Below are 43,064 nucleotides of genomic sequence, written 5' to 3'. Positions count from 1 at the left end.
GAGCTGGTGCAGGACGGCGATGGCGACGTGGCCGCCCCAGTAGATCCACACGAAGGTGGCGATGAACTCGTGCGCCTCCCGATCGGTGTGCAGGGCGGGCGGCAAGTTGCCGTTCTCCGGCAGCCACAGGAAGAGGATGAAGCCGGTCAGCGCCGAGCCGAGCACCGCCAGCAGGCCCAAGGCGTGGGTCAGGGCCGACAGGCCGCTGTGCTCCTCGCGCCAGGGCAGGCGCAGGCGCCGCAGCGACTGCAGATCGGCTTTCAGCGCGCGCCATTGCGCCGCCCGCAAGGGCAGCATGGTGCTCCAGCGTACCGGCGCCGGGCCGACCAGGCTCCAGACGAGATGCGCCAGGACCAGGACGAAGGCTGCCACGCCGACCCATTCGTGGCTTTCGAAGATCAGGGCGTCCATGCCGCGCAGCGGCTCGCCGGGCTCCGGGCCCTCCATGACCAGGCTGATGAAGAGCTGGTAGGTGACGGCCAGCGCCAGCCCCAGGTGCAGCCAGCGCGTGGTGGGGTCGTAGCCGGCGTGGGCAGCCGTGAATTGGACCATCTCTGTCCTCCTCATGTCAGATGTGCTCGAATATCAGCGCCGCCGGCCCAAACCGGCCGCGCGCCTGCCGAATTGCCTCAGTCTTTGGTGCTTGGCGCTTCCGGCCGGTTTTCCAGGACCTTGCCCGTCTTGGCATCCACCCCGACTTCGTGCAGGGCAGCGGCTTGGCGTATCACATAGGAATAGCGGAGTCCGCTGCCCCCCTGCTCCCGCTCCAATTCCGCCTTGACGACCGTACCCGGGAACGTCTTCAGGGCAATGCTGCGGGCTTGTGCCGATCCGATCTTCGCTTCCCTGGCCAGCGCGGCATCCGGATGCTCGGCGGCCTGGGCAGCGCCAAACAGGCCCGCCAGGGAGCCGGCCAGCGTGGCGGCATACAGGACGTGCTTTACGGTTTTCATCTGGCATCTCCTTGAACTCGGGTTCGCCGGCTGGCGAACTGTCGACCAAGGTAAGCTCCTTTCCTTAAGAGCCACTTAAAAACGCGGCGGATGACGCCGCCTTCCCCGGGAAGGAGCGGAAACGCCGGTGCGTGGTTCAGCGAGGTGGCCCGACGTGCTAGTTTGTATGGCATCGCCATTTTCAACCATCTGGCTGAAGGAGGAAGGATGCGCCTGCTGCTGGTCGAGGACGACCCTATGATTGGGGAAAGCATCCGGACAGGTCTGCGCAACGACGGATTCACCGTCGACTGGGCGAGGGAGGCCCGCCAAGCGGAGGCGGTGCTGGGAAGCGAACCTTATGCCCTGCTCCTGCTGGACCTTGGCCTGCCCGACAAATCCGGCCTGGATTTGTTGCGGGATCTGCGCCGCCGCGTCGACCCGCTGCCGGTGCTCATCATGACGGCGCGGGACGCCGTCAGCGATCGGGTCAATGGGCTGGACATGGGAGCGGACGATTATCTGGTGAAGCCCTTCGACTTGGATGAGCTGGCGGCGCGCATCCGCGCCTTGCTGCGGCGCCACGCCGGGCGAGCGGAACCGCTGCTCGTGCATGGCGCTCTGGTTGTCAACCCGGCGACGCGCGAGGTGTTGCACCAGGGCCGGTCCGTGTCCTTGTCCGCGCGCGAGTTCGCCGTCCTGCGCGTCTTGATGGAGCGTCCCGGCGCGATCCTGTCCCGCGCCCAGATCGAGGAGCAGATCTACGGCTGGCACGAGGAAGTGGACAGCAACGTGCTGGAGGTGCACATCCATCACCTGCGCAGGAAGCTGGGTGCGTCGGCCATCCTCAACGTGCGCGGCCTGGGCTATCTGATGGGCGAGCCGTGATCGGTTCCATCCGGCGGCATCTGCTGACTTGGCTGTTGTCGGCCCTGTTCTTGGTGACCGTGATCACGGGCGGGGCCACCTATTTCAAGGTGCGCGAAGAAGTGGACGAGCTGCTGGACTACCAGATGCGCCAGATCGCCCTGTCCCTCTCCCGCCAAGCGCGTCCAGCGCCGGTCTTGCCGATCCTGCCGCCGGCCGAACGCGAAGAGGAAAACGACTTCCGCGTCCAGCTCCGGACTCGCTCCGGCGTGCTGCTCTACTCCTCCCTGCCCGCCACCGTGGCCCCAGCGTCGGCACGGCCGGGCTTCGCCATTCTGCCAGGCCCGTCGGGGCCGTGGCGGGTTTTTACCCTGCGCGACCGGCAGATCATCCAGGTATACCAATCCCTGGCGGCGCGGCGTGAAATGACGGCCGACATCGCATTGCGCGCGCTGCTGCCGCAGCTGTGGCTGATGCCCCTGCTCGCCCTGCTCATGGGAATCGCCGTCGGCCGCAGCCTGCGGCCCCTGGCCAGCTTGGCCACTCACCTGCAGGCCCGGCGTCCGCTGGAGCTGGCCCCCCTCCCCGTTGCCGACATGCCTGCGGAGATCCGGCCGGTGATTCGGGCCATGAACCAGTTGCTGGCGCGCCTGGAAAACGCTTTTTCCCTGCAGCGGCGCTTCGTGGCCGATGCTGCCCACGAGCTCAGAACCCCGCTGACCGCCATTCGCCTTCAGGCGCAGGCAATCGAACGGGCTCCCGATCCCGCCGCGCGGGCGGCGGCGATCAGGCAACTCATGGGTGGGACGGATCGGGCCGCGCATCTGGTCACGCAACTCCTGCTCCTGGCGCGCCACGACCCGGATGTGGCCCGGCAGCCGCTGACGCCCGTGGCGCTGATTCCAGTGGTGCATGCCGTGCTGGCCCAGCACGCGCCCCTCGCCCAGGCACAGGGGATCGATCTCGGCGTGGCCGAGCTGGCGCCGGCGACCGTTGCGGGCGATCCGGAAGCCTTGCACGTCCTGCTGGGCAATCTGGTGGACAACGCCATCCGCTACACGCCGTCCGGCGGCGTCGTGGATGTGGGCTTGCGCAGCAGCGGCAATGCCGTGACGCTGTCGGTGACCGACACCGGGCCTGGCATCCCGCCGGCAGAGCGCGCCCGCGTCTTCGACCGCTTCCATCGGGGCCGACACCCCGCCGTCGCCGGCAACGGACTGGGATTGGCCATCGTTCGCGACATCGCCCAGCGCCATCGGGCCGAGATCCGGCTCGGCGACGGGCCGAAGCGGACGGGGCTGTCGGTCGAGGTGATTTTTCCGGCTGCAGCGTCTTAAGTCCAGATTAAGCGACGTCTGCTAAGGTGCAGACCGTACCCGCCGCAAGCGGGATTCGTACACTCATCCGTCGCTCAGGAGCTTTCTTGCACAGGCACAACCACGGGCTGCGGACGTTGTCGGTCGGCGCGAACTCCGCCGCGGCCGGCCGTCACTGGCTAGCGGGCTGGTGTTTACTCGCCCTGGCGGGCTGCGCCGCCTACCATCCCGCGCCCCTGGACGAAGCCCGGCTCAACCAGGCGCTCGCCACGCCCGCACCCGGCCGGCTCGCCCGCCAAGCGGCGCATCTGCAGCAGCTTCGCATTCCACCGATCACGCTGGACTTCTCCAGACCCTTCACCGGCGAAGAGCTGGCGGTGATCGCCGTGCTCGTCAATCCCGAGCTCCAGGCGTTGCGCACCCGCGAACGCGTGGCCCAGGCCCAGGTCTTTGCCGCCGGCCTGCTGCCCGATCCCCAACTGGCCGCCAGCCTGGACCGACCATCGAGCGGCCAGGCTCCTGACCTGATGAGCGCCTACAACTTGGGAGTGAGCTGGGACATTGCCGGCTTGCTCACCCGCAAGGCGAACCAGCGCATCGCCCGGGACAAGGCGTTGCAGGTGCATTACGACGTTGCCTGGGCCGAATGGCTGACGGCCAATCAGGCGCGTCTGCAAGCCGCCCGCCTGCATTATCTGGCTGCCCAGGAGGCCGTGGCCCGGGAGGCTGCCGCAACCGCCGACCGCCTGTATCAGATCACCCGCCAAAACGTGCAGCGAGGTGATGCCACCCTGGTGGATCTGGGTTTGCGGCAGGTGGCCCTGCTCGACGCCCAAGACCGCGCACTGACGCTGGCGCGCGCGCGGGAAAAAGCCCGTCAGGAGCTCAACCGCACTCTGGGGCTGCCGCCGGAGATGCCGCTTCCGCTCGCTGATCGCTTTCCCCTTCCACCGCAGCGCCCGCTTGACCCGGCTCGGCTCTTCACCCGGGCCGAAGGCGCGCGCCTCGATCTGTCCGCCCTGCGGGCCGGCTATGCCAGCCAGGAAGGCACGCTTTATCGGGCCATTCTTGGCCAGTACCCGCGCTTCAACCTGGGCCTCGGCCGGGCGCGCGACACGGGCGGGGTGCGGACGCTGGGCTTCGCCGTCACGCTCGACCTTCCCCTCTTCAACCGCAATCGCGGCGCCATTGCCGAGGCACGCGCCACGCGCGCGCAGCTCTATGCGGAATACGTGGCCCGCCTGCATCAGACCCGTTCGGACATCGCGGCTCTGGTGGCCGACCTGGCCGAAATCCAGCGGGAGCGCACGATCCTGGCCGAACAGTTGCCCAGCTTGGACCTGGCCGAGGAAACCCTGCGCAGGGCGGTGGCGGAAGGCAACGCAACCCTGCTCAGCTACGAAGCGGTACGGGCCAGCTACCTGGACAAGCGGCTCAAGCTGCTCAGCCTGGAGCAGGCCGCGGCGGAACAGGACGTGGCACTGCAATTGGCCATAGGCGAGGCCTGGCCATGAGGACGAGCAATGGCTAGACGGCTGCGCATTTCCAGACATCTGTGGTCGGCGCTCGCGGGCTGGGCAGTGCTCATGTCCGCCAGCGTGGGCTTCGGCGGCACCCCCGGCGGGCCCTCGGTACTGGCTCAGGCCAGTCCGGCGCGGCTCACGGCCATGCGCGAAACCATCACCGTCTATGGTACGGTGGAGTTTTCGCCGCAACATACCCAGGTTCTGGATCTGCAGGCCGAAGGACTGGTCGAGAGCGTGTACGTGGCTGCCGGCCAGCAGGTCCGCAAAGGTGCCATGCTGGCGATGATCCGCAATACCCCCAACGACCTGCTCGAACTCGACCGGGCCCGTATCGATGCCGCCTTCGCCCGCAGGGACGTGGATCGGCTGCGCGGCCTGCGTGTGCGCCAACTCGCGACCAACGCGGAGGTCCAGGTGGCGGAACAGAATCTGGCCAGGGCCGAGGCGCTGCTTACCAATGTCCGCAAGCGCCTGGGCAACGCGTCCACCCGGACTCTGCGCGCCCCCATGGACGGCGTGGTCGAAGCGGTCAACGTCCGCCAAGGCGACATCGTGCCGGCGGGCAATCCCGTGCTGCGCTTGGCCAAGGGCGACCGGCTGCGGGCACGCTTGGGCGTGGAGGCGGAGGATCTGCCGCGGGTGGCCGGCGGCCAGCGGGTCAGCATCACCCCCGTCTATGGGGAAGCAGCCCCGGTCACCGGCCAGGTACGCCAAATATACCGCCAGATAGACCCCAAGACCCATCTCGCCGAGGTGGTGGTGCCGCTGCCCACCATGCCCAGTCTGTTGCCGGGCAGCATGGTGCGCGGACTGCTGGTGCTGCGGGACCTTCCCGCGGTGCTCGCCGTGCCGCGCTCGGCGGTGCTCTACGCCGATGGGCGGCCCTACGTCTTTGTCGTCGACCGGGGAACGGCGCGCCGGCGCTGGGTTCGAGCCGGGCTGGATGACGGCCGGCAAGTGGAGATCCGCGGCGGGTTGCAGGCGGGCGAGCTGGTGGTCACGGTAGGCAACTACGAGCTGCGCGACGGCATGGCGCTGCGCCTGCAGTCGGGGGCCAGCCGATGATCGGACCCTGGATGCAGCGGCACCGCCGCTCCATTCTGGTGCTGCTGGCCCTTTTGGCTCTCGGCGGCGCCGCCATGGCCCTGCGCCTGCCGGTCGCCCTCTTTCCCGACATCAGCTTTCCCCGCATCGTGGTCAGCGTGGACGCCGGCGACCGGCCCATCGACCGGATGGTCACCGAAATCACCTTCCCGCTGGAACAGTCGCTGCGGGCAGTGCCGGACGTGCGCGGCATCCGCAGCACCACCAGCCGGGGGGCGGCGGAGCTGTCCGTGAATTTTGCCTGGGGCAGCGACATGGTCTCCGCCCTGCTGCAGGTGCAATCCGCCGTCAACCAGGTCCTCCCCCAACTGCCCCCAGGGGTGCGCTTCAGCGCCCGGCGCATGGACCCCACCGTGTTTCCCATGCTCGGCCTGGCGCTGACCTCTGACAGCCGCGATCTGGTCTCCCTGCGTGATTTCGCCTACTACCAGTTGCGCCCCCTGCTCTCCAGCGTGACCGGGGTGGCGCGCGTGGAAGTGCTCGGCGGGCGGCAAGCCGAATATCAGGTGGTCGTGGACCCGGCGCGGCTGCAGGCGCTGGGGCTGTCTTTCAGCGACGTGACCCAGGCTCTGTCCGCCAGCAACGTGGTAGGTGCCGTCGGGCGCCTGGAAGACCACTACAAACTTTACCTGCTCCTGTCCGACACCCGCCTGCACAGCTTGGCCGACCTCCGCCGCACCATCGTCAAGAGCGGCCCCGACGGCGTGGTGCAGCTCGATGACATCGCCGCCATCCGCTTGGCGGAGCGGCCCGAATGGACCCGAGTCACCGCCAATGGACACGATGCCGTGCTGGTCAACATCCTGCAGCAACGGGGGGCCAACACCGTGGCCATCGCCCATGCGATCCAGGCACGCCTGGCCGACTTCAAGGGACATACGCCGCCGGACATTCGGATCAAGCCCTACTATGACCAGTCGGAACTGGTGACCGCCGCGGCGGTCAGTGTGCGCGACGCCATCGCCATTGGCGCGCTCTTGGCAGCGATCATCCTGCTGGCCTTCCTGCGCAACCTGCGCATCACCCTGGTCATCGTTCTCGTCTTGCCCGGGGTGATCGCGGCCACCGTGCTGTTGCTCCAGGTGTTTCACCTGAGCTTCAACATCATGACGCTGGGTGGTTTGGCGGCAGCGGTGGGACTCATCGTGGATGACGCCGTGGTCATGCTGGAACACATCATGCGGCGCCTGAGCGAGCGCGCTGAGCCCCCGCCGCAGCACGGGCCGGTCTTGGCAGCCGCACTGGAAATGACGCGGCCGCTGGCCGGCTCCTCCCTGGCTACGGTGATCGTGTTTCTGCCCCTGGCCTTCCTCGGAGGCGTCACCGGCGGCTTTTTCAAATCGCTGGCCCTGACCATGGCGGCCAGTCTGGTGATCTCCTTCTTCGTCGCCCTGCTGGCCGTACCCCTGCTGGCCGATATCCTGATGCAAAAAAACGATATCCGCCGACTGGAGATGGCCGGACCTGTCATGCGTCGGCTCCAGCGTACCTACGGGCGCATCATGGGACGGCTGCTGCGCCGGCCAGCGCTGGCGCTGCTCATTCTGTTCGGCCTTGGGTTGCTGGGCTATCTGGCCTATACGCGCGTGGGCTCGGGTTTCATGCCGCGCATGGATGAAGGCGGCTTTGTGCTTGACTACAAAGCCCCGCCAGGCACTTCCCTGAGTGAAACCGATCGGCTGCTGCGCCAAGTGGAGGACATCATCCGCCGGCTCCCGGAGGTGGACAGCTACTCCCGCCGCACCGGGCTGCAGCTCGGCGGCGGGCTCACCGAGGCCAATCAGGGAGATTTCTTCATTCACCTGAAACCCACGCCCCGCCGTTCCATCGATGTCATCATGGCGGATCTGCGCCGGCGCGTGGAGCAGGAAGTACCCGGATTGCGGATCGAGACCGCCCAACTGATGGAGGATCTCATCGGCGACCTGACTGCGGTGCCGCAGCCGATCGAGATCAAGCTGTTCGGCGACGACGGCGCGCAACTGCGCGCTCTGGCGCCGCAGGTGGCGACTCGCATCGGGCGGGTGCCGGGTGTGGTGGAGGTGTTCAACGGCATCACCATTGCCGGGGATGCGGTGGACATCCGGGTGGATCGCGTCAAGGCGGCGCTCGAAGGGCTGGATCCGGATTTCGTCACGCGCCAATTGCAAGAGCAGCTCGCAGGCACGGTGGCGAGCCAGATCCAGATGGGAGAAAAACTGGTGGGCGTACGAGTCTGGGCGCCGGGCAACCTGCGCGATCAGGTGGACGCCCTGAGCCATCTGCGCATCCGTGCCGCCGATGGTCATTACGTGACCCTGCGTCGCCTCGTCCACATCCGGATCAGCGAAGGTCAAGCCCAAGTGGTACGCGAGAACCTCAAGCAGATGGTGGCGGTCACCGGCCGCATCGAGGGCCGGGATCTGGGTTCCACCATCCGCGACGTCCGGGCCGCCCTGCGGGATCTGCCGCTTCCGCCTGGCGTCTACCTCGAATACGGCGGCCTCTACCAGCAACAGCAGCAATCTTTTCATGATCTGCTGATGGTCTTCGTCAGCGCGGTGCTGCTGGCCGGCGTGCTGCTGCTTTTCCTGTACGAGCGCTTCGCCGTGGTGCTGGCAATCCTGCTGACCACGCTGACCTCCCTGGTCGGCGTCTTCCTTGGCCTCTGGATCACGGGCACGGAACTGAACATTTCCGCCATGATGGGACTGACCATGATCGTGGGCATCGTCACCGAAGTGGCAGTCTTCTACTTCGCGGAAACGGGCACCCGCTCTGATGCGCGCAGCCTGATCCGGGCCGGGCAGCTGCGCATGCGCCCGATCTTCATGACCACCATCATCGCCATGCTGGCCTTGCTGCCTCTGGCGCTGGGCCTCGGTGTCGGCGCGGCCATGCAAACCCCGCTGGCGATCAGCATCATTGCCGGTTTGGCACTGGCCGTGCCGTTGGTGCTCCTGCTGATGCCGCCGCTCTATCTGTTGCTGGACCGGAGCGCACGCAAGCCTTGAAAGCGCGGCGGGCTCACACCCAGCCGGTTCCGTCTCCGCCGTCCCCCGGATCGTCGTTGCCGTAATCCGTCATGTCCAGGTCCGAAGCATCCGCCGCGGTCAGCGAGTCATCCCCGTAGTAATAATTGTTGATGGTCTCCTCCACCGGTGCCGGCGCATTCTGCCCGAACAGGCCGCCGGCGCCGTGGTGCCCGAGCAGGCTTTCGATGCCCTCGAAGAGCAACGCGCCGCCAGCCACGCCCGCCGCCAAGGAAGCGGCCGTGCCCAGAAAGCTCGTCATGCCGCCGGACAGGGTTTGGGCCTGGGGCTGATACTGAGGCCTGAACGGCGCTTGAGCGGCGGGGGCTTGACCGGCAGCGGGCGCATCCCACGGGCTGCCGGCCAGGAAGGACTGCGCCTGGGCCGTTCGGCTCTGCATTTGCGCGAGCTGGGCCCGGGCCTGCTCAAGGGCCTGCTCCAGGAGCATGGCCTTGAGCACGACCAGATAGGGGGCATCCGGCTGCTGGGCGAAGGCATCGCGGATCATGGCGTCCGCTTCCGGGTCCTTGACCAGACCGTGGGCTTGGGTCAGTTGCTTGAGAAAGGCGGAAACACGTTCTTTTTCGCTCGGCGTCATGGAATCCTCCGCTTGAAGGGATGGGAGCTTGATGTGCATCGCATCCTTTATTGTGGATTGCGCATGTGCTTTCAAGGGGGCCTTCGGCAGGAAAGACATTCTTTAACAAGCCGCAACATGCGAAAGCCGGTCCGCTCCCGCTCCGGTTCCCGCCGCGAGCGCCGGCCGCTTGCAGCATGTCCGGGCGAAACAGGGACCGCCGGCTGATGATCCTGCCGGAGAGCATGAACATGCCATCGCCGGTGTAACGCAGCGTCTTCGGGTGCTGTGGTGACGCGGCGACATGCGCCTTGACCACTTCGAAAATGAAAAAGCTGTATTTGTCGACCAGGGCGTCGTCATGGAGCCGGCACTCGAGGCTGGCGTGGCAGTCCCGGATCAGGGATGCCTGGATCTGTTCGGGCGCGTTGGACCTGACTCACGGGGAAAGCGCTCTTCTCGGGATGGCTCGTCATGGCACATGCTCCTGCGCTGGGTTCCGGGCGCGGCTCGCCATCATGGCAGGCCGGCTTGCTCATCCACGCCTCCGCTTGCCCGCCGACAGGTGGCGCTGCCAGGCCGGCGGCAACCGGCAATTGGCGGGCGCGCCGGCGAAAAGAGGCGCCATTTCTTCATCGCGGTACCCTCCTCTGCCAGCAGCCAGGCGGGTGACGCGGAAGCGCATCTGCGGATAGGTGGTGGCAAAGCGCAGGAAGGCCTGCACGTAGCCGGCGATGGCCGGCAGCGGCAGCAATTTGCCGGTTTCATCGCGCACCGGGATGGCATAGCTCCTGCCCTGCAGGCCCACGGCGCGGCCATAGACCGTACCGTGGTCGCGCAAGGCCGTAAGGGCGTCGCCACTGCTGTGCCGCCCTCCCAGATCCGCGCCGAAGACGAAAATCTCCTTGCGCGAGTCGTCCGAAGGTGCCACGGGTTTTGCGCTCATCCTCTCGCTGCCTGCAGGACAAAACCGTGATCGCAACATGCCTGCCGGCGCACCGCCGCCGACAGGCAGATCTCTGTGCCGACCGCAGGGACTTTCCTCTGCTGGACGGGCACGTGCAAGCCGTCACTTGCTGTACCAGGCGGTCTGCCAGCGTTCCGCTTTTTTGATGTCTTCCTGGTTCATTTGCAGCATTTTGCCAGCCAGCTTGCGTAGTTCCGGATGGGCAGCTTTTTGCTGGGCATCCTTGGACAGCGCCACGGCCCCGTCATGGTGTTTCTTGATCATATCGAGAAACAGGCGGTCGAAGGCATCGCCTTTGGCATCCTGCAATGGGCCCATCTCCATCCCGAGGGTGCCGCGCATGCCGGGCAACGCTGCATTCACGGCATCGGGCTTGCCCCCGTACCAGCGCTCGCGGTAGCGCTGCATTTCCTCGATATCTTGTTGCTGGTCCTTTTGGGTCTTGCGCGCAAAGGTTTTGAGTTCGTCGTGCTGCGCCTTTTGTTCCGCCAGACGCGCCATTTCGATTGCACCGCGATGATGTTGGATCATGGTATCCAGAAACTGCAAATCGTAAGGCGCCGCAACGGGTTGCGGCGCAGCAGCGGCCGCCGGTGCTTCGCCGGCGCTGCTGCCCGGTGTGCGCGAGTCGGCGGCATGCGTCGTGCCGCTCGCAGTGAACAGCAGGAAAGCAAGTGCAGGACCCAGCATGACAGGATTTCTCATTTGTTTTCTCCTGTTTCCAAACGCCTGGTCTTCCCACGCCAGCCGCGGCTGGCGTGGGAAGACCAGGAGTGGTCCGACCGGGGTGTGCCGCGTGGCTCGCGCCACGCGGCTTGCCGGGTCAGTGGGTGGTCTGGCCGGGCGTGCGCGCAATGCCGGCTTGGCCCATGAGCGTGTTGGTCAGCCAAGTGCGGACCAGCTCCAGGTGCTCGTCCTCCTCGCGCTTGGCTTCCCGGAACTGGGCCGCCAGATCGTCCTGGCCCAGCTGCTCGGCCAGATCGGCCATCATTTGCCAGGCGTCGTTGTCCAGCAGCTCCACCATGTGGATGGCGTGCAACGCCTCGGTAAGCGTGCTGCGCGGATCGGTCAGCACCTGCAGCACGCCCATGGAGGCAACGCCGGTGACGTCTGCGCTTGGCGTCATGGCCGTCGGGTCGGCGCCCAATTGCTCCATGGCCTGCATGAGCATGCCGAAGTGCTTGAGCTCCTCGTCATGGATATGCTGGATCTGCTCGCGCGTGGGTCCGCCCTCATGCACGTGGGCGGCATCGAACTTGCTCAGCAAGGCCTCATAGAGGCGCACGCCGCTGCGCTCGAAGGCCAGGCGCTCGCCCAGCATGTCGATGAAGACGGTCGGCTTGTTGCCCTTGAGCGCCTGCATGGCGGTCTGCGCCATGCCCTTGACAGAAGGCGGCGGCGGCACGGTGCCCACCGGCTCGGCCTCCTTGGAATAGGCATCGCGAATGGCCACATAGCCGGACAGATCGTAGGAAGGATTGGAGACCGCCTCGCGCGCGCCCTCGATGGTCGCCTTGGAATCCATAGGCGACATGCCGATGCCGGTCCGGTTCATCCCCGTGTCGATTGGTTTCTTCATTGCGCCCTCCTGTATGCACCCATTTCCACCACGCGACCCGCCAGCTCCGTGCCGGGCTGCCACATGTAGCCGGCCGCCGCGATTTCAGACGGCGAGCCCTGGGAGTTGAGCTGTTCGCGGTAGCGGATCGACTCCTGTCCTTCCTGGCTGGCGTCCACGAACTGGCTGCCCTTGGCCCGCAGGTTGACTTCGTTCTTCAGCACCTGACGCACGAAGTCGCGGTGGCTTTCGTACTTGATCGGATCCGGCAGCTCCGCCGGCAGCACCTCCGCCGGGTCGCGCTTTTCGATGCGCTTCATGAGGTCCATCACGTAGTGCAGCTGCCCCAGCTCATAGGACAGGAAGCGTTCCCAGATGGCCTTGATGCGCGGATTGGTCTCGTACTGCAGGCAGCTCCAGTAATTGTAGGCTTCGGTGGCCTCGTGCAGCAGCCATCGCTCCAGCCACGACTCGCCGGGATCGAGGAGCGATTCGTATTGAGTCACGTGCTGCTCCTCGATGGTGACGATCTCCGCGTAGAGCTGCCGCGCCACCGGATCGGAATAAGTCGGTCCGACGTTCATGTAGAAGGTGCGCGTCTGATACTCGCCGGTCATGATGGTGAGCGCATTCAGCTTGGAAATCGGATGGGCCGACTTGCGGTCGTAGTGATCGCGCAAATCGTCCATGGGATCGCGGTGCTCCACCGCCGTGGGCCGCCCCGGCATGATGTCGGTGTAGTTCTGCAGGATATTGTTGGGATCCTTGCCCTCCAGGCGGTCCAGCAAGGCGGAATAGCGGTAGAGGTGGTCGAAGTCTTCCAGCATCCCGAAGCGGTATACCTGCGCCAGATAGGGATCCGGCTCGTTCTGGGCCACGCTCGCGGTGACCTCGATGGCGACCTGCTCGTAGCCGATGGTGGTTTCCAGATTGGACTGATCCGCCGGATTCAGCCAGTTGACCATGACTTCCTGCATGTGGTCGATGCGCCGGACCCGGGCGAGATGGCCACGCAGCTCGCCGTTGTTCATTTGCGCGCAGGAATGGCTGAAGCGGATCGAACCGTTTTCGATGCCGTTCATCAGGATCACGCGGACGCGGGTGAAGGCATCGACGTCCAGCTTGCTGTACGGTTGGCCCGCCATCTCGCGCCAGGTGAAGACCTGGCGATCGAGGGGCGTGCCCTTTTCGTTAAGTATGTCCAAACTCATACCGTCCCTCCTAACAAGTGGGGTGGCAGGAAACCGATCCCGCGGGATCGGCAAGGCTTGCCAGTGCCTGTCCTCATGCGACCCCCTACCCTGCCGGGGAGTTCGCCCGCGCGGATAGGACGAAAGACGGTTTGTAGCTGGATGCGGGCGGCCGGGCTAGGCGGTTTCCACGAACACGGTGAACTGCCGAAAGCCGATGGCCTGCAGGGCCTTGGCCACGAAATCGAGGCTTTGGAAGCGGCGCGGCTCGCCCCGGGCAGTCTCCAGAAAGGGCGACACCCCCGTGCCGCTGGCCTGGAACTGCACCAGCCACCCGGTCCCCGAGCTGTCGCGCATCACCATCGCGCTCTCCAGCACACCGGTTTCGAACATGCGTTTGGCATCATCGATATTCATGCTTTCCTCCGCCACGATGTCTGTTGCGAACCATGCACGCAGTCGGCTTCACCCCGCAGCCCATGGTCCTATGCCGCCGCCGGCATCGGCCTGCTAAGCTTGGCGAGCTAAGGGCTTTAGACAACGCGATGCGCCATCCGGCACGCAGCCCCATCGCGGAGAACGGCCATGGACCTGGACAACACGCGCAGCACGGAATGGTTTGTGCCCCGCTTCGGCCCGGCCCGCTTCCGGGTTGCCGTCGGCCTGCTCTTTCTTCCCTATACCGGCATGGTGCTCGCCTTCACCGTCGTCGGCGCCATGCTGGCGGAAAACCTGCACTGGGATCGCGTGTTCGCGCTCCTGCTCATTTATTTTCTGGCCCTCGGCGTGGGGGCGCATGCCCTCGATGCGCTGGGCAGCAAGGGAGCCAAGCCGTGGGGCGCGGTGTTCTCGATCCGGCAGCTTTGGACCCTGGCCAGCATATCCGTGCTGCTCGCCTATGCCATCGGGCTCTACTACATGATCCTGTATACCCCGCTTTTATGGCTGATCGCCATCCCGGAAGGCTTTTTCCTGCTGGCCTACAACCTGGAATGGTTCGGCGGCCGCTTTCACAGCGACGGCTGGTTCGCCTTTTCCTGGGGCGTGCTGCCCACACTGGCGGGCTACGTGCTGCAAAGCAACCGACTCACCCCGGCCGCCCTGCTGGTGGCCGCCGCCATGGGGCTGCTTAGCCTGGTGGAGATCAAGACGTCGCGCCCCTACAAGGTCCTGATGCGACAGCGCGGCGCTCTCGACGAGGCGGCACGGGCGCAGGCCCGGCAACTGGAAGACATTCTGAAAAGCGTCAGCGCCGGCACCATCCTGCTGGGAGTGGGCCTTCTGACCTGGCGATGGCTGGGATAGCGCACCGCGCGGGGATACGTCCACATGGACTTCATCGGCTATTGGCAGTCCGTCCAGGCTGAACTCGACCGCGGCTTTGCCCAGTGGATGCCGGAGCTGGCGCGCGACCTCTCCGCCGCCCACCAGGCTTCCATCCAACAGGCCGTCACCGGCGGCAAGCGCCTGCGCGGCTGCCTGGTCTGCCTGACCGCCGAAGCATTGGGCGGTCGGCGGGCGGCGGCCATTCCGCGGGCCGTCGCCATCGAGTGCATCCAGGCCGCCTCGCTGATCCATGACGACTACGTGGACGGCGACACCCTGCGCCGGCAGCGCCCGGCCATCTGGACGGTGGAGGGTGCCCGCCGGGCGGTGCTGCTCGGCGACCTGATCTTCGCCACCGCCATCTGGCAGATGGCCGAACTGGGACGCGAGGACGGCGCCACGCTGGCGCGGGCCATCGCCACCGTCGCCCGCGGCGCCTACCGCGAAGCGCTCGGTCCGGCGGAGCTGGCGGCAGCCGTGGCCGGGCGGGACTTCCCGCCGGATCTGTACAAGCGCATTATCCATCTCAAGACCGGCGCCCTCTTCGCCGCCGCCGCCAAGCTCGGCGCCCTGGCGGCGGCGGCGCCGCCGGCGCTGGCCGACCAGGCCTTCGAATTCGGCGCCCGCCTGGGCGAGGCCTACCAGCTGGCCGACGACCTGCTGGATCTCTTCGATGCCGGCTCGCTGCCGGAAGATCCCCGCGACCGCCTCGCCCTGTGGGCGCCCGCCCTCCTCTGCTTCCTGCCGGAAAAACGCGCCACCCTGCTACGGCTGCTGCAGAGCAGCGGCAACGGTGCCCAGGCGTGGCTCGATGGGCGGCTGCCCGTGCTGCGGGCCAGGATGATGCGCGAAGTGGAAAGACAGGTGCAGTTGGCGGCGAGCGCACTGGCGGGCTTTCCCGACAACGGCTGGACGCGCCTGCTCCAGGCCGCGCCCGCGCAGGTCGTCGCCCTGCTGCCGCAGCCGGCGCCGGCGCGCCCGGCTATTTCCGAGCGCTGACGATGGCGGAGCCGTAGGCGGTCAGATATTCCAGGCGGATGTCTCGGAAACCGTTTTCCTGAAGGGCCAGGGTCAATTCCGGCACCCAGCGGGTTTCCTCGATGAGCTTCGGCAGGCCATGGTAGATCTCGCGCCAGGCTGGAAACACGCGGCTGCTCACCTGCTGCATGACGCCGAAGTACAGGCGCCAGAGGGCGACCAGGTGCGCCTTGGGGGGAAAGGTGAAGTCGTGCATGACGAGCACGCCGCCGTCCCGGAGCATGTCCCGGTTGGCGCGGATCAGGCGCGGCAGGTCGGCATACTTGGCCAGATAGGACGAAGTAATGCAGTCGAAGGGTGCGTCGGCCCGGTAATCCTCGGCGCGGCTCAGCACGAACTCCACGTTGCGCACGCCGAGGCGCTGCACCTTGCGCCGGGCGAGCTCCAGGTACTCGTCGCGCAGCTCCACGCCGACCACTTGGCAGCGCGGATGGCGGCGGGCGATCGCCAGGGTGGATATGCCGGTGCCGCAGGCCAGATCGAGCACCCGGGCGGGGTTGGGCGGGATCAGCTCGACCATGCGCCGCTTCCACAGCTGGTCGATGCCGAAGGTGGCGAAGTTGACCATGAAGTCGTAGCTGCTGCCCGTGCCGGCGAAGAAGCGCTGCACCAGTTCGATCCGTTGGTCGTTGCCGTTCATGCGCTGCCCTCCCGCGGTGGCGGAAACCGTGCTTCCGGAAGTCCAGCACCTTAGCAGAGCCCGGCGGCGGGCCGCATCCGACCAAGGATCAGGCCGCCCTGGCCTACTGCAGCTCGTCCACGCCAGGCCCCAGGGGCAGGATCTCGACGCCTTCCTCGTGCAGCTCCAGCGCTTCCTGCAGCGTCGCCTGCCCGTGGATGGGCTCCGCTTCGGCCTCGCCGTAGTGGATCCGGCGCGCCATCTCGGGAAAGTCGCGGCCCACGTCGCGGGCGTGGGCGCGCAGAGAGTCCATGAGTTCCCGCCGCGCCTGCGCCGCCTTGGCCTGCCCCGCATCGCCGCGCCCGTGGCGCATGAACCTGCCGCCGCTGGGTATTTTCGACAGGGCCCGGCTGCTACAATGGGGACAGGCCAGCAGCCCCTGCTGCAGCTGGGTTTCGTAATCCCCGGCATCGGCGAACCAAGCCTCGAAAGTGTGCCGGCTGTCACAGATCAGGTCGTAAATGATCATGCTTCACCTGTTTTCCGTGCCCGCTCGCAGGGGCAGTTGAAACTGTTACTGAGGCTGGAGATCTCCTCATGCAAGCCTTCGAAGAACTCGTCAAGATCATGGCGCGGCTGCGCGGCCCCGACGGCTGTCCGTGGGACAAGGCCCAGGATTTCAGCACCCTGCCGCCCTACACCATCGAGGAAACCTACGAACTGGTGGAGAGCATCGAGGCCGAGGACTGGCAGGAACTCAAGGGCGAGCTGGGCGACCTGCTCTTTCACATCGTTTTTTATGCCCGCATTGCGGCCGAAAAGGGGCTCTTCGGGATCGAGGACGTGGCCCAGGCCGCCGTGGACAAGATGCTGCGGCGCCATCCCCATGTGTTCGGGGGGGAAAGTATAGCAGACCCGGAGACCCTGCATAAACGCTGGCAGCACATGAAGGCCCAGGAGCGCCGGGAGACCGCGGCCCGGGAGCGCTCCCCGGCCTGGGATGCCGGCGTGCCCAGCGCCCTGCCCGCTTTGCTGTGGGCCTACAAGCTCCAGCAGCGTGCCGCCAACCTTGGCTTCGAGTGGAAAGACAGCGCGCCGGTGTGGGACAAGTTCCGTGAGGAATGCGGCGAACTGGAGCAGGCGGTGGCCGCCGGCGTGGCCGAGCAGGTGACCGATGAATTCGGCGACGTGCTGTTCTCGCTGGTCAACCTCTCCCGCTTCCTCGACGTGAACCCGGAAAACGCCCTGCGCCAGGCCTGCCTCAAATTCCGCAACCGCCTGCACCTGGTGTGGGATCACGCCACGACCCATGCCCTCGACCTGCAGGCCATGAGCGAAGCGGAGCTCGAGCAGCTCTGGGAAAGTGCCAAGGCCGAACTGGAACGGCGCCAGCAGGAGAAGCGCAGTCCTTCAGCCTAGCCCCGGCTCACAGCCACAGCATCAGCCCCGTTTCATGGGGGTGGGCCAGCAGCTCGTGGTAGGGATAGATCCGGATCTTGTAATCGATGCGCCCGCAGGTCTCCGGCTCCAGGTTGAGCACGAAGCGGTGCGCACCTCCCGCCTCTGCCTCACCCTCGCTGCGAAAGAGATAGGAGCGCGGCTGTTCCCGGTTGCGCAGGTCGCCGTGGTGCCGGAACAGGCATTCCACCCGCACATCCTCGGCCTGCAGGCCATTCAGCTGCACCGCTAGCTCGATGCGCAGCTGCTGGCCGAATTGCAGGCGGGCCGGTGCCTGGTCCAGGCGGGTGATGCCGACGCCGGGCCAGGCCACCTGCACCCGCTCCTTCCACTGGGCCAGGGCGTGGGCGCCCTGGAAGTCCTCCGCCGTCACCCGCACCCCCTGGCGGGCCGCGGGCCGGTAGAACTTGTTGACGTACTCGCCCACCATGCGTGCGGCGTTGAAGCGCGGCAGCAGGGTCTTCATGGAATGCTTGGATTTCTTGACCCACTCCGTGGAATAGCCGTACTTCCCTGCCTGGTAATACAGCGGAATCACCTGCTCTTCCAGCAGCTCGTAGAGGCTGTTGGCTTCCTCCTGGCGGGCGCGGAACGGGTCGACGGTCTTGAGCGGCTTGATCGCCCAGCCGTTGTGCCCGTCATAGCCCTCTCCCCACCAGCCGTCCAGCACGCTCAAATTGATGGTGCCGTTGATGCCCGCCTTCTCGCCCGAGGTGCCGCTGGCCTCCAGGGGATATTCGGGATTGTTCAGCCACACGTCCACGCCGTAGACCAGCGCCCGGGCCAAGCCCATGTCGTAGCCCTCCACCATGTGCACCTTGCCCTCGAACTCGGGCTGGTGGGCGATGGCGTGGATGTTGCGGATCAGGTCCTGGCCCGGGCGGTCGGCCGGATGGGCCTTGCCGGCGAAAATGAAGACGACGGGCCGCTCGGCATGGCTGATGATGCGGCGCAGCCGCTCCGGATCCTCGAAGAGCAGGGTCGCGCGCTTGTAGGTGGCGAAGCGGCGGGCGAAGCCGACCATTAGGATGCTGGGGTCCAGCGGATCCAGATAGCGGAGCAGGCGGTCCAGATGGGCCTCGCTGCCGCCGTTGCGCCGGTGCTGGTGGGCCAGGCGTTCGCGCACGTGGTTGATCATCTGCGACTTGAGCGCCTGGCGCACGCTCCAGTACAGGTGATCGGGAATCTGATCGATGCGGTGCCAGAAGGCGGCGTCGCTCAGCTTGTTGCGCCATTCGCCGCCCAGATAGGAGTCGAAGAGATCCATCCATTCCTGGGCCAGGAAGGTGGGAATGTGCACCCCGTTGGTCACGTAGGTCATGGGGTTTTCGTCCGGCGGCACCTGCGGCCAGAGATCCACCATCATGCGCGAGGAAACGCCGCCGTGGATGCGGCTGACGCCGTTCTGATAGCGGGAGCCGCGCACGGCCAGCGCGGTCTGATTGAAGCCGGATCCCTCCGCGGGCTTGTGCCCCAGGGCCAGGAAGGCCCCCGTGTCCAGCTTGAGCTGGGGGATGAAGTCCCGGAAATATTCCAGCATCAGCTCGTGGGGGAAGATGTCATGCCCGGCGGGCACCGGCGTGTGGGTGGTGAAGACCGTGGCGGCGGCGGTGGCCTCCAGCGCCGCGTGGAAGTCCAGGCCCTGGGCCACCAGCTCGCGCGCCCGCTCCAGAATCTGGAAGGCCGCATGCCCCTCGTTGATGTGCCAGACGGTGGGATGGAGGCCGGCGGCGCGCAGGGCGCGCACGCCGCCGATGCCGAGCACCATCTCCTGCTTGATCCGGGTGTTGATGTCGCCGCCGTAGAGCCGGTGGGTGATGCCGCGATCCTCCTCGCTGTTCTCGGGCAGGTCCGTGTCGAGGAGGTAGAGGCGGATATGGCCGACCCGCGCCACCCACAGCTTGGCCATCACCACGCGGCCGGGCAGCTCGATCTCCACCTTGACCTCGTTGCCGTCGTCCTGCAGCACCGGCAGCACCGGCAAATCGGCGAAATCCGAGTCGGTGTAGCTGGCGAGCTGATTGCCCTCGCCGTCGATGGTCTGGGAAAAATAGCCCTGCCGGTACAGCAGGCCCACGGCCACGAAGGGGATGCCGAGATCGCTGGCCGCCTTGCAGTGGTCGCCGGCCAGGATGCCCAGGCCGCCGGAATAGATGGGGAAGCTCTCGTGGAAACCGAACTCCGCGCAGAAGTAGGCCACCAGGTCGTCATGGCCGAGCGTCGGCTGGTCGTGCTGGCGCACCGGTTCCAGGAGGTAGGTGTCATAGGCGGACAGGATGCGGTAATAGCTCTCCAGGAAGACGCGGTCCTGGGAAGCCTCCACCAGCCGCGCCTCCTCCACCCGCCGCAGGAAGACCTTGGGATTATGGCCGACCGCGTCCCACAGGGCGGGATCGAGGCGAAAGAAGAGCTCGCGGGTGGGTCGGTCCCAGCTGTACCAGAGGTCGTTGGCGAGCTCGCTCAGGCGCGCCAGCTTGGCGGGGATCTTCGGATTGACTTCGAGAGAAAAGACGCTACCCGGCATGGGGGCTCCTGTGCAAATGGCGCGGCAAGAGACAAAAATCAGCCGACGACGGCCAGACTGTCTTCCTCGTCCGGCCCGAGACGGGGCGCGGCTCCGTTCATCAGGGCCTCGATCTCGTCGACCGCCTTGGGCACGTCGCGGGTCAGCACCTCGCAGCCCGTGTCCGTGACCAGCACGTCATCCTCGATGCGAATGCCGATGCCGCGCCAGCGCGCCTCCACGTCCAGGTTGTCGGGCGCCACATAAAGGCCCGGCTCCACGGTCAGCACCATGCCCGGCTCCAACAGCCGCCATTCTCCCTGGCGCTTGTAGACGCCGACATCGTGCACGTCCATGCCCAGCCAGTGGCCGGTGCGGTGCATGTAGAAGGGCTTGTAGCTTTCCTTCCCCAGGCACTGCTCCAGGCTGCCCTGCAGCAGACCCAGCCGGATCAGCCCCTCGGTCAGCACGCGCACGGCGGCATCGTGGTACAGATGGTAAGGGTTGCCCGGACGCACCGCCTCGATGGCGGCCTGCTGCGCCGCCAGCACCAGCTCATAGAGCGCGCGCTGCTCCGCGCTGAAGCGGCCGTTCACCGGAAAGGTGCGGGTCACGTCGGCGGCATAGCAGTCGTACTCGGCGCCGGCATCGATCAGCACCAGATCGCCGTCGCGCAGGGGCGCCCGGTTCTCGATGTAATGTAGGATGCAACCGTTCGCGCCGCCTCCGACGATGGATGGATAGGCGGAGGCACTGGCGCCCAGGCGCCGGAACACGTACTCGATCTCCGCTTCCAACTCGTACTCGTAGAGGCCCGGGCGGCAGTTGCGCATGGCCTGGCGGTGGGCGGCGCCGGTGATGCCGGCGGCGCGGCGCATCAGCTCGATCTCGGCGACATCCTTGCGCAAACGCATCTCGTGGATGAGCTCGTCCACATCCACGATCTCGCGCGGCGCGCTCACCCCGGCACGCACCTTGGCCCGCGCCATGTTGAGCCAGTGCATGACGCGGCCGTCGAAATCGGCGTTGCGGCCGACGCTGTAAAAGAGGATGTCCTGGTTCTCCAGGAAGCCGGGCAGGATATTGTCGATGTCGTGGATACTGAAAGCCTGGTCGGCGCCGAAGCGCGCGCGCGCGCCCTCCAGGCCGGCACGGTAGCCGTCCCAGATCTCGCGCTCCGGATCGCGGGGCCGCACGAAGAGGATGTAGGGCCCCTGCGGATGGCCGGGCGCCAGCACCAGCACCGCCTCGGGCTCGGCGAAGCCGGTCAGGTAATAAAAATCGCTGTCGGGCCGGAAGCGATAGTGCGCATCATTGTTGCGCAGCTTCTGGGTGGCGGTGGGCAGGATGGCGATGCCCTGCCCCATGCGCGCCAGGAGCTTTTGCCGCCGCGCGGCATAATCCACATTCACATCCATGGCCATCTCCTTGTTTTTGCTACAAGATCACCCGCTCGATGCCGCCCTGGCGGGCTCTCTCGACAAAGCGCTCCTGCCAATCCGGTCCCAGGATGTGCCTGGCCAGCTCCACCACAATGTAGTCCGTTTCCACGCCGGTGTCCTCCTCATAACGGGCCAGGCCCTGCTGGCAGGCGGGACAGCTCGTCAGCATCTTGACCCGCCCGGCCTCCGCCACGGGGCCGCCGGTCAGCTGCTGCACGCCGCGCTGGATCTCCTCCTGCTTGCGGAAGCGCAGCTGGGTGGAGATGTCCGGCCGCGCCACTGCCAGGGTGCCGGCCTCGCCGCAACAGCGGTCGGACAGCAGCACCGCTTGGCCCATCAGATCCGACGCCACGCTCTGGGCGTCGTAGGTCTTCATGGGCGTGTGGCAGGGATCGTGATAGAGGTACTGCACGCCGCTCACTCCGTCGAGCCGGATGCCCTTCTCCATCAGGTACTCGTGAATGTCCAGCAGCCGGCAGCCCGGGAAGATCTGCTCGAACTGGTATTTCAAGAGCTGATCCATGCAGGTTCCGCATGACACGATGACCGTCTTGATGTCCATGTAGTTCAGCGTGTTGGCCACCCGGTGGAAAAGCACCCGGTTCTCGGCGGTGATCTGCTCGCCCTTGGCGCGGTTGCCGCTGGAAGCCTGCGGATAGCCGCAGCACAGATAGCCGGGCGGCAGCACGGTCTGCGCACCGAGTTCGAAGAGCATGGCCTGGGTGGCCAGCCCCACCTGGCTGAAGAGACGCTCCGAGCCGCAGCCGGGGAAGTAGAACACGGCGTCCGAGCTATCCGTCACCTTGGCGGGATCGCGCAGGATGGGCACCACCTTCTCGTCCTCCACGCCCAGGAGGGCACGGGCGGTCTTCATGGGCAACTGGGCGGGCATGGGCTTGCGGATGAAATTGAGCACCTGCGCCTTGACCGGCGTCTTGCCGGTGGTGTCCGCCGGCCGCTGGCCGTTGCGCAGCAGTCCCACCCGCTTGGCCAGGCCGTGGGCCAGTCGCTGGCCGCGGTAGCCCCATTCGATCATGCCCTTGCGCATGAGCTTGACCGTGGCCGGATCGGTCACGTTGAGAAAGGCCATGGACATCCAGGTGCCGGCGTTGAAGTGCTTTTGCCCCTGCTCCTGCAGGATGGTGCGCATGCGGATGGACACGTCGCCGAAGTCGATGTTGACCGGGCACGGATTGGCGCATTTGTGGCAGACCGTGCAGTGGTCGGCGATGTCGTTCATGGCCTCGAAATGGTGCAAGGAAATGCCTCTACGCGTCTGTTTTTCGTAGAGAAACGCCTCCATCACCAAGCCTGTGCCGAGGATCTTGTTGCGCGGCGAGTAGAGCAGGTTGGCGCGCGGGATATGGGTGGTGCAGACCGGCTTGCACTTGCCGCAGCGCAGGCAGTCGGAGATGTCGTCGGCCAGGGCGTTGAGCTGGGTGCTCTCCAGGATAATGGCCTCCGCCTCCAGCAAATTGAAGCTCGGCGTGTAGGCGCGCTGCAGCCCCGAGCCGGGCATGAGCTTGTCGCGATTGAAGCGGCCTTCCGGGTCCACGTGGCGCTTGTATTCGGCGAAGGCCGCCACCGTGGCCGGATCCAGGAACTGCATCTTGGTGATGCCGATGCCGTGCTCGCCGGAGATGACGCCGTCCAGGGCCGCCGCCAGCGCCATCACCCGCTCCACCACCGCCTCGGCGCGCCGCATCATGGCGTAGTCGTTGGAGTTCACCGGAATGTTGGTGTGCACGTTGCCGTCGCCGGCATGCATGTGGCAGGCAACGAAGAGCCGGCTCTTGCGCACTTCCTCGTGAATGCCGTCCAGGCGGCGGCGCAGGGCCTCGAACTCGCGGCCGGCGAAGATCTCGTGCAGCACCTGCCCGACCTCGCGCCGGTAGGAGATGCGCAGGTCGCGGCGCTGCAGCAGGCGGAACACCGTGTCCCCCGGCCGCAGCCGCGCCCGGATCTCCGCCTCCAGGGCCAAATCGGCCGCCGGCGCGTCCAGGTCGGCCATGAGCCGCTGCCAACGCGCCTGCACCGCGAGCAGATGTTCGACGGCCCGCTGGCGCTTGTGGGCGATGATCTCCTCGCCCTCGCGGCTGCGGAATTCGGCTCGCTCGCGCGCCTCGGGCAAGCCGCCGCGCAGGTAATCGAGCACCGCGTCCAGGATCGCGAGCTTGTTCTCGGTGGACAGTTCGATGTTGATGCGCTCGATGCCGTCGTTGTAGTCGGCCAGGCGCTCCAGGGGGATGACCACGTCCTCGTTGATCTTGAAGGCATTGGTGTGGGCGGCGATGGCGGCGGTGCGGGCCCGGTCCTTCCAGAACGCCTTGCGCGCTTCCGCGCTCACGGCGACGAAGCCCTCGGCGCCGCGGGCGTTGGCCAGGCGCACCACCTGGCTGGCGGCGGCGGCCACCGCCTGCTCGTCGTCGCCGCTGATGTCGGCGATCAGCACCATCTTGGGCCGTTCGGGCCGCGGCGCCTTGGTGGCATAGCCCACCGCCCGCACGTAGCGCTCGTCCAGATGCTCCAGGCCGGCCAGCACCACGCCGTCCAGTCCATCCAGGTAATCCTTGGTTTCCACGATGGCCGGCACGGCATCGCGCAGATCCGCGCCGAAGAACTCCAGGCAGACGGTGCGCGTGTGCTGGAACTGGCGGTGCAGGATGAACACACCCGAGGTGATCAGCCCGTCGCAGCCTTCCTTCTGGATGCCGGGCAGGCCGCCCAGGAACTTGTTGGTCACGTCCTTGCCCAGGCCCTGCTTGCGCAGGTCCGGCCCGGGAATGCGCAGGATCTCCGGCTCGCCGAGCGGCGTCTTGCCGTCCGACGCATAGCGGGTGACGCGGAACACGGCGAAATCGAGCTCATGGATCTTGCCCAGGTTATGGTTGAGCCGCTCCACCTCCAGCCACTGGGCATCGGGCGTCACCATGCGCCAGGACACCAGATTGTCGAGGGTGGTGCCCCACAGCACGGCCTTCTTGCCGCCCGCGTTCATGGCGATGTTGCCGCCGATGGTGGAGGCATCCTGGGATGTCGGGTCCACGGCAAAAACCAGGCCGGCGGCATAGGCGGCGTCCGCCACGCGCCGGGTCACGACGCCGGCGCCGGCGCGGATGGTGGCCACCGGTCCGGTCACGCCGGGAATCTCCCGATGGGTGATCGCGCCCAGCTCCTCCAGCTTTTCCGTGTTGATCACCGCGCTGTCGGCGTGCAGAGGCACGGCGCCGCCGGTGTAGCCGGTGCCGCCGCCGCGCGGAATGACGGTCAGGCCGAGACGGATGCAGGCGGCCACCAGGCCGGCCATCTCCTCTTCCGTATCCGGAGTCAGCACCACGAAAGGAAATTCCACGCGCCAATCGGTGGCATCGGTGGCGTGGCTGACCCGTGCCAGGCCGTCGAAATGAATGTTGTCCTTGCGGGTGACCTTGCTGAACTCGCTCAGCGCCCGCCGGCGCAGCTGGCGCTGCTGCGGGAACCACGCTTCGAACTCCGCCACCGCCCGGCGCGCCGCCTCTACCAGGCGCAACGCCTGGGCATTGCCCTCGGCCCGCGCCACGATCTGGTCCAGACGGTGATGCAGGGCATGCACCAGGGATTGGAAGCGCTTCCTGTTTTCCAGCAGATCGTCCTGGATATAGGGGTTGCGCGACACCACCCACAGGTCGCCGAGCACCTCGAAGAGCATGCGCGCCGAGCGCCCGGTGCGCCGCTGCGCCCGCAGGCTGTTGAGCACCGCCCACATCTCCTCACTCAGAAAGCGGATCACGATCTCGCGATCGGAGAAGGAGGTATAATTGTAGGGGATTTCGCGGATGCGGGAATTGCTGGAATCGCTCATCGGATCGGGTCACACGCTCGGAAACGCCGGCCGGCGAAAGGGCGCCGGCCAGGCACGGCTTCAATCAACGCCGACTATACCACAAAGCGGGTTCTTGGTCCGCGTAAAAAATTGTTCTCGTTTTAACTTCGGCTCAGTCGAAGGCCAGGTCCAAGGCGTCGCCCAGCTTGTCCACCTGCAGCACCTTGATGCCGCCCACGCTGCGCTCCAGGCGGCTGGCGGCGGGCAGCATCGCGCGCTTGAAGCCGAGCTTGGCCGCCTCCTTGAGGCGGTCGCCGGCGCGCGACACCGCCCGCACCTCGCCGGCCAGGCCGACCTCGCCAAAGAGCACGCGCTCCGCATCCAACGGGCGGTTGCGGAAGCTGGACAGCAGCGCCATCACCACCGCCAGGTCGGCGGCCGGCTCGTTCAGGCGCACGCCGCCGACCACGTTGATGAAGACGTCCTGGTCGAAGAGCGGCACGCCGCCATGGCGGTGCAGCACGGCCAGCAACATGGACAGGCGGTTCGGGTCCAGGCCGATGGCCACCCGGCGCGGGTTCGCCAGCGGGCTCGGGCTCACCAGCGCCTGCACCTCCACGAGCAGCGGTCGCGTGCCTTCCTGGGTGACCAGCACGGCGCTGCCGGGCACCGGCTGCGCGTGCTGGGACAGGAAGAGGCTGGAGGGATTGTCCACCTCCGCCAAGCCTTTGTCCGTCATGCTGAACACGCCCAGCTCGTTGACGGCGCCGAAGCGGTTCTTGATGGCGCGCACGATGCGGAAGCTGTTGCCCGGCTCGCCCTCGAAATAGAGCACCGTATCCACCATGTGCTCCAGCACCCGCGGCCCGGCCAGGGTGCCCTCCTTGGTGACGTGGCCCACTAGCCAGACGGCCACGCCGGCGCGCTTGGCATAGCGCACCAGCTGCGCCGCGCACTCGCGCACCTGGGCCACCGAGCCCGGCGCCGACTGCAGGGCATCGCTGAACACGGTCTGGATGGAATCCACCACCAGCACCGCCGGCGATTCCGTTTGTGCCTGGGCCAGAATCTGCTCCAGGTTGTTCTCCGCCAGCAGGCGGATGCCGCGGCTGCTCAGGTCCAGGCGCCGGGCGCGCATGGCCACCTGGCCGGCCGATTCCTCGCCGGTCACGTACAAAGCCGGCCCGCTCTGGGCCAGATGGCTCACGGCCTGCAGGAGCAGGGTGGACTTGCCGATGCCCGGATCGCCGCCCAGCAGCATGGCCGCGCCGGCGACCTGGCCGCCGCCCAGCACGCGATCCAGCTCCTGCAGGCCGGTGGACACCCGCGGCGTCTCTTCGGACACCACCGCCGTCAAATCCTGGGCATGGCTGGCCACGGCGTAAGCCGTGTGCCGGGTGTTGGCGCTCGCCGCCATCGGCAGGCTTTCCACCAGGCTGTTCCAGGCGCCGCAGTCGGGGCAGCGCCCCAGCCACTTCGGCGACGTGGCGCCGCAGGCGTCGCACACGTAGATGGTCTTGCTCTTGCTCATGGCACCGGTACTCGCGGGACCCGCCCTTGCAGCCGGCAGGTCAGTTCATAAGGGATGGTACCGCATAGGGCGGCCAGCTCCTCCACGGTCACCCGCTCGCCGCCCTGCTCGCCCATCAGCACCACTTCGTCGCCCAGCTGCGCGCCGGGCAGGGGCGTGAGATCGACGAAGAGCATGTCCATGGACACCCGCCCCAGCAGGCGCGTGCGCCGGCCGCCCACCAGCACCGGGGTACCCGTGCCCAGACGGGGATAGCCGTCGCCGTAGCCGACCGCCACCACTCCGACCCGGGTCGGGACGTCGGCGCGGAAGCCGGCGCCATAGCCCAGCCACTCGCCGGGGCGCAGATCGCGGATGGCGATCAGCTCCGAACGCAGCTGCAGCACCGGGCGCAGGCCGAGCGCCAAGCCGTCTTCGGCGGCGAAGGGGGACATGCCGTACAGCATCAGGCCGGGGCGCACCCACTGGTAGTGGCTCTGCGGCAAGCGCAGGATGCCGGCGGAACTGGCCAGGGACAGCTCCAATCCAGGAGTTTGCGGCAGGTGCGCGGCGGCCTCGCGGAAGCCATCCATTTGATGGGTATTATACCAGTCCTCCGGCGTGTCCGCCCGCGCCAAGTGGCTCAAGAGCCCACGCAGGCGCACGCCGGGCGCATGGACCAGATGCGCCAGCACCGCCGGCAGCTCCAAGGGCGCGAAGCCCAGGCGGTGCATGCCGGTGTCCACCTTGACGAAGACATCGACGGGAAAATCCTGCGGCGCATCCAGCAGCCACTGCAGCTGGCGACGGTTGTGCAGCACCACGCCCAGACGCCAGCGCGAAATCTCGGGCAGATCGGCGGGGGCGAAGGGGCCGTCCAGGATGAAGATGGGCAGAAAGATCTGCTGCTGGCGCAGGATCAGGGCTTCCTCCAGGCAGGCCACCGCCAGGCCGTCCACGCCGGCCTGGGCCAGGGTGCGGACGACCATGGGCGCGCCGTGGCCATAGGCGTCCGCCTTGACCACCGCCATGACGCGGCTCTGCGGCGCATGGGCGCGAACCGCGGCCAGATTGTGCTGGAGCGCCCCGATGCTGATCAGGGCTTGGGTAGGGCGACTCATAGGGCAGTAACTAAGGACAGGCTAAGGACAACGGGGAGACGGCAGGCGCTCAGCCATAGGCGGAGTCGTAGCCGGGCCCGGCATAATTCTCGAAACGGGTGTACTCGCCCAGGAAGGTCATGCGCACCACGCCGGTGGGACCGTTGCGGTGCTTGCCGATGATGATCTCGGCAATGCCTTTGTTGTCCTCCTGGTCCTTGTGGTAGACCTCGTCGCGGTAGATGAACATGATCAGATCCGCGTCCTGCTCGATGGCGCCCGATTCGCGCAGGTCCGCCATCACCGGGCGCTTGTCGGTGCGCTGCTCCAGACCGCGGTTGAGCTGGGACAGGGCGATCACCGGCACGTTCAACTCCTTGGCCAAGGCCTTGAGGCCGCGCGAGATTTCCGAGATCTCGGCGGTGCGGTTCTCGCTGCGGCCCGGCACCTGCATGAGCTGCAGGTAGTCGACCACGATCAGCGACAGTCCGTGCTCGCGCTTCAGGCGCCGTGCCCGCGAGCGCAGCTCGGTGGGCGACAGGGCCGGCGTGTCCTCGACGAAGAGCGGTGCCTCCGACAGCTCGCCCATGGTATGCGCCAGCCGCGGCCAGTCGTCGACGCCGAGCTGGCCGGTGCGCACCTTGTGCTGGTCGATGCGCCCGCGCGAGGACAGCAGACGCAGCGTGATCTGGCTGCCGGGCATTTCCATGCTGAACACCGCCACCGGCAGCTTCTCCACCACCGCCACGTGCTCGGCGATGTTCATGGCGAAGGAGGTCTTGCCCATGCTGGGCCGGCCGGCGATGATGATGAGATCGGAATTCTGCAGGCCCGAGGTGCGCTCGTCCAGATCGACGAAGCCGGTGGGCACGCCCGTGATCTTGCGGTTCTCGCGCGACATGGTCTCGATGTGGTCGACCACCTCGGTCAGCAGGGAGTTGAGCGAGCGGAAGCCCCCCTGCCCGCGCGCCTGCGCCTCGGAAATCTCGAAGACCAGGCGCTCGGCCTCGTCCACCAGCGCGTTGGCGGGGCGGCCTTCCGGCTCGTAGGCCAGTTCGGCGATCTGATTGCCCACCCGGATCAGGCTGCGGGCAACGGCGCGCTCGCGCACGATGCGGGCATAGGCCTGCACGTTGGCGGCAGTGGGCGTCTCGTTGGCCAGCGTGGCCAGGTAGACCAGCCCGCCGACCTCGTCCAGCTCGCCGTTGGCCTCGAGCCATTGGCTGAGGGTCAGCACGTCCACCGGATGGCCGTCCGCCAGCATGCGCTGCATGCCCGCAAAGATCAGACGGTGCTCCTTGCGGTAGAAATCGGCTTCCTGCAGGAGATCGGCGACACGATCCCAGGCATTGTTGTCCAGCAAAACACTGCCCAGGACGGCCTGCTCCGCCTCGAGGGCGTGCGGAGGCAGCTTCAGGGAAACTTCGGAGGGATAATCTGCATCCATTGCCGGCACCCCGACAAAGTCGGGGCCGGCTCAGCCGGCCCCGGCATCGTGCTGCTTAGGCGGGCACCACGTTCACGGTCACGGTGACCACGACATCCGGGTGCAGCTGAATCTCCACGCTGCGCTCGCCGGTGCTCTTGAAGGCGCCCTGCGGCAGGCGTACTTCCGCGCGGGACACAGCATGGCCGGCGGCGGTCAGGGCCTCGGCGATATCCTGGGTGCCCACGGAGCCGAAGAGCCGGCCGCCCTCGCCCGCCTGGCGGGCGACCTGCACCGCCACGCCATCCAGGATGCTGGCGCGCTGCTGCGCCTCCGCCAGCATCCTGGCCTGCTGCGCCTCCAGCTCCGCCCGGCGGGCGGCAAAGTCTTCCAGGTTGCGCTGGGTGGCCGGCACGGCCTTGTGCTGGGGGATCAGGTAGTTGCGGCCATAGCCCGGCGCCACCGAAACCACATCGCCCAAGTTGCCGAGATTTCTTACTTTTTCCAGCAGAATCACTTGCATTGCACTCTCCTTCCGTTACGGCCGCCAGGCCGTCGAATTTGCGCCCCCGCTGGCCTGTCCGACCCAGCGGTGGGCTCATGTTTTTACCTTTCCTGCAGACGCTGGCGCAGATCCAGCGCCTTGTCCGCGATCCCGAGCCCGCTCACCACGAAGGCCAGCTGGGCGAGGAGGATCAGGACCACGTAAAAAGCCAGCAGCACCTGCCATGGCCATTGCCGCAGTCCCGCCACGGTGTGGATCACTGCCAGCCCCTGGAACATGAACAGGACGCCCAGGATCAAGCCGATGTTCTGGCCAAAGAGCGCCAAATCACCCGAACCCAGCCAGCCCAGCAAAAAAGCCAGCGGCAGCATCAACAAAAACGCGTTGGGCAGGCTCCAATCGCGGAAGGGCTCGCCCTGCAGGGTGTGCTCTTCCGCGTAGCTGGCCTGCATCCAGCGCCCCAGCAGCAGTGCCAGGACCCAGACCACCACCGCGCTGGCGCCCATCAGCCCCGGGAAGAGCGCGGCCAGCTGCGCCACGGCCTCCGCGTTCGCCCCGCCATCCTGGGCGACTTGGCTCAGTGCCTGCTGCAGCACGCCCGTCCAATAGCTGGACGCCTCGCCCGGGACCGCGTAGACAGCCAGCGCCACGATCATGGCGCCCAAGCCCAGAAGCACCCAGCTGGCGGCGCGCAGCGTGCCGCTGCGGCGCAATACCTCGCCCAGCAGCCAGGCCGGCAGCCAGAGCAGCACGAAGGCCAAGCCGACAGCGGGCTTGATGGTCAAGAGCGCCACCGCCGCCGCGCTCAACGCGCCCACCTCCAGGCTGCCGCGGGTACCCACCTGCAGAGCGATCAGCACCACGACGGCGCAGCTGAACGCAAAGAGGGGACCGGCCAGCGGCGGCAGCCACCAGCCCAGGCTGAAAATCGCAGCCAGGCTCAGAGTGGCATGCCAGCGGCTGCGTAGGATCCAGGCGCTAATGCGCTCTGTCAGCGTTTCCGCCATCATCGCAAAACAGCGCCTGGCGCGCAGCCAGGTACGGTCAATTTTAGCTGATCACGTAGGGCAGCAGCGCCAGGTAGCGGGCGCGCTTGATGGCGACGCCCAGCTGACGCTGGTAGCGGGCCTTGGTCCCGGTGATGCGGCTGGGAACGATCTTGCCCGTTTCGCCGATGTAGGCCTGCAGGGTCTTCAGGTCCTTGTAATCGATTTCCTTCACGCCTTCGGCGGTGAAGCGGCAGAACTTCTTGCGGCGGTAGAAACCGCCACGCTTCTCGCCATCTTTCTTGGCAGCCGGTCTGCGATTCTGCATATTCATCTCTCCTAAACTGATTTCCCTTGTGCTGCTCGAACAGCTTGCGCGTGCAGCACCAGTCGATTTTCCCGCCCTACCCGTTCCCGCGCCAGAAAGCCGCTGACCACCACGCCGGTCTGCGGCTGAATGAGGGCAAGCTGCTCTGGCGCCAGATCGATGGCCACCACCCGGATCCGGCAGTGGCTGTGGCGCGGCAGCCCCGCCTCCAGCAGCACGGACCGATGCTCCAGCACGAAGCCGTGCACGATCTTGCCGGCGGGGGTGTAACGGACAGGATCCACTTGAGCGATGATACCACCTAAGTGGGTCAGGTTGGTATCAAGCCCCGCGTTCGGCAAGGTGCTTATTCGTTGTCGTCCTCGTCGCCATCGGCGGAGGCCGGCTCATTGTCGGCGCTGCTCTCGCCAGCGCTTTCCTGGCTGCCGTCGCGGGCCAACGGCGAGGGCGTGGTCACAGCCTCCTCGCGCTTGACGACCAGGTGGCGCAGCACGGCGTCGTTGAAGCGGAAGGCATGCTCGAGCTCTTGCAGGGTGGGATGGTCGCACTCAATGTTCATGAGCACGTAGTGCGCCTTGTGCACCTTGGCGATGGGATAGGCCAGCTGCCGGCGGCCCCAATCCTCCAGGCGGTGAATGGCGCCGCCGGAAGATTCGATGGTGCCGCGATAGCGGTCAATCATTTGGGGGACCTGCTCGCTCTGGTCGGGATGGACCAGAAACACGATTTCATAGTGTCTCAAGTGGAGCTCCTTTTGGCTGTCAAGCCCCAGGACGCGCCTGGAGCAAGGAGATGGATGAACAAAGGCGGGAAGTGTAAAGCAATCGACGGAAATTGCAAGGCCCGCGCCGACGCCTTACGCGGGCGCCTGCCGCTGGCGTACCGCTTCAAAGAGGGCCACGCCGGCGGCCACCGAAACATTCAGGCTGCCGCAGCCGCCCTGCATCGGAATGCGCGCCAGGGCATCGCAGTGCTCGCGGGTCAGGCGCCGCAACCCCTCCCCTTCGGCGCCCATGACGATTCCCAGGGGCCCGCGCAGATCCTGCTCGTAAAGGGACGCCGGCCCCTCGCCGGCCAGGCCGATCAGCCAGAGTCCGCGCGCCTGCAGCTGCTCCATGCTGCGCGCCAGGTTGGTCACCTGGGCGATCGGCAGACGCGAGGCCGCTCCGCTCGCCACCTTGCGCACCGTGGCATTGATCGGACAGGCCCGGTCCTTGGGCAGAATCACGCCGTGAACGCCGGCGGCCTCGGCCGTGCGCAGGCAGGCGCCGACGTTGTGCGGGTCCTGCAGGCCGTCGAGAATGAGGACGAAGGGCGGTGCCGGCTGCGTGTCCAGATGCTCCAGCAGATCCTCCAGCTGCCAGGGCCGGATGGGTTTGAGACGGGCCATCACGCCCTGGTGACGGGCACCGCCGAGCTGCCGGTCCATCTGCTCGCGGCTGCGGCTTTCGATGGAGAGGCGCTGCTGCCGGGCGCTCTGCAGGATGGGCCGCAGGCGCTCGTCCTCGCGCCCGGCCATGACCCAAAGCATCGCCACTTCCCCGGCATCGAGGGCGGCCTGCACTGCGTGAATTCCGAAGATCAGATCGTCGGCAGCGCTCATGCGGGTGGCTCCTCCGGAAGATACCCCTGCTCGGCCAGTTCGATGACGTCCGGCAACGCCCGCAGCGTCGGCGCAATCCAGGGCAGGCCCACCCGCGCGAAGGCATCCTCCTCCGTCGTGGCCGGCACCAGATCCCATCCGGGGCGCCGGCGCAGCCGCTGCACGAAGTCGGCCGGCCCGGTGTGGGCAATCAGGGCAAAGCCCAGGCTGTCCGCCGGGCTGCGGTAGAATTTGAGCACTTCGCCCATCGTCAGGCACACGCTGCGCTGGGGCGCGTCCACGGCGCCCGCATCGGGCACCTGACGCAGGAACGCCGGCCAGTCGGGCTCCGGGCTCTGCCCAAGATCCAGCAGAAGCTCCACGCGCTCGATGGTGTCGGCTCCCCGGCGCAAGGGCCCGCACGGCAGCAGCCGCCAGCCCAGGCCGCCGAAGTGCGCGATCACGCGCTCCTGCATGCACAAAGCACGAGGGCGCCGCATGCGCGGCGCCCTCGCTTGGCTCAGCGCCTCCATCAGGAGGCGGTGGGCGTGATCAGGATTTCGACGCGGCGGTTCAACTGCCGGCCGGCTTCCGTGCCGTTGCTGGCGATCGGGTTGGATTCGCCCATGCCCTGCGCCACCATGCGGCTCGAAGCCACGCCGCGGCTGGCCAGGTAACTCATCACCGCCTGGGCACGCTGCTGGGACAGACGCTGATTGAAGGCCGCATCGCCCACGCTGTCGGTGTGGCCGGTGATGGTCACGCGCGACTCGGGATAGCGGTTCAGCACGTCGGCCACGTTGTCCAGGATGCGATGGCCGTCGCCGACGATCTCGGCAGTGCCGAAGCGGAAGAAGGCTTGGCTGTTCATGGTGACGTTCAAGGCCTGCCCGTTGTTCACGCGCTGGATGTTGACCTCGTTCGCCGCCCGCTCCGCCGCCAGGCGCTGCTCCAGCTCGCGCTGCTGGTTGTCCAGGTAGCGGCCGATGCCGGCGCCGAGCAGACCGCCGACCGCCGCACCGATGACAGCACCAGTGCGCGGGTTGCCGGACTGGTTGCCGATCACGGCGCCGGCCGCGGCACCGCCCAGGGTGCCGATGACGGCGCCCTGCTGGGTCCGCTCATAGCCCGGCGTGGTGGCGCATCCCGCCAAGCCCAGCGTGCCGGCCACCAGCAAAGCCAAACCCCGATTTCTGACGCTGTTGTTCAAGGCCATACAAATATCTCCTGTTGCTGTCGTTATGATGAGCTTCCGTGGTCTAGAACGCTCACCGGGAGGATCGGTTGACGTGCGCCTTAGGCTACGGCTTCTGCCAGCTCGAAATCAATCTTGCCGTCGTCCAGATTCACCTGCACCACGCGCACCTGCAGCGCGTCGCCCAGCTGGAAGCGCCGTCCCGTGCGCTCGCCGATGAGCCGGTAACGCTCCGCCTGGAAGTGGAAGTAGTCGTTGCCCAGGGTGGAGATGTGCACCAGGCCCTCGACGAAGACTTCGTCCAGCTGGACGAAAAGCCCGAAGCCGGTCACGCCGGTGACGATGCCGGAGAAGACCTGGCCCACCTTGTCCAGCATGTATTCGCACTTCAGCCAGTTGACCGCGTCGCGGGTTGCCTCGTCGGCGCGCCGTTCGGTGGCGGAGCAGTGGGTGCCCATTTCCTGAAGTCGCTCATGACTGGCGCCGAACCAGCCCTCGCCCACCCCGTTCAGCAGCTGCTTGATGGTCCGATGGACGAGCAGGTCCGGGTAGCGCCGGATCGGCGACGTGAAATGGGTGTAGGCCGGATAGGCTAACCCAAAGTGACCGGCATTGTCAGGACTGTAGACGGCCTGCGACATGCTGCGCAGGATGACCGTCTGCACCATGTTGAAGTCCTTGCGGCCGCGCACCTTGTCCAGCAGCTTGGCGTAATGCTTGGCGGTCACCTCGCCCTGCACCCGGAAGGGGATGCCGAGCTCGGCCAGGAAGTTTTTCAGATCCTCCAGTTTGTCCGGCGGCGGCGCGTGGTGCACCCGGTACAGGACCGGAATCTCCTGGGTCTGGAAAAAACTGGCCGCGCAGACGTTGGCCGCCAGCATGCATTCCTCGATCAGGCGATGGGCATCGTTGCGCTGGGTCGGCACGATGCGCTCGATGCGCATGTCCTCGCCGTAGATGATGCGCGTTTCCTGGGTGTCGAAGTCGATCGCCCCGCGCTTTTCACGCGCGTGCAGCAGCGCATGATAGAGCGCGTACAGGGTTTCCAGCGGCTCCAGCAACGCCGCGTGCTGGTCGCGCGCGACCGGATCGCGGTGCTGCAGGATGGCAGCCACCGTGGTGTAAGTGAAGCGGTGATGCGAGCGGATCACCGCCTCGAAGAAACGGAAGCGCTTGATCTGGCCGGTGGCGCTGACGAACATCTCGCAGGCCAGGGCCAGGCGGTCCACCTGCGGGTTGAGCGAGCACAAGCCGTTGGACAGGGTCTCGGGCAGCATGGGGATGACGCGATTGGGGAAATACACCGAATTGCCCCGCTCGTAGGCCGCCCGGTCCAGATGGCTGCCCTCCTGCACGTAAGCGCCCACGTCGGCGATGGCGACGATCAGGCGGAAGCCGTTGCCCTGGCGCTCGGCGAAAACGGCGTCATCGAAGTCGCGGGCATCCTCGCCGTCGATGGTGACCAGCGGCAGCTCGCGTAGATCCACGCGGCCGGCCTTGGCCTCCTCCGGCACTGCGTCGGGAAAGGCTTCCGCTTCGGCCACCGCTTCCGGTGCCCAGACGTGGGGCAAGTCATACTTGCGGATGGCGATCTCCACTTCCATGCCCGGACCCATGTGGTCGCCCAGCACTTCCACCACTTTGCCTACCGGCTGCAGCCGGCCGTCCGGCTGCTGGGTGATCTCGATGGTGACGATCTGCCCATGCAGGGCATCGCCCCGATGCTTGGGCGGCACCAGGAAGTCCTGAGTGATGCGCTTGTCCTCGGGCACGACGATGCTGACGTCGTCCTCCATGAAGAAGCGGCCCACCAGCCGCTGATTGGCGCGCTCGAGCACCCGCACCACCGCGCCTTCCGGGCGGCCGCGCCGATCCATGCCGACGACCCGGCCGAGCACGATGTCGCCATGCATGGTCTGGCGCATCTGCTTGGGCGACAGAAAGAGATCATTGCCGCCCTCGTCGGGGATCAGGAAGCCGAAGCCGTCCGGATGGCCGCTGACTCGGCCGCGGATCAGATCCATGCGCTCGGCCACGCCGTAGGCGTTCTTGCGGTTGCGGACCACCTGGCCGTCACGCTCCATGGCCTTCAGGCGCCGGCGCAGGGATTCGACGTCCTCCTCCTCGACCTCCAGATCCTCGGCGATGCGCTCCAGCGTGGCCGGCGCTCCCAGCTTGGCCAGATAATCCAGAATCAGCTCGCGGCTGACGATCGGCCGCTCGTACTTCTGCGCTTCCCGTGCATACATGGGGTCGCGCTCAGCCAGGGGCGCAGGAGCTTTCTCCTTCTTCTTGCCCTTGGGCTCCTCGCCCGCATCCCACGACTCCTGCTTGTTTTGTTTTTTTCCTCTCGCCATTGACAACCGGCTCCTGTTCCGTGTATAAATTCATTCATGCCGAGGTGGCGGAATTGGTAGACGCGCTAGTTTCAGGTACTAGTGGGTAATTCCCGTGCTGGTTCGAGTCCAGTCCTCGGTACCAAATTCAAAAGCGGGTTATGGTCCTTCCATAACCCGCTTTTCTGTTGTTCGGTCAGCCTGTGCATGCCGCACATTGTGGGCTGATTGGCCGCGAGCGTCAATGGGCAATAAAACGCCGCGGATCGACGCAGGCTGCGCTGCGGCCGGAAAGCCGTGCGCAGCCGCATCAAACGGCAGGCGCCGGGCCCGTCCCCTCTTCATCCACCGCCAAGCCCTGCTCCAGCTGATAGATCCAGGCCAGCACCTCGGCCACGGCCCGATAGAGCTCCGGCGGAATTTCCTGATCCAGATCGAGTTGCAACAACAGGCCGACCAGCGCCGGCGATTCGTGGATATATACCCCGGCTTCCCGGGCTCGGGCGATGATGTGCTCGGCCACCAGGCCGCGCCCCTTGGCCACCACCCGCGGCGCGGCCTGTCCCTCGCGGTAGCTCAGGGCGACCGCGCCGGCCGGCTTATCGCGATCCGTCGGCGACATCCAACACCATGCCTTGCAGCGCCAGACCCGCATTCCGCAGGCCGTCGCGCAGCGATTCATCGGCCCGCAGCCGGGGCAACGCCGCCTCCGCCGCCTGGATGCGCAGCTGGACCTGGCGGTCCAGCAGCTGGATTTGGACGGAAATCCGTCCCAGCCCAGGCAGCTCCAGCTTGAGCGTGGTGAACCAGACCCGTCCCTCCACCCCGCCCGGCGCCGCGGCAGGGCGCTCCTCGATCTGCCACTCCAAGTGCTGGCCCGGCCAGATCTGCCCCGCCCAGTTCACTTGGCGGCTTTCCAGGCTGTGCAGCTGCTGCTGCACGAGATCGGCATGGCGGATCTGCAAGGATGCCGGCTCCGCCGCATCCGCCGGCGGGGGCTCCTGGTAGGCGCGGCGCACGTCGTGCTCCAGCTGGCTCGCCACGGCGCCTGTTCCTGCCCTGTCTCGCGCCGCCGGGTGCGCACCGGCGGCGGAATCCGCCCGCCCCTGTTCGCCCGGACGGCGGGACTCGGACGAATGATCGGCGGGAGCCTGGAGCAGCGGCGACGAGCGCCCCTGCGGCTCCTGCAGCAGGCTGGCCAGCGGACGCTCCCCCGCAGCCCAGCCGGCCACGTGGCTTTCATAGAACAAGCCGCTCTGCTCAATGGCCTGGGTCAGAACTTGGGCCAAGCGCACGGCCGGGGGCAATTCGCCGGCACTCAACAGCGGGACTGAGCGCACCGAGGCGGGTTCCATGGACGGCGCATCGGCAGCCGGCGGCTGGGTCGCCTGCCGCAGGGCGCTGATGAACTTGCCATCGCCGCTCAGCGCCACGGCTTCATGGCCGCTGGCTGCCGGCTTGGCCAGCAGAAAGCGGGGACCGCCTTGGCCGCTGCCCAGATAGACGAGCTCCAGCTTGTCGCCCGCACGCAGGCCGCCAGGCAGCGGCATCTCATAGCGCCGCGCGCCCACCGCCACCAGGAAACGATCCGGCGCGACCGGTGCCAGCACCTGGGCCGGCAGCCGTTGCCCGGGCGCATAGGGCAAGGTCTCTTCCGGCGGCGGCAGCACCTGGGTGGGGGAAAGCGCGTCTCCCCGATTCAGCAGCAGTTGGGCCAGGAGATCGGGAAGCTTCAAGGTGCGGGAGCGGGGGGACGGTGCATGGTCAGCAGCAGCTCCGCCTCTCCGCGGCTGAGTTCGCAGGCCTCCATCAAGGCCTCGGGGCCGTAGCCCTGGCGGATCAGCTCGATGGCGCGGGCGTAGGGCTGCTGCGGCAGGGGAGCGGCGGCAGCCGACAGGGGCCGGGTGAGACGCTGCTGCAGGTCATGGACCTCTTCCCGGACTTGCGCCAGGAGGCTCTGGGTTTCCAGCAGCGCGGCCTCCAGGTCGCGCACCTCGCGCATGCGCGCCTTGAGCATGTCGCCCGCCCGCGACTGGCCGCGCAGGATTAGGAACTGGGCGATGATAATCACCAGGACCAAACCCAGCAGCAAGTAGATGAGCAGCGGCGGAACCGTCAACCAGGGCACTCTCTTTCCTCAGGCGTAATCGTCGATGCCTGGCGAAGCAGGCCGTTCAGCGTTGCTATTGTCGGAATTTTCCGTGGAGGCATCAATAGCGGCAGCGCCCGGCGCCTTTTTCCTGTCGCGCCGGGCGCGGCGCTCGGCCTCCCGGCGTTCCCGGCTTGCGGCCAGCGCGGCCGCGGCATCCACGGGCGCTACGGGCTTGATCTCGGTCATGGCATGAACTCCCGACGAGGAAAACGCCATCCGCCGCCTAGTCTTCCGACAGCAGCTTGCCCAAGTCGAGCAGAATCAGCAGATCGCTCTGCCGGCGCGCCACGCCGTGGATGAACTGCACCCACTCGTCCTTGTCCATGCTGGGCGCCTTCTCGATCTCGCCGGCTTCCAGGTTGACCACTTCGGCCACGCTGTCCACCACGATGCCGACCACCTGCTTTTCCAGGTCCACCAGGATGATGCGGGTCTCCGGGGTGGGCTCCGCAGCCGGCAGATTGAAGCGCTCGCGTGTGCTGATGATCGGCACCACGTTGCCGCGCAGGTTGATGACGCCCAGCACGTAGCCGGGGGCGCCGGGCACGGGGGTGATCTCGGTCATGCGGATGATCTCCTGCACCTGCAGGACGTTCACGCCGTACTTCTCCTGATCGAGCTGGAATGTCGCCCATTGGGTCACGCCCTGGGTCTGGACCTTGGCTGTCTGTTCCACGGAACCTCCTTGTGATTTCACTCGCACGCCCGTTCCCGGGAGTACTTCAAATGGCCTTGTCCGGCAGTTCGATCAGGGGCGTGCCGCCGATCTTGCTGCGCTTGTTCGGGGCCAGGATGACGATGCTGACCCGGCGGTTCTTGGCCCGATTGAGCTCGCTGTCGTTGGGCGCCACGGGGTGGTATTCCCCATAGCCGGCGGCCACCATGCGGCCTGGTTCGACACCCTGGCTGGCCAGCAGGCGGATCACCGTGCTCGCGCGGGCGGCGCTCAGCTCCCAGTTGGACGGGAACTCGACCGTGTGAATGGGCTGGTTGTCGGTAAAGCCCTCCACCTGGATTTCATTGGGAAAGGTCGCCAGGATCTCCGCCACCTTGTTGAGCAGCGGCAGGGCATCGGGCGTCAGCGCCGCGCGGCCGGAGGCAAAGAGAAAATTGGCATTGATGTCCACCACGATGCCGCGAGCGCTGCGGGTGATGCGCACCTTGCCGGTTTTGATCAGCTCTCCCAGCGCCTTTTGCATTTCCTGGGCGATGCGATCCATGATGCCGCTGGCATCGGCCTTGACCGGCGTGCCCACGTTGATGGGCGTCTGCGAGGTCAGAGAGCCCTGCGGGGTGGGCGTCTTTCCGTTGGGAGACTGCGGCCCCACCTGGATCGGCTGGATCGAGCGCGGGCTTTCCTTGAAGGCGGCCACCAGCGACTCGCTCAAGATGCGGTATTTGCCCTCGTTGATGGAGGACAGCGCGTACATCACCACAAAAAAGGCGAAGAGCAAGGTGATGAAGTCCGCGTAGGACACCAGCCAGCGCTCGTGATTTTCATGCTCTTCGTGCTTTTTCTTGCGCGCCATCGGCTTCGCACCCGGCTACGGGATGTAGCTCTGCAGCTTGGATTCGATCAGCCGGGGATTTTCGCCCTCGGCAATGGAAATCAATCCCTGGATGAACATCTCCTTGAGCACGGTCTGATGATGGATGATGGCCTTCAGCTTGTTGGCGATGGGCAGGAAAAAGAGATTGGCCGCGCCGACGCCGTAGACGGTGGCCACGAATGCCACGGCGATGCCGCCTCCCAGCTTGGAGGGATCGGCCAGGTTTTCCATGACGTGAATCAAGCCGAGCACGGCGCCGAGGATGCCCACCGTGGGGGCGTAGCCGCCGGCCGATTCGAAAACCTTGGCCGCCTGGTTGTCCATGTGCTCCTTGGCTTCCATCTCCACTTCCAGCACCGCCTTCAGCTTGTCCGGCTCCGCGCCGTCCACCAGCATCTGCAGGCCCTTCTTGACGAAAGCGTCCTCCACATTTTCCACTATGGGCTCCAAGGCCAGGAGCCCGCCCTTGCGCGCCGTGTTGCTCCACTCCACCACCTGCTGTATCACCTCTTCAGGCGAATGGTGCGGCGGCTTGAAGACCCAGGCGGTCATCTTCAGCGCCTTGACGAAGACCGGCAGGGAAAACTGCAGCATGCAGGCGCCGATGGTGCCGCCGATGACGATGATGAAGGCGGTCAACTGCAGGATGGAGCCCACGTGGCCGCCTTCCAGGTGCTGGCCGCCCAGGATGGCGCCGATGGCCACCAGAATGCCCAGGATGCTCAGGATATCCATGCGTCAGACCTCCTCCTGCAGCAAGTCGGGCAACTCGGTCAGCGATACCACCCGCTCGCTGAGACCGGCGTCCACCACGGCCTTGGGCATGCCGTAGATCACGCAGCTTTCCTCGTCCTGGGCCCATACGGTCGCACCGTCGGCCACCAAGGCGCGCGCGCCCTCACGGCCATCCGCGCCCATCCCGGTCAGCACCACGGCCAGCACGCTGGCGCCGAAGACCTGAGCCGCGCTGCCGAAAGCGACATCGACGCTCGGCTTGTAAATCTGTTCCGCAGTGGCCTCTTCGACGCGGATGGCGACCTCGTCGCCGCGGCGCTCGAAGCGCAGCTGCCTGCCGCCCGGCGCGAGGAGCACCTGCCCTGGCAACAGGCGATCGCCGCTCTGCGCTTCCTTCACGTGCAAGGCGGAAGTCTGGTCGAGCCGCTGGGCGAAAGTGTTGGTGAAATTGGCCGGCATGTGCTGAATCAGCACGATGGGCAACGGAAAGCTCGCGGGCAGCCGGCTGATGATTTCCTGCAGCGCCTTCGGTCCGCCGGTGGAGGTACCGATGAGCACCAGTCGGTACGGAGGCGAGCGGCGCCGCCCGGAAGGCCTGTGCGCGGCCGCCGGCGCGGGCCGGGGCGCTTCGGTCAGCGCGGGGCGGGGCAGGCTGGATCTGGCCGGCTCGGCCGCTGCCGGCTTTGGCCTGTCGGGCGGCAGGCGCGCGCTGCCGGCCCGTTTGCGTTCCAGGCCCATGCGCCGGCCGGCGGAGGCCACATGCAGCACCTTCTCGCGCAGGATGCGCTCCACCTGGGCCCGGTCCTTGGCCAAGTCGCTCAGCCGCTTGGGCAGGAAATCGATGGCGCCGGCATCCAGGGCGTCCAAGGTGGCCGTGGCCCCCTCCTCGGTCAGGGAGGAAAACATCAGGATGGGCGTCGGACAGCGCGCCATGATCCTGCGCACTGCGCTGACCCCATCCAGCACGGGCATTTCCACATCCATGGTCACCACGTCCGGCTTCAGGGCGAGCACCTGCTCGATGGCTTCCCGCCCGTTGTCGGCAAAGCCCACGACCTGGATCTCGCCGCCGTGCTCCAGCATGCCGCGCAGCGCGCGCCGCATGAAGGCGGAGTCATCGACGATCAATACGCGGGCTGGCATTGCGAACTTCCTTTGCTCATCGTCAGTGCATGAGTCCGTGCGCATTGAGCAGATTGGGCACGTCCAGGATCAATACGACGTGGCCGTTGCCGGTGATGGTGGCCCCGGCAAAACCCTTGACGTGCTGCAGCATGGTGCCCAGAGACTTGATCACCACCTCTTCCTGGCCATACAGGGAGTCGACCACCAGGCCGATGCGCTGCTCGCCGATCACGGCGACCACCACGTAGGACTTACCTTCACGCTGGGAGCCATAGCCGAGGCGCAGCCACTGCGCCAGGTAGCCCAGGGGCAGCACCTCTTCCCGCACCAGCGCCACCTGCTGCCCGTTCACGATGCGGGTCTGGGACATGTCCAGATGGAAGATCTCCCGCACCAGGCTGAGCGGCAGGGCGAAGGTCTGGTTGCCCAGGCCCACCATGAGGGTGGGAATGATGGCCAAGGTCAAGGGCAAGCGGATCAGGAAAGTGCTGCCCTGCTGGGGCCGGGAATGGATGTCGATAGCGCCGTTCAGCCGGGTGATGTGGGTCTTGACGACGTCCATGCCCACCCCGCGCCCGGAGACGTCGGAGATCTGCTCCTTGGTAGAAAAACCCGGCGCGAAGATCAGATTGAAGGCTTGGCGCTCATCCAAACGGGCGGCGGTCTCCTCGTCGATGACCCCCTTCTCCAGGGCCTTGCGCTTGAGCACTTCCGGATTCATGCCGCGGCCGTCGTCGGAGATGGTGATGAGGATGTGGTCGCCTTCCTGCTGAGCGGACAGCAGTACCCGCCCCGTGGCCGGCTTGCCCGCCGCCAGGCGCTCTTCGGGCGTCTCGATGCCGTGGTCCACGGCGTTGCGCACCAGGTGCACCAGCGGATCGGCCAGCTCTTCCACCAAGGTCTTGTCCAGGTCCGTATCCTCGCCCTGCAGCACCAGCTCAATTTCCTTACCGAGGTTCTTGGCCAGATCGCGCACCAGGCGCGGAAAGCGGCCGAACACCTTCTTGATGGGCTGCATGCGGGTCTTCATGACCGCCGCCTGCAAGCTGGAGGTCACCAGATCCAGGTGCGCGGCGGCCGCCTCCCGCCCTTCCCCGTCACTGCTGCCCTCCAGGGTCAGGATGCGATTGCGCACCAGCACCAGCTCGCCGACCAGGTTCATGACCTCGTCCAGCCGCCGGGTGTCCACTCGAATAGTGGTCTCTTCTTTGTTGCCGAGCGTCGGCTCCGGCGCCTTCATTGCGTCCTTTGCGGGCGATGCCTCGGCGATCGGCGCCGCCGCCGGGCGCGTGCTGGCA

42 protein-coding genes and 1 tRNA gene are annotated in these 43,064 nt (G+C 66.7%); 9 read left to right on the top strand and 34 right to left on the bottom strand.

Features of this window, described 5'->3' with window-relative positions; all coding sequences use genetic code 11:
* On the bottom strand, positions 1-552 hold a 552-nt coding region (locus G579_RS0114900), incomplete at its 3' end, for a cytochrome b/b6 domain-containing protein (protein WP_028990814.1).
* Positions 553-629: 77 nt separating this feature from the next.
* The gene (locus tag G579_RS0114895) at positions 630-953 is read right to left on the bottom strand and encodes a PepSY domain-containing protein (protein WP_028990813.1); all 324 of its coding nucleotides are present in this window, start codon (positions 951-953) and stop codon (positions 630-632) included.
* A 207-nt stretch (positions 954-1,160) separates the two neighbouring features.
* On the opposite strand from G579_RS0114895, the gene G579_RS0114890 reads away from it, so the two are divergent.
* From G579_RS0114890 to G579_RS0114870, 5 genes are all read left to right on the top strand, one after another.
* Positions 1,161-1,820, top strand: coding sequence for a response regulator (locus G579_RS0114890; protein WP_028990812.1), 660 nt, complete (start codon positions 1,161-1,163; stop codon positions 1,818-1,820).
* On the top strand, positions 1,817-3,136 hold the full coding sequence (locus G579_RS0114885; protein WP_051181776.1) for an ATP-binding protein: 1,320 nt from the start codon (positions 1,817-1,819) through the stop codon (positions 3,134-3,136). Before G579_RS0114890 ends, G579_RS0114885 begins: the two co-directional genes overlap by 4 nt.
* Before the next feature lie 86 nt (positions 3,137-3,222).
* Positions 3,223-4,629 (top strand): TolC family protein, encoded by a 1,407-nt coding sequence (locus G579_RS0114880; RefSeq protein WP_230973860.1) that lies wholly within the window; start codon positions 3,223-3,225, stop codon positions 4,627-4,629.
* Positions 4,630-4,638: 9 nt separating this feature from the next.
* On the top strand, positions 4,639-5,706 hold the full coding sequence (locus tag G579_RS0114875) for an efflux RND transporter periplasmic adaptor subunit (RefSeq protein ID WP_028990809.1): 1,068 nt from the start codon (positions 4,639-4,641) through the stop codon (positions 5,704-5,706).
* Positions 5,703-8,738, top strand: coding sequence for an efflux RND transporter permease subunit (locus tag G579_RS0114870; RefSeq protein WP_038020191.1), 3,036 nt, complete (start codon positions 5,703-5,705; stop codon positions 8,736-8,738). Before G579_RS0114875 ends, G579_RS0114870 begins: the two co-directional genes overlap by 4 nt.
* A gap of 13 nt (positions 8,739-8,751) precedes the next feature.
* Here the strand turns inward: G579_RS0114870 and G579_RS0114865 are convergent, their stop codons facing one another.
* From G579_RS0114865 to G579_RS0114840, 6 genes are all read right to left on the bottom strand, one after another.
* A complete protein-coding gene (locus G579_RS0114865) occupies positions 8,752-9,354 on the bottom strand; it encodes a DUF2076 domain-containing protein (protein ID WP_028990807.1) in 603 nt (200 codons plus the stop codon).
* Between the two features lie 514 nt (positions 9,355-9,868).
* Entirely contained in the window at positions 9,869-10,264 is a 396-nt protein-coding gene (locus tag G579_RS17955) for an A1S_2505 family phage non-structural protein (RefSeq protein ID WP_038020189.1), read from the bottom strand.
* 138 nt (positions 10,265-10,402) lie between these two features.
* Positions 10,403-11,005, bottom strand: coding sequence for a DUF305 domain-containing protein (locus tag G579_RS17950; RefSeq protein ID WP_081662835.1), 603 nt, complete (start codon positions 11,003-11,005; stop codon positions 10,403-10,405).
* A 118-nt stretch (positions 11,006-11,123) separates the two neighbouring features.
* Positions 11,124-11,879 carry a ferritin-like domain-containing protein gene (locus G579_RS0114850; RefSeq protein WP_028990806.1) on the bottom strand — a complete coding sequence of 252 codons (756 nt, stop codon included), beginning with the start codon at positions 11,877-11,879 and terminating at the stop codon, positions 11,124-11,126.
* Positions 11,876-13,069: a hypothetical protein gene (locus tag G579_RS0114845; protein ID WP_028990805.1), complete on the bottom strand. Its 1,194-nt coding sequence runs from the start codon at positions 13,067-13,069 to the stop codon at positions 11,876-11,878. The genes G579_RS0114850 and G579_RS0114845 overlap by 4 nt, the downstream gene beginning before the upstream one ends.
* Positions 13,070-13,225: 156 nt before the next feature.
* Positions 13,226-13,465 (bottom strand): hypothetical protein, encoded by a 240-nt coding sequence (locus G579_RS0114840; protein WP_028990804.1) that lies wholly within the window; start codon positions 13,463-13,465, stop codon positions 13,226-13,228.
* Positions 13,466-13,633: 168 nt separating this feature from the next.
* On the opposite strand from G579_RS0114840, the gene G579_RS0114835 reads away from it, so the two are divergent.
* Positions 13,634-14,353 carry a UbiA prenyltransferase family protein gene (locus G579_RS0114835; RefSeq protein ID WP_038020187.1) on the top strand — a complete coding sequence of 240 codons (720 nt, stop codon included), beginning with the start codon at positions 13,634-13,636 and terminating at the stop codon, positions 14,351-14,353.
* A gap of 24 nt (positions 14,354-14,377) precedes the next feature.
* On the top strand, positions 14,378-15,373 hold the full coding sequence (locus G579_RS17945; RefSeq protein WP_038020185.1) for a polyprenyl synthetase family protein: 996 nt from the start codon (positions 14,378-14,380) through the stop codon (positions 15,371-15,373).
* Here the strand turns inward: G579_RS17945 and G579_RS0114825 are convergent.
* Together G579_RS0114825 and G579_RS0114820 are read right to left on the bottom strand one after the other, a co-directional pair.
* Positions 15,357-16,052, bottom strand: coding sequence for a class I SAM-dependent methyltransferase (locus G579_RS0114825; RefSeq protein WP_028990802.1), 696 nt, complete (start codon positions 16,050-16,052; stop codon positions 15,357-15,359). The two genes, G579_RS17945 and G579_RS0114825, sit on opposite strands and share 17 nt — an antisense overlap.
* A 103-nt stretch (positions 16,053-16,155) precedes the next feature.
* On the bottom strand, positions 16,156-16,560 hold the full coding sequence (locus G579_RS0114820) for a DUF1178 family protein (protein ID WP_028990801.1): 405 nt from the start codon (positions 16,558-16,560) through the stop codon (positions 16,156-16,158).
* A gap of 68 nt (positions 16,561-16,628) precedes the next feature.
* On the opposite strand from G579_RS0114820, the gene mazG reads away from it, so the two are divergent.
* Positions 16,629-17,450 carry a nucleoside triphosphate pyrophosphohydrolase gene (mazG, locus tag G579_RS17940; protein ID WP_051181770.1) on the top strand — a complete coding sequence of 274 codons (822 nt, stop codon included), beginning with the start codon at positions 16,629-16,631 and terminating at the stop codon, positions 17,448-17,450.
* A 7-nt stretch (positions 17,451-17,457) separates the two neighbouring features.
* Here the strand turns inward: mazG and glgP are convergent, their stop codons facing one another.
* The 15 genes from glgP to rnr form a co-directional block, all read right to left on the bottom strand.
* Positions 17,458-20,013 carry an alpha-glucan family phosphorylase gene (gene glgP / locus G579_RS0114810; protein WP_028990800.1) on the bottom strand — a complete coding sequence of 852 codons (2,556 nt, stop codon included), beginning with the start codon at positions 20,011-20,013 and terminating at the stop codon, positions 17,458-17,460.
* Positions 20,014-20,051: 38 nt separating this feature from the next.
* Positions 20,052-21,410 carry a Xaa-Pro aminopeptidase gene (pepP, locus tag G579_RS17935; RefSeq protein WP_230973859.1) on the bottom strand — a complete coding sequence of 453 codons (1,359 nt, stop codon included), beginning with the start codon at positions 21,408-21,410 and terminating at the stop codon, positions 20,052-20,054.
* Between the two features lie 19 nt (positions 21,411-21,429).
* Positions 21,430-25,275: a DUF3683 domain-containing protein gene (locus G579_RS0114800; protein ID WP_028990799.1), complete on the bottom strand. Its 3,846-nt coding sequence runs from the start codon at positions 25,273-25,275 to the stop codon at positions 21,430-21,432.
* A 133-nt stretch (positions 25,276-25,408) separates the two neighbouring features.
* On the bottom strand, positions 25,409-26,767 hold the full coding sequence (radA, locus tag G579_RS0114795) for a DNA repair protein RadA (RefSeq protein ID WP_028990798.1): 1,359 nt from the start codon (positions 26,765-26,767) through the stop codon (positions 25,409-25,411).
* A complete protein-coding gene (gene alr / locus G579_RS0114790) occupies positions 26,764-27,867 on the bottom strand; it encodes an alanine racemase (RefSeq protein ID WP_028990797.1) in 1,104 nt (367 codons plus the stop codon). The genes radA and alr overlap by 4 nt, the downstream gene beginning before the upstream one ends.
* A gap of 49 nt (positions 27,868-27,916) precedes the next feature.
* Positions 27,917-29,293, bottom strand: a complete 1,377-nt coding sequence (dnaB, locus tag G579_RS0114785; RefSeq protein ID WP_028990796.1) for a replicative DNA helicase — start codon at positions 29,291-29,293, stop codon at positions 27,917-27,919.
* Between the two features lie 55 nt (positions 29,294-29,348).
* The gene (rplI, locus tag G579_RS0114780) at positions 29,349-29,795 is read right to left on the bottom strand and encodes a 50S ribosomal protein L9 (protein WP_028990795.1); all 447 of its coding nucleotides are present in this window, start codon (positions 29,793-29,795) and stop codon (positions 29,349-29,351) included.
* An 83-nt stretch (positions 29,796-29,878) separates the two neighbouring features.
* The gene (locus G579_RS0114775) at positions 29,879-30,787 is read right to left on the bottom strand and encodes a DUF2232 domain-containing protein (protein WP_028990794.1); all 909 of its coding nucleotides are present in this window, start codon (positions 30,785-30,787) and stop codon (positions 29,879-29,881) included.
* 40 nt (positions 30,788-30,827) lie between these two features.
* Positions 30,828-31,091, bottom strand: a complete 264-nt coding sequence (gene rpsR, locus G579_RS0114770) for a 30S ribosomal protein S18 (RefSeq protein WP_028990793.1) — start codon at positions 31,089-31,091, stop codon at positions 30,828-30,830.
* 11 nt (positions 31,092-31,102) lie between these two features.
* Entirely contained in the window at positions 31,103-31,432 is a 330-nt protein-coding gene (priB, locus tag G579_RS18820; protein ID WP_081662834.1) for a primosomal replication protein N, read from the bottom strand.
* 5 nt (positions 31,433-31,437) lie between these two features.
* Positions 31,438-31,833 carry a 30S ribosomal protein S6 gene (gene rpsF, locus G579_RS0114760; protein WP_028990791.1) on the bottom strand — a complete coding sequence of 132 codons (396 nt, stop codon included), beginning with the start codon at positions 31,831-31,833 and terminating at the stop codon, positions 31,438-31,440.
* A gap of 114 nt (positions 31,834-31,947) precedes the next feature.
* A complete protein-coding gene (rlmB, locus tag G579_RS0114755) occupies positions 31,948-32,694 on the bottom strand; it encodes a 23S rRNA (guanosine(2251)-2'-O)-methyltransferase RlmB (protein ID WP_038020183.1) in 747 nt (248 codons plus the stop codon).
* Entirely contained in the window at positions 32,691-33,137 is a 447-nt protein-coding gene (locus G579_RS17930; protein WP_155989901.1) for a nucleotidyltransferase family protein, read from the bottom strand. The genes rlmB and G579_RS17930 overlap by 4 nt, the downstream gene beginning before the upstream one ends.
* A 68-nt stretch (positions 33,138-33,205) precedes the next feature.
* Positions 33,206-33,889: an OmpA family protein gene (locus G579_RS0114745; RefSeq protein WP_051181760.1), complete on the bottom strand. Its 684-nt coding sequence runs from the start codon at positions 33,887-33,889 to the stop codon at positions 33,206-33,208.
* Positions 33,890-33,969: 80 nt separating this feature from the next.
* Positions 33,970-36,225: a ribonuclease R gene (rnr, locus tag G579_RS0114740; RefSeq protein WP_081662833.1), complete on the bottom strand. Its 2,256-nt coding sequence runs from the start codon at positions 36,223-36,225 to the stop codon at positions 33,970-33,972.
* 38 nt (positions 36,226-36,263) lie between these two features.
* Between rnr and G579_RS0114735 the strand changes: the two genes are divergently transcribed.
* Positions 36,264-36,349 (top strand) — tRNA-Leu (locus G579_RS0114735).
* Between the two features lie 165 nt (positions 36,350-36,514).
* On the opposite strand, the gene G579_RS0114730 is transcribed toward G579_RS0114735, so the two are convergent.
* The 9 genes from G579_RS0114730 to G579_RS17925 form a co-directional block, all read right to left on the bottom strand.
* Positions 36,515-36,826 (bottom strand): EscU/YscU/HrcU family type III secretion system export apparatus switch protein, encoded by a 312-nt coding sequence (locus G579_RS0114730; protein ID WP_028990787.1) that lies wholly within the window; start codon positions 36,824-36,826, stop codon positions 36,515-36,517.
* Positions 36,804-37,940, bottom strand: coding sequence for a flagellar hook-length control protein FliK (fliK, locus tag G579_RS0114725; RefSeq protein WP_028990786.1), 1,137 nt, complete (start codon positions 37,938-37,940; stop codon positions 36,804-36,806). Before fliK ends, G579_RS0114730 begins: the two co-directional genes overlap by 23 nt.
* Positions 37,937-38,332, bottom strand: a complete 396-nt coding sequence (locus tag G579_RS0114720) for a DUF2802 domain-containing protein (RefSeq protein ID WP_155989899.1) — start codon at positions 38,330-38,332, stop codon at positions 37,937-37,939. The genes fliK and G579_RS0114720 overlap by 4 nt, the downstream gene beginning before the upstream one ends.
* A 9-nt stretch (positions 38,333-38,341) precedes the next feature.
* Positions 38,342-38,542 carry a hypothetical protein gene (locus G579_RS0114715; protein ID WP_028990784.1) on the bottom strand — a complete coding sequence of 67 codons (201 nt, stop codon included), beginning with the start codon at positions 38,540-38,542 and terminating at the stop codon, positions 38,342-38,344.
* 37 nt (positions 38,543-38,579) lie between these two features.
* Positions 38,580-39,032: a chemotaxis protein CheW gene (locus G579_RS0114710; protein WP_028990783.1), complete on the bottom strand. Its 453-nt coding sequence runs from the start codon at positions 39,030-39,032 to the stop codon at positions 38,580-38,582.
* A gap of 46 nt (positions 39,033-39,078) precedes the next feature.
* Positions 39,079-39,885 carry a flagellar motor protein MotD gene (gene motD / locus G579_RS0114705; protein WP_028990782.1) on the bottom strand — a complete coding sequence of 269 codons (807 nt, stop codon included), beginning with the start codon at positions 39,883-39,885 and terminating at the stop codon, positions 39,079-39,081.
* Positions 39,886-39,900: 15 nt separating this feature from the next.
* Positions 39,901-40,641, bottom strand: a complete 741-nt coding sequence (locus tag G579_RS0114700) for a flagellar motor protein (RefSeq protein ID WP_028990781.1) — start codon at positions 40,639-40,641, stop codon at positions 39,901-39,903.
* Between the two features lie 3 nt (positions 40,642-40,644).
* On the bottom strand, positions 40,645-41,784 hold the full coding sequence (locus G579_RS0114695; protein WP_028990780.1) for a protein-glutamate methylesterase/protein-glutamine glutaminase: 1,140 nt from the start codon (positions 41,782-41,784) through the stop codon (positions 40,645-40,647).
* A 22-nt stretch (positions 41,785-41,806) separates the two neighbouring features.
* Positions 41,807-43,064, bottom strand: a 1,258-nt coding sequence (locus G579_RS17925) for a chemotaxis protein CheA (RefSeq protein ID WP_162143012.1), incomplete at its 5' end; no start/stop codon positions are given.

The sequence above is a fragment of the Thermithiobacillus tepidarius DSM 3134 genome, from assembly GCF_000423825.1.
Taxonomy (GTDB): Bacteria; Pseudomonadota; Gammaproteobacteria; order Acidithiobacillales; family Thermithiobacillaceae; genus Thermithiobacillus; species Thermithiobacillus tepidarius.
This window is presented reverse-complemented; position numbering and strand designations above follow the sequence as displayed.

Coding starts and splice junctions, on each gene's coding strand:
- G579_RS0114870 (WP_038020191.1), top strand. CDS start 5,703: ATGATCGGACCCTGGATGCAGCGGCACCGCCGCTCCATTCTGGTGCTG.
- G579_RS0114715 (WP_028990784.1), bottom strand. CDS start 38,542: ATGACCGAGATCAAGCCCGTAGCGCCCGTGGATGCCGCGGCCGCGCTG.
- pepP (WP_230973859.1), bottom strand. CDS start 21,410: ATGGATGTGAATGTGGATTATGCCGCGCGGCGGCAAAAGCTCCTGGCG.
- G579_RS0114730 (WP_028990787.1), bottom strand. CDS start 36,826: ATGTCGCCGACGGATCGCGATAAGCCGGCCGGCGCGGTCGCCCTGAGC.
- G579_RS0114835 (WP_038020187.1), top strand. CDS start 13,634: ATGGACCTGGACAACACGCGCAGCACGGAATGGTTTGTGCCCCGCTTC.
- rlmB (WP_038020183.1), bottom strand. CDS start 32,694: ATGAGCGCTGCCGACGATCTGATCTTCGGAATTCACGCAGTGCAGGCC.
- G579_RS0114745 (WP_051181760.1), bottom strand. CDS start 33,889: ATGGCCTTGAACAACAGCGTCAGAAATCGGGGTTTGGCTTTGCTGGTG.
- G579_RS0114800 (WP_028990799.1), bottom strand. CDS start 25,275: ATGAGCGATTCCAGCAATTCCCGCATCCGCGAAATCCCCTACAATTAT.
- motD (WP_028990782.1), bottom strand. CDS start 39,885: ATGGCGCGCAAGAAAAAGCACGAAGAGCATGAAAATCACGAGCGCTGG.
- G579_RS0114700 (WP_028990781.1), bottom strand. CDS start 40,641: ATGGATATCCTGAGCATCCTGGGCATTCTGGTGGCCATCGGCGCCATC.
- alr (WP_028990797.1), bottom strand. CDS start 27,867: ATGAGTCGCCCTACCCAAGCCCTGATCAGCATCGGGGCGCTCCAGCAC.
- G579_RS0114865 (WP_028990807.1), bottom strand. CDS start 9,354: ATGACGCCGAGCGAAAAAGAACGTGTTTCCGCCTTTCTCAAGCAACTG.
- dnaB (WP_028990796.1), bottom strand. CDS start 29,293: ATGGATGCAGATTATCCCTCCGAAGTTTCCCTGAAGCTGCCTCCGCAC.
- rplI (WP_028990795.1), bottom strand. CDS start 29,795: ATGCAAGTGATTCTGCTGGAAAAAGTAAGAAATCTCGGCAACTTGGGC.
- G579_RS0114775 (WP_028990794.1), bottom strand. CDS start 30,787: ATGATGGCGGAAACGCTGACAGAGCGCATTAGCGCCTGGATCCTACGC.
- G579_RS0114890 (WP_028990812.1), top strand. CDS start 1,161: ATGCGCCTGCTGCTGGTCGAGGACGACCCTATGATTGGGGAAAGCATC.
- radA (WP_028990798.1), bottom strand. CDS start 26,767: ATGAGCAAGAGCAAGACCATCTACGTGTGCGACGCCTGCGGCGCCACG.
- G579_RS0114840 (WP_028990804.1), bottom strand. CDS start 13,465: ATGAATATCGATGATGCCAAACGCATGTTCGAAACCGGTGTGCTGGAG.
- G579_RS0114695 (WP_028990780.1), bottom strand. CDS start 41,784: ATGCCAGCCCGCGTATTGATCGTCGATGACTCCGCCTTCATGCGGCGC.
- G579_RS17945 (WP_038020185.1), top strand. CDS start 14,378: ATGGACTTCATCGGCTATTGGCAGTCCGTCCAGGCTGAACTCGACCGC.
- G579_RS0114875 (WP_028990809.1), top strand. CDS start 4,639: ATGGCTAGACGGCTGCGCATTTCCAGACATCTGTGGTCGGCGCTCGCG.
- G579_RS0114845 (WP_028990805.1), bottom strand. CDS start 13,069: ATGAGTTTGGACATACTTAACGAAAAGGGCACGCCCCTCGATCGCCAG.
- G579_RS0114850 (WP_028990806.1), bottom strand. CDS start 11,879: ATGAAGAAACCAATCGACACGGGGATGAACCGGACCGGCATCGGCATG.
- glgP (WP_028990800.1), bottom strand. CDS start 20,013: ATGCCGGGTAGCGTCTTTTCTCTCGAAGTCAATCCGAAGATCCCCGCC.
- G579_RS0114820 (WP_028990801.1), bottom strand. CDS start 16,560: ATGATCATTTACGACCTGATCTGTGACAGCCGGCACACTTTCGAGGCT.
- rnr (WP_081662833.1), bottom strand. CDS start 36,225: ATGGCGAGAGGAAAAAAACAAAACAAGCAGGAGTCGTGGGATGCGGGC.
- G579_RS17950 (WP_081662835.1), bottom strand. CDS start 11,005: ATGAGAAATCCTGTCATGCTGGGTCCTGCACTTGCTTTCCTGCTGTTC.
- rpsR (WP_028990793.1), bottom strand. CDS start 31,091: ATGCAGAATCGCAGACCGGCTGCCAAGAAAGATGGCGAGAAGCGTGGC.
- G579_RS0114825 (WP_028990802.1), bottom strand. CDS start 16,052: ATGAACGGCAACGACCAACGGATCGAACTGGTGCAGCGCTTCTTCGCC.
- G579_RS0114895 (WP_028990813.1), bottom strand. CDS start 953: ATGAAAACCGTAAAGCACGTCCTGTATGCCGCCACGCTGGCCGGCTCC.
- mazG (WP_051181770.1), top strand. CDS start 16,629: ATGCAAGCCTTCGAAGAACTCGTCAAGATCATGGCGCGGCTGCGCGGC.